Source organism: Streptomyces sp. SS1-1 (assembly GCF_008973465.1).
In the GTDB taxonomy this organism is placed as follows: domain Bacteria; phylum Actinomycetota; class Actinomycetes; order Streptomycetales; family Streptomycetaceae; genus Streptomyces.
Genome location: NZ_WBXN01000004.1, coordinates 2,683,901 through 2,739,317, shown reverse-complemented (window position 1 = coordinate 2,739,317; position 55,417 = coordinate 2,683,901). Strand labels below are relative to the sequence as shown.

Annotated in this window: 55 protein-coding genes, 1 tRNA gene, 3 pseudogenes and 1 riboswitch (2 of these 60 cut by a window edge); of the genes and pseudogenes, 33 read left to right on the top strand and 26 right to left on the bottom strand. The window is 71.5% G+C overall.

The window, feature by feature from the left end; all coding sequences use genetic code 11:
* The 6 genes from F8R89_RS13700 to F8R89_RS13675 all read left to right on the top strand — a co-directional run.
* Positions 1-80: the 3' portion of an MFS transporter gene (locus tag F8R89_RS13700; protein WP_151784247.1), read on the top strand. It extends 1,378 nt beyond the left edge of the window; 80 of the gene's 1,458 nt are visible here — the last part of the coding sequence; its start codon lies off the left edge, out of view; the stop codon is at positions 78-80.
* Positions 81-282: 202 nt separating this feature from the next.
* Entirely contained in the window at positions 283-2,073 is a 1,791-nt protein-coding gene (locus F8R89_RS13695; protein WP_151784246.1) for a DEAD/DEAH box helicase, read from the top strand.
* A 351-nt stretch (positions 2,074-2,424) separates the two neighbouring features.
* Positions 2,425-3,066: an IclR family transcriptional regulator gene (locus tag F8R89_RS13690; RefSeq protein ID WP_055624649.1), complete on the top strand. Its 642-nt coding sequence runs from the start codon at positions 2,425-2,427 to the stop codon at positions 3,064-3,066.
* Between the two features lie 73 nt (positions 3,067-3,139).
* Entirely contained in the window at positions 3,140-3,982 is an 843-nt protein-coding gene (locus F8R89_RS13685) for a chorismate synthase (RefSeq protein ID WP_151784245.1), read from the top strand.
* Positions 3,979-5,088, top strand: a complete 1,110-nt coding sequence (gene menC, locus F8R89_RS13680) for an o-succinylbenzoate synthase (RefSeq protein ID WP_151784244.1) — start codon at positions 3,979-3,981, stop codon at positions 5,086-5,088. Before F8R89_RS13685 ends, menC begins: the two co-directional genes overlap by 4 nt.
* Before the next feature lie 72 nt (positions 5,089-5,160).
* Positions 5,161-5,946: a S16 family serine protease gene (locus tag F8R89_RS13675; protein ID WP_151784243.1), complete on the top strand. Its 786-nt coding sequence runs from the start codon at positions 5,161-5,163 to the stop codon at positions 5,944-5,946.
* Between the two features lie 16 nt (positions 5,947-5,962).
* Here F8R89_RS13675 and F8R89_RS13670 read toward each other — a convergent pair whose 3' ends face one another.
* From F8R89_RS13670 to F8R89_RS13650, 5 genes are read right to left on the bottom strand one after another with little or no spacing between them, the layout of a single operon-like run.
* Positions 5,963-6,922 carry a glycine betaine ABC transporter substrate-binding protein gene (locus F8R89_RS13670; RefSeq protein WP_192806115.1) on the bottom strand — a complete coding sequence of 320 codons (960 nt, stop codon included), beginning with the start codon at positions 6,920-6,922 and terminating at the stop codon, positions 5,963-5,965.
* 35 nt (positions 6,923-6,957) lie between these two features.
* Positions 6,958-7,788: an ABC transporter permease gene (locus F8R89_RS13665; protein ID WP_151784242.1), complete on the bottom strand. Its 831-nt coding sequence runs from the start codon at positions 7,786-7,788 to the stop codon at positions 6,958-6,960.
* A complete protein-coding gene (locus F8R89_RS13660; protein ID WP_151784241.1) occupies positions 7,785-9,023 on the bottom strand; it encodes a betaine/proline/choline family ABC transporter ATP-binding protein in 1,239 nt (412 codons plus the stop codon). Before F8R89_RS13660 ends, F8R89_RS13665 begins: the two co-directional genes overlap by 4 nt.
* Positions 9,016-9,663, bottom strand: a complete 648-nt coding sequence (locus tag F8R89_RS13655) for an ABC transporter permease (RefSeq protein WP_151784240.1) — start codon at positions 9,661-9,663, stop codon at positions 9,016-9,018. Before F8R89_RS13655 ends, F8R89_RS13660 begins: the two co-directional genes overlap by 8 nt.
* 28 nt (positions 9,664-9,691) lie before the next feature.
* A complete protein-coding gene (locus F8R89_RS13650; RefSeq protein WP_192806114.1) occupies positions 9,692-10,171 on the bottom strand; it encodes an Lrp/AsnC family transcriptional regulator in 480 nt (159 codons plus the stop codon).
* A 125-nt stretch (positions 10,172-10,296) separates the two neighbouring features.
* Between F8R89_RS13650 and hppD the strand changes: the two genes are divergently transcribed.
* The gene (gene hppD / locus F8R89_RS13645; protein WP_151784239.1) at positions 10,297-11,442 is read left to right on the top strand and encodes a 4-hydroxyphenylpyruvate dioxygenase; all 1,146 of its coding nucleotides are present in this window, start codon (positions 10,297-10,299) and stop codon (positions 11,440-11,442) included.
* A gap of 25 nt (positions 11,443-11,467) precedes the next feature.
* Here the strand turns inward: hppD and F8R89_RS13640 are convergent, their stop codons facing one another.
* A complete protein-coding gene (locus tag F8R89_RS13640) occupies positions 11,468-12,910 on the bottom strand; it encodes a tetratricopeptide repeat protein (RefSeq protein WP_151784238.1) in 1,443 nt (480 codons plus the stop codon).
* Positions 12,911-13,012: 102 nt separating this feature from the next.
* Here F8R89_RS13640 and F8R89_RS13635 point away from each other — a divergent pair, with 102 nt between their 5' ends.
* Entirely contained in the window at positions 13,013-14,419 is a 1,407-nt protein-coding gene (locus tag F8R89_RS13635; RefSeq protein WP_151784237.1) for an FAD-binding oxidoreductase, read from the top strand.
* Positions 14,420-14,438: 19 nt separating this feature from the next.
* Here F8R89_RS13635 and F8R89_RS13630 read toward each other — a convergent pair whose 3' ends face one another.
* Entirely contained in the window at positions 14,439-14,852 is a 414-nt protein-coding gene (locus F8R89_RS13630; protein ID WP_151784236.1) for an SsgA family sporulation/cell division regulator, read from the bottom strand.
* A 261-nt stretch (positions 14,853-15,113) separates the two neighbouring features.
* On the opposite strand from F8R89_RS13630, the gene F8R89_RS13625 reads away from it, so the two are divergent.
* Both F8R89_RS13625 and F8R89_RS13620 read left to right on the top strand, forming a co-directional pair.
* Positions 15,114-16,577 carry an RDD family protein gene (locus F8R89_RS13625; RefSeq protein WP_151784235.1) on the top strand — a complete coding sequence of 488 codons (1,464 nt, stop codon included), beginning with the start codon at positions 15,114-15,116 and terminating at the stop codon, positions 16,575-16,577.
* 89 nt (positions 16,578-16,666) lie between these two features.
* Positions 16,667-17,398, top strand: coding sequence for an RDD family protein (locus tag F8R89_RS13620; protein ID WP_151784234.1), 732 nt, complete (start codon positions 16,667-16,669; stop codon positions 17,396-17,398).
* A gap of 7 nt (positions 17,399-17,405) precedes the next feature.
* Here F8R89_RS13620 and F8R89_RS13615 read toward each other — a convergent pair whose 3' ends face one another.
* Positions 17,406-17,663, bottom strand: coding sequence for a hypothetical protein (locus F8R89_RS13615; RefSeq protein WP_151784233.1), 258 nt, complete (start codon positions 17,661-17,663; stop codon positions 17,406-17,408).
* Positions 17,664-18,052: 389 nt separating this feature from the next.
* Between F8R89_RS13615 and F8R89_RS13610 the strand changes: the two genes are divergently transcribed.
* On the top strand, positions 18,053-20,398 hold the full coding sequence (locus tag F8R89_RS13610) for an immune inhibitor A domain-containing protein (RefSeq protein ID WP_151784232.1): 2,346 nt from the start codon (positions 18,053-18,055) through the stop codon (positions 20,396-20,398).
* A gap of 122 nt (positions 20,399-20,520) precedes the next feature.
* On the top strand, positions 20,521-20,880 hold the full coding sequence (locus F8R89_RS13605) for a hypothetical protein (RefSeq protein WP_151784231.1): 360 nt from the start codon (positions 20,521-20,523) through the stop codon (positions 20,878-20,880).
* Between the two features lie 13 nt (positions 20,881-20,893).
* On the opposite strand, the gene F8R89_RS13600 is transcribed toward F8R89_RS13605, so the two are convergent.
* Entirely contained in the window at positions 20,894-21,484 is a 591-nt protein-coding gene (locus F8R89_RS13600) for a nicotinamidase (RefSeq protein WP_151784230.1), read from the bottom strand.
* Between the two features lie 137 nt (positions 21,485-21,621).
* The gene (locus F8R89_RS13595; protein ID WP_151784229.1) at positions 21,622-22,980 is read right to left on the bottom strand and encodes a nicotinate phosphoribosyltransferase; all 1,359 of its coding nucleotides are present in this window, start codon (positions 22,978-22,980) and stop codon (positions 21,622-21,624) included.
* 91 nt (positions 22,981-23,071) lie between these two features.
* Between F8R89_RS13595 and clpS the strand changes: the two genes are divergently transcribed.
* The 7 genes from clpS (at position 23,072) to F8R89_RS13555 (ending at position 27,943) form a co-directional block, all read left to right on the top strand.
* Positions 23,072-23,389 carry an ATP-dependent Clp protease adapter ClpS gene (clpS, locus tag F8R89_RS13590; protein ID WP_151784228.1) on the top strand — a complete coding sequence of 106 codons (318 nt, stop codon included), beginning with the start codon at positions 23,072-23,074 and terminating at the stop codon, positions 23,387-23,389.
* A gap of 12 nt (positions 23,390-23,401) precedes the next feature.
* Positions 23,402-24,010, top strand: a complete 609-nt coding sequence (locus F8R89_RS13585) for a DUF2017 domain-containing protein (protein ID WP_151784227.1) — start codon at positions 23,402-23,404, stop codon at positions 24,008-24,010.
* A gap of 351 nt (positions 24,011-24,361) precedes the next feature.
* Positions 24,362-25,801 (top strand): amino acid permease, encoded by a 1,440-nt coding sequence (locus F8R89_RS13575; RefSeq protein WP_151784225.1) that lies wholly within the window; start codon positions 24,362-24,364, stop codon positions 25,799-25,801.
* 158 nt (positions 25,802-25,959) lie between these two features.
* The gene (locus tag F8R89_RS13570; protein ID WP_151784224.1) at positions 25,960-26,382 is read left to right on the top strand and encodes a Mov34/MPN/PAD-1 family protein; all 423 of its coding nucleotides are present in this window, start codon (positions 25,960-25,962) and stop codon (positions 26,380-26,382) included.
* 116 nt (positions 26,383-26,498) lie between these two features.
* A complete protein-coding gene (locus tag F8R89_RS37230; RefSeq protein ID WP_309544746.1) occupies positions 26,499-26,594 on the top strand; it encodes a putative leader peptide in 96 nt (31 codons plus the stop codon).
* Positions 26,595-26,708: 114 nt separating this feature from the next.
* Positions 26,709-26,987: a MoaD/ThiS family protein gene (locus tag F8R89_RS13560; protein WP_151784223.1), complete on the top strand. Its 279-nt coding sequence runs from the start codon at positions 26,709-26,711 to the stop codon at positions 26,985-26,987.
* A gap of 5 nt (positions 26,988-26,992) precedes the next feature.
* Positions 26,993-27,943, top strand: a complete 951-nt coding sequence (locus tag F8R89_RS13555) for a PLP-dependent cysteine synthase family protein (RefSeq protein ID WP_151784222.1) — start codon at positions 26,993-26,995, stop codon at positions 27,941-27,943.
* Positions 27,944-27,955: 12 nt separating this feature from the next.
* Here the strand turns inward: F8R89_RS13555 and F8R89_RS13550 are convergent, their stop codons facing one another.
* Positions 27,956-28,429 carry a type II toxin-antitoxin system PemK/MazF family toxin gene (locus F8R89_RS13550; protein ID WP_151784221.1) on the bottom strand — a complete coding sequence of 158 codons (474 nt, stop codon included), beginning with the start codon at positions 28,427-28,429 and terminating at the stop codon, positions 27,956-27,958.
* A 222-nt stretch (positions 28,430-28,651) separates the two neighbouring features.
* Between F8R89_RS13550 and F8R89_RS13545 the strand changes: the two genes are divergently transcribed.
* Positions 28,652-29,404: an MBL fold metallo-hydrolase gene (locus tag F8R89_RS13545; protein ID WP_151784220.1), complete on the top strand. Its 753-nt coding sequence runs from the start codon at positions 28,652-28,654 to the stop codon at positions 29,402-29,404.
* 56 nt (positions 29,405-29,460) lie between these two features.
* On the opposite strand, the gene F8R89_RS13540 is transcribed toward F8R89_RS13545, so the two are convergent.
* Complete coding sequence (locus tag F8R89_RS13540) at positions 29,461-30,714, bottom strand: PTS transporter subunit EIIC (RefSeq protein WP_151784219.1); 1,254 nt, start codon at positions 30,712-30,714, stop codon at positions 29,461-29,463.
* Positions 30,715-30,876: 162 nt separating this feature from the next.
* Positions 30,877-32,166, bottom strand: coding sequence for a PTS transporter subunit EIIC (locus F8R89_RS13535; RefSeq protein ID WP_151784218.1), 1,290 nt, complete (start codon positions 32,164-32,166; stop codon positions 30,877-30,879).
* 176 nt (positions 32,167-32,342) lie between these two features.
* On the opposite strand from F8R89_RS13535, the gene F8R89_RS13530 reads away from it, so the two are divergent.
* From F8R89_RS13530 to rdgB, 4 genes are all read left to right on the top strand, one after another.
* Positions 32,343-32,576 (top strand): glucose PTS transporter subunit EIIB, encoded by a 234-nt coding sequence (locus F8R89_RS13530; RefSeq protein WP_030943649.1) that lies wholly within the window; start codon positions 32,343-32,345, stop codon positions 32,574-32,576.
* An 88-nt stretch (positions 32,577-32,664) separates the two neighbouring features.
* Positions 32,665-33,411, top strand: coding sequence for a ribonuclease PH (rph, locus tag F8R89_RS13525; protein WP_151784217.1), 747 nt, complete (start codon positions 32,665-32,667; stop codon positions 33,409-33,411).
* Between the two features lie 144 nt (positions 33,412-33,555).
* Positions 33,556-33,957 carry a hypothetical protein gene (locus tag F8R89_RS13520; RefSeq protein ID WP_151784216.1) on the top strand — a complete coding sequence of 134 codons (402 nt, stop codon included), beginning with the start codon at positions 33,556-33,558 and terminating at the stop codon, positions 33,955-33,957.
* Between the two features lie 34 nt (positions 33,958-33,991).
* A complete protein-coding gene (gene rdgB / locus F8R89_RS13515; RefSeq protein WP_151784215.1) occupies positions 33,992-34,594 on the top strand; it encodes an RdgB/HAM1 family non-canonical purine NTP pyrophosphatase in 603 nt (200 codons plus the stop codon).
* A 48-nt stretch (positions 34,595-34,642) separates the two neighbouring features.
* Here rdgB and F8R89_RS13510 read toward each other — a convergent pair.
* The 4 genes and pseudogenes from F8R89_RS13510 to bcp all read right to left on the bottom strand — a co-directional run bounded on the left by F8R89_RS13510 (position 34,643) and on the right by bcp (position 36,360).
* A tRNA-Leu gene (locus tag F8R89_RS13510) sits at positions 34,643-34,726 on the bottom strand.
* A gap of 32 nt (positions 34,727-34,758) precedes the next feature.
* On the bottom strand, positions 34,759-35,250 hold the full coding sequence (locus tag F8R89_RS13505) for an HNH endonuclease (protein WP_225994387.1): 492 nt from the start codon (positions 35,248-35,250) through the stop codon (positions 34,759-34,761).
* Positions 35,247-35,738 (bottom strand): annotated as a pseudogene (locus F8R89_RS13500) (HNH endonuclease); the annotation flags it as partial. The pseudogene F8R89_RS13500 and the gene F8R89_RS13505, both read right to left, overlap by 4 nt.
* Positions 35,739-35,892: 154 nt before the next feature.
* Entirely contained in the window at positions 35,893-36,360 is a 468-nt protein-coding gene (bcp, locus tag F8R89_RS13495) for a thioredoxin-dependent thiol peroxidase (protein WP_151784213.1), read from the bottom strand.
* A 94-nt stretch (positions 36,361-36,454) separates the two neighbouring features.
* On the opposite strand from bcp, the gene F8R89_RS13490 reads away from it, so the two are divergent.
* The 3 genes from F8R89_RS13490 (at position 36,455) to F8R89_RS13480 (ending at position 37,681) form a co-directional block, all read left to right on the top strand.
* Positions 36,455-36,784: a DUF3618 domain-containing protein gene (locus F8R89_RS13490; RefSeq protein WP_151784212.1), complete on the top strand. Its 330-nt coding sequence runs from the start codon at positions 36,455-36,457 to the stop codon at positions 36,782-36,784.
* Positions 36,785-36,836: 52 nt separating this feature from the next.
* Positions 36,837-37,193: a GroES family chaperonin gene (locus tag F8R89_RS13485; RefSeq protein WP_031478376.1), complete on the top strand. Its 357-nt coding sequence runs from the start codon at positions 36,837-36,839 to the stop codon at positions 37,191-37,193.
* Between the two features lie 59 nt (positions 37,194-37,252).
* A riboswitch (guanidine-III (ykkC-III) riboswitch) is annotated at positions 37,253-37,322 on the top strand.
* A 38-nt stretch (positions 37,323-37,360) separates the two neighbouring features.
* On the top strand, positions 37,361-37,681 hold the full coding sequence (locus F8R89_RS13480; protein WP_151784211.1) for a DMT family transporter: 321 nt from the start codon (positions 37,361-37,363) through the stop codon (positions 37,679-37,681).
* A gap of 22 nt (positions 37,682-37,703) precedes the next feature.
* Here the strand turns inward: F8R89_RS13480 and F8R89_RS13475 are convergent, their stop codons facing one another.
* The gene (locus tag F8R89_RS13475; RefSeq protein ID WP_151784210.1) at positions 37,704-40,064 is read right to left on the bottom strand and encodes a transglycosylase domain-containing protein; all 2,361 of its coding nucleotides are present in this window, start codon (positions 40,062-40,064) and stop codon (positions 37,704-37,706) included.
* Positions 40,065-40,311: 247 nt separating this feature from the next.
* Between F8R89_RS13475 and F8R89_RS13470 the strand changes: the two are divergent.
* From F8R89_RS13470 to F8R89_RS13455, 4 genes and pseudogenes are all read left to right on the top strand, one after another.
* Positions 40,312-41,096, top strand: a pseudogene (locus F8R89_RS13470) (ABC transporter permease).
* Positions 41,097-41,145: 49 nt separating this feature from the next.
* Positions 41,146-41,909: pseudogene (locus F8R89_RS13465) on the top strand (ABC transporter permease).
* Positions 41,910-41,918: 9 nt separating this feature from the next.
* Positions 41,919-42,929 (top strand): ATP-binding cassette domain-containing protein, encoded by a 1,011-nt coding sequence (locus F8R89_RS13460; protein ID WP_151784209.1) that lies wholly within the window; start codon positions 41,919-41,921, stop codon positions 42,927-42,929.
* Positions 42,930-42,962: 33 nt separating this feature from the next.
* The gene (locus F8R89_RS13455) at positions 42,963-43,676 is read left to right on the top strand and encodes a DUF1707 domain-containing protein (RefSeq protein WP_151784208.1); all 714 of its coding nucleotides are present in this window, start codon (positions 42,963-42,965) and stop codon (positions 43,674-43,676) included.
* A gap of 48 nt (positions 43,677-43,724) precedes the next feature.
* On the opposite strand, the gene F8R89_RS13450 is transcribed toward F8R89_RS13455, so the two are convergent.
* A complete protein-coding gene (locus F8R89_RS13450; RefSeq protein ID WP_151784207.1) occupies positions 43,725-45,062 on the bottom strand; it encodes an SGNH/GDSL hydrolase family protein in 1,338 nt (445 codons plus the stop codon).
* A 229-nt stretch (positions 45,063-45,291) separates the two neighbouring features.
* Here F8R89_RS13450 and F8R89_RS13445 point away from each other — a divergent pair, with 229 nt between their 5' ends.
* Entirely contained in the window at positions 45,292-46,659 is a 1,368-nt protein-coding gene (locus F8R89_RS13445; protein ID WP_192806113.1) for a DUF445 domain-containing protein, read from the top strand.
* Positions 46,660-46,713: 54 nt separating this feature from the next.
* Positions 46,714-48,222 carry an MFS transporter gene (locus F8R89_RS13440; RefSeq protein ID WP_151784205.1) on the top strand — a complete coding sequence of 503 codons (1,509 nt, stop codon included), beginning with the start codon at positions 46,714-46,716 and terminating at the stop codon, positions 48,220-48,222.
* A gap of 71 nt (positions 48,223-48,293) precedes the next feature.
* Here the strand turns inward: F8R89_RS13440 and F8R89_RS13435 are convergent, their stop codons facing one another.
* The 7 genes from F8R89_RS13435 to F8R89_RS13405 form a co-directional block, all read right to left on the bottom strand.
* On the bottom strand, positions 48,294-48,596 hold the full coding sequence (locus F8R89_RS13435; protein WP_151784204.1) for a hypothetical protein: 303 nt from the start codon (positions 48,594-48,596) through the stop codon (positions 48,294-48,296).
* A gap of 116 nt (positions 48,597-48,712) precedes the next feature.
* Entirely contained in the window at positions 48,713-49,570 is an 858-nt protein-coding gene (locus F8R89_RS13430) for an LLM class flavin-dependent oxidoreductase (protein ID WP_151784203.1), read from the bottom strand.
* A gap of 222 nt (positions 49,571-49,792) precedes the next feature.
* Positions 49,793-49,990 carry a hypothetical protein gene (locus tag F8R89_RS13425; RefSeq protein ID WP_151784202.1) on the bottom strand — a complete coding sequence of 66 codons (198 nt, stop codon included), beginning with the start codon at positions 49,988-49,990 and terminating at the stop codon, positions 49,793-49,795.
* Positions 49,991-50,184: 194 nt separating this feature from the next.
* The gene (locus F8R89_RS13420) at positions 50,185-50,430 is read right to left on the bottom strand and encodes a hypothetical protein (protein ID WP_151784201.1); all 246 of its coding nucleotides are present in this window, start codon (positions 50,428-50,430) and stop codon (positions 50,185-50,187) included.
* Between the two features lie 200 nt (positions 50,431-50,630).
* Positions 50,631-53,771, bottom strand: a complete 3,141-nt coding sequence (locus tag F8R89_RS13415; protein WP_413251253.1) for a DUF3427 domain-containing protein — start codon at positions 53,769-53,771, stop codon at positions 50,631-50,633.
* Positions 53,772-53,866: 95 nt separating this feature from the next.
* Positions 53,867-54,901 (bottom strand): SEC-C domain-containing protein, encoded by a 1,035-nt coding sequence (locus tag F8R89_RS13410; RefSeq protein WP_151784200.1) that lies wholly within the window; start codon positions 54,899-54,901, stop codon positions 53,867-53,869.
* Between the two features lie 156 nt (positions 54,902-55,057).
* On the bottom strand, positions 55,058-55,417 hold the final stretch of the coding sequence (locus tag F8R89_RS13405; RefSeq protein WP_151784199.1) for an MFS transporter. It continues 1,050 nt past the right edge of the window; 360 of the gene's 1,410 nt are visible here — the last part of the coding sequence; its start codon lies off the right edge, out of view — the gene reads right to left on this strand; it ends in the stop codon at positions 55,058-55,060.

The window sequence follows — 55,417 nt, the reverse complement described above, 5'->3', positions numbered from 1 at the left end:
CGTTCGCGGCGGTGTTCCTGCCGATGGCGGCCGTCGCCCTGGTGGGCGCCTGGGTGACCACCCGGCTCCGGGAGCACTGAGCCCCCCGGCGGGAGCACTGAGCCCCGGCCCTCCCGGCGGACCGTGCCCGCTGTGACGTCAGTCCCACCCGCGTGTGACCCGGCCCCGTACGAGCCGGGCCGGTGCCGGGCCGCCGGTAGGGTGGCCCGGTTGTCATACGCAGGCCCAGCCGCCCGCCCCGCGGACCGGTGTGGCCCTCGAACCGACCCCCGTACGGAGACCGTGACTACCACCGCCGCCTCCTCCCACCACCTTTCCCCCGCCTTCCCCGGGCGGGCCCCCTGGGGCACCGCCAGCAAGCTGCGCGCCTGGCAGCAGGGTGCGATGGAGAAGTACATCCAGGAGCAGCCGCGCGACTTCCTCGCGGTCGCCACGCCCGGCGCCGGAAAGACGACCTTCGCCCTGACGCTCGCCTCCTGGCTGCTGCACCACCACGTCGTGCAGCAGGTCACCGTGGTCGCGCCGACCGAGCACCTGAAGAAGCAGTGGGCGGAGGCCGCGGCGCGCATAGGCATCAAGCTGGACCCCGAGTACAGCGCCGGCCCGCTCGGCAAGGACTACCACGGCGTCGCCGTGACGTACGCGGGCGTCGGCGTGCGCCCCATGCTGCACCGCAACCGCGTCGAGCAGCGCAAGACCCTCGTCATCCTCGACGAGATCCACCACGCCGGTGACTCGAAGTCCTGGGGCGAGGCGTGCCTGGAGGCGTTCGAGCCGGCCACCCGCCGCCTGGCGCTCACCGGTACGCCGTTCCGGTCCGACACCAACCCGATCCCCTTCGTCACGTACGAGGAGGGGAACGACGGCATCCGGCGGTCCGCAGCCGACTACACCTACGGCTACGGCAACGCCCTCGCCGACCACGTCGTCCGGCCCGTCATCTTCCTCTCCTACAGCGGCAACATGCGCTGGCGGACGAAGGCGGGCGACGAGATCGCCGCACGGCTCGGCGAGCCCATGACGAAGGACGCGGTCAGCCAGGCCTGGCGCACGGCCCTGGACCCGCGCGGCGAGTGGATGCCCAGCGTGCTGCGCGCCGCCGACCAGCGGCTGACCGAGGTCAGGAAGGGCATCCCGGACGCGGGCGCCCTCGTGATCGCCTCCGACCAGGACTCCGCGCGCGCCTACGCCAAGCTGATCCGCGAGATCACCGGGACGAAGGCGACGCTCGTGCTGTCCGACGACGCCGGCGCGTCCAAGCGGATCGACGACTTCAGCGAGAGCGACGACCGCTGGATGGTCGCCGTCCGCATGGTGTCCGAGGGCGTCGACGTGCCCCGCCTCGCCGTCGGCGTCTACGCCACCACGATCTCCACGCCGCTCTTCTTCGCGCAGGCCGTCGGCCGTTTCGTACGGTCCAGGCGGCGCGGCGAGACGGCCTCCGTCTTCCTGCCGACCGTGCCCGACCTGCTGACCTTCGCCAACGAGATGGAGGTGGAGCGGGACCACGCCCTCGACAAGCCGAAGAAGGAGGGCGAGGAGGACCCGTACGCCGAGTCCGAGAAGGAGATGGAGGAGGCGAACAAGGAGCAGGACGAGGACACCGGCGAGCAGGAGCAGTTCTCCTTCGAGGCGCTGGAGTCCGAGGCCGTCTTCGACCGGGTGCTGTACGACGGTGCCGAGTTCGGCATGCAGGCCCACCCCGGGAGCGAGGAGGAGCAGGACTACCTCGGCATCCCCGGGCTCCTCGAACCCGACCAGGTGCAGCTGCTGCTGCAGAAGCGGCAGGCCCGGCAGATCGCGCACAGCCGCAAGAAGCCGGACGCCGAGGCCGACCTGCTGGAGCTGCCCGCCGAGCGGCGACCGGTCGTCTCGCACAAGGAGATGATGGAGCTGCGCAAGCAGCTCAACACGATGGTCTCCGCCTACGTCCACCAGAGCGGCAAGCCGCACGGCGTCATCCACACCGAGCTGCGGCGCGTGTGCGGGGGGCCGCCGAGCGCCGAGGCGACGGCCGGGCAGCTGCGGCAGCGGATCGCCAAGGTGCAGGAGTGGGCCACCCGGATGCGGTGACCCGCCCCCCCCGGGGGGGCGCGAAGGTTCCGGGCACCTCACGCCCCCACCGGACACCTCACACCCCTCCCGCAACTCGGTGCACCGTACATATAGGGGCGAACCCGTGCGGTCCGTACCAGCGCGCGCCCGGATTCTGGACGGAGCCTTCCGCTCAGCGAACCGGCTTCGCTAATGTCCGCCTACGCACACGCCCCGTGGCAGCGCCGCCGCGGAGCGCAGCCGTGAAGCGACGCGGTCCGGAAGGCCGGACCGCCGGCCGATCGGCGGCCTCTGAAGCGCGTGACCGACGGGACTCGGTGACGCCCGCCGTGACGAGGCCGTCGACCTCACCACTAAGGAGTGGGCGTCGTGACCGCGGAGACCTCTCAGACGCTCGACAGGGGACTGCGCGTCCTCAAGCTGCTGGCCGATACGGACCACGGACTGACCGTCACCGAGCTATCCACCAAACTGGGCGTGAACCGGACCGTCGTGTACCGGCTCCTCGCCACGCTCGAACAGCACGCCCTCGTACGCCGCGACCTCGGTGGCCGCGCCCGCGTCGGGCTCGGCGTGCTGCGGCTCGGCCGCCAGGTGCATCCGCTGGTGCGCGAGGCCGCGCTGCCCGCGCTGCGCTCCCTGGCCGAGGACATAGGCGCGACGGCCCATCTGACGCTCGTGGACGGCTCCGAGGCGCTGGCCGTCGCCGTGGTGGAGCCGACCTGGACCGACTACCACGTGGCCTACCGGGCGGGTTTCCGGCACCCCCTGGACCGCGGGGCCGCGGGCCGCGCCATCCTCGCCGCCCGGAAGCAGCCCCCCGAGGGCCCCGGGTACACCCTGACCCACGGCGAGCTGGAGGCCGGGGCGAGCGGAGCCGCCGCCCCGCTGATCGGCGTCACCGGCGTCGAGGGCAGCGTGGGCGTCGTGATGCTGGCCGACGCCGTACCGGAGCGGGTCGGGCAGCGGGTCGTGGACGCGGCCCGGGAGGTCGCCGAAGCCCTCCGCTGACGCACCGGGCGGATGCCTGGGCCTGGCGCGCGGCCCCCTAGGCAGCTCCCGCGCCACCTCCGACACTCGTGTCATGACCTCAGTGAGCATCCGCACCGTCCACGACACCGCCGGGTTCACCGCCGTCGCCGACTACTTCAGCGAGGTGTGGCAGACCCCGCGCAGCGCGCCGCCGCTGCTGCCCGAGACGCTGAACAGCCTCGCCCACGCGGGCGGTGCGGTGCACGCCGCGTACGACGGGGAGCGCGTCGTCGGCGGCTGCGTCGCCGTGTTCGGGCCGCCCGCGGCCAGAGAGACGTACTCGCTGCTCGCCGCCGCCGAGCGGGGGCTCGGGCCACGGCTCAAGGAGGCCCAGCGGGCGTGGGCGGTGGGGCTGGGGGCGCGCACGATGCGCTGGACCTTCGATCCGCTGGTCGGCCGGAACGCCCGCTTCAACTTCGTGAAGCTGGGCGCCGAGGGCACCGGGTACCTCGTCGACTTCTACGGGCCGATGGCCGACGGCGTGAACGACGGCGACGAGAGCGACCGGCTGGAGGTCACCTGGGACCTGACCGCCGCCCGCCGCCCGTCCACCGGGACGTCCGCCGACGGGACCGCCGACAGGACCGCCGAGACGGCCGCCGCGCGGGAGGCCGCCCCCGTCACCCACCCGGCGCCGGACGGCGGGCCGCTCGCCCGCCGCGACCCCGGGGACCGGTACGTGTGGTGCCGGGTGCCGGAGGACATCGTGGCGTTACGGGCCACGGACGCCGAACGGGCCCTCGGCTGGCGGCGGGCCGTGCGCGAGGTGTTCACCAAGGCGTTCGCCGAGGGGTTCACGGCGACGGACATGTCCCGCGACGGCTGGTACACGCTCACCCGCCGGGAGGCCACCCCCAGGGACGAGGACACCCCCACGGAAGAGGGCACCCCGTGAAACTGGAACGCGTCGAACTGATCCGGGTCGCGATCCCCCTCGTGACCCCGTTCCGCACGTCCTTCGGCACGATGACGACGAAGGACACCTTCCTGCTGCGGGTCGTCACCGGCACCGCCGAGGGCTGGTCGGAGTTCGCGGGCGACCCCGAGCCGCTGTACTGCGCGGAGTTCGTGGCCGGCGCCGAGCTCGTGCTGCGGGACGTCCTGCTGCCCCGGGCCGCCGCCCTGCCCGCGCTCACCGCCCCCGCGCTCGGTCCGGCGCTGAGCGCAGTGAAGGGGCACGAGCTGGCGAAGGCGGCCCTGGAGACGGCGGTCCTCGACGCCGAGCTGCGGTCGTACGGCATGTCGCTGGCCACGTATCTCGGGGCGGTGCGCGAGCGGGTGCCGGCCGGGGTGTCCGTCGGGATCCGGCCGACCGTCGGGGAGCTGCTGGACGACGTCGAGGGGTACCTCGCCGAGGGGTACGTGCGGATCAAGCTGAAGATCGAGCCCGGCTGGGACCTGGAGCCGGTCCGCGCGGTACGGGAGCGCTTCGGGGAAGCGGTGCCGCTCCAGGTGGACGCCAACGCCGCCTACACGCTCGCCGACGCCGAGCATCTGCGGCGGCTCGACGCGTTCGGGCTGCTGCTGATCGAGGAGCCCCTGGCGGGCGGCGACCTGTACGCCCACGCCCGCCTCCAGCAGCGTCTCACCACCCCCGTCTGCCTGGACGAGTCCCTGCACAACGCCCGCGACACCGCGTCCGCGATCGCGCTGGACGCCTGCCGGGCGGTGAACGTGAAACCGGCCCGGGTCGGCGGCTACCTGGAGGCGCGGCGCGTCCACGACGTGGCGCACGCGCACGGGGTGCCGGTGTGGTGCGGCGGCATGCTGGAGACGGGCATCGGCCGCGCGGCCAACCTGGCCCTGGCCGCCCTCCCCGGCTGCACCCTGCCGGGCGACACCTCGGCCTCCGCCCGCTACTTCGCCGAGGACATCACGGAGCCCTTCGTCCTCGCGGACGGGCATCTGCCGGTGCCCCACGGCCCCGGCATCGGCGTCAGCCCCCTCCCGGAGGTGCTACGCCGCTTCACGACGGCCCGCCGGGACCTGTACCGGGCGTGAAACGCCGACCGTCGCCCAAGGGGCGCCCCCGCCCCCGTCCAGCTTCCCGCACCACCACGTTAGATTTGACGCGTGCTCTCACGCCTCACGCGCCCCCGGGCCCTTGCCGTCTGTGCGTTGCCGGTGGTGGCTCTGCTCGCCACCGCCGCCTTCGCGCCCCTGCCGTTCTCGCTCACGCAGCCCGGTCTGACGGCGAACGTGCTCGGTGACAACCGGGGCGAGCCGGTCATCACGATCTCCGGGGCGCCGACCCACGACACCAGCGGTGAGCTGCGCATGACGACGATCGAGGCCACGTCGCCCGACGCCACCGTGCGGCTCGGTGACGTGATCGACGCCTGGTTCCGCACCGACCAGGCCGTCATGCCGCGCGACTCGGTCTACCCCAGCGGACAGAGCATCCGGGAGATCGAGCGGTTCAACACCCGGCAGATGAAGGAGTCCCAGGACGACGCCACGAAGGCCGCCCTGAACCATCTCGGCCTGGACGGCAAGGGCGTCAAGGTCACCCTGAAGCTCGCCGACGTCGGCGGCCCGAGCGCCGGTCTGCTCTTCTCGCTCGGCATCGTCGACAAGCTCGACGGCGACGGCGGTGACCTCACCGGCGGCCGCACCATCGCCGGCACCGGCACCATCGACCCGGACGGCAAGGTCGGCGCGGTCGGCGGGGTCTCCCTGAAGACGCAGGCCGCCCGCCGGGACGGCGCCACGGTGTTCCTCGTGCCGAAGGACGAGTGCGGCGACGCCAAGGCGGAGCTCCCCAAGGGGCTCCGCCTGATTCCCGTCACCACCCTCAAGGGCGCGATCGGCGCGCTCGACGCGCTCCGGACGGGCAAGGGCACGGTTCCCGCCTGCTGACCGGGGCGCGGGGGCGCTACTTCACGAAGCCCTCCTGCTTGAGCCAGTCCAGGGCGACCTGGTGCGGGTCCTCCCCGTCGACGTCCACCTTCGCGTTCAGCTCCTGCGCCACCGCGTTGTCCAGCTTCCTCGTGATCGGGTCCAGGACGTCCGGGATGGCCGGCCACTTCTTCAGGGCCTTGGTGTTGATCATCGGCGCGGCGTTGTAGTTCGGGAAGAAGTGCTTGTCGTCGTCCATCACGACCAGGTTCATCGACTTGATCCGGCCGTCGGTGGTGAAGACCTCGCCGTAGGTACAACTCCCCTTCGCCGTCTGGGTGTAGATGATCCCGGTGTCCATCTGCGTGATGTTCCGCGACGGCACGTCCATGCCGTACGTCTTCTCCATGCCCCGCAGCCCGTCGGCCCGGTTGGCGAACTCGACCTCCACGCACAGCGTCACCGCGGACGGGTCGGACTTCGACAGGGCGGCCACCTCGGAGAGCGTGTTCGTGCGGTACTTGCGGTGGTTGGCCTGGTTCATGGCCAGCGCGTAGGTGTTGTCCAGCCGCGACGGCGCCAGCCAGGTCACCCCGTTGCCCGCGTCCTCCTTCTTCACCGCCTCCCACTGCTCGTGCGGGTCGACGATCGGATCACTGTGCCCGAGGTACGTGATCCAGGCGGTGCCCGTGTACTCGTACCCGGCGTCCGCCTCCCCCTTGACCACGGCCTCCCGGCTGCCGATGGAGCCCTGGATGCCGGTGCGGTCCACCACCTCGGCACCGGCCGCCTCGAAGGCGATACCCATGATCGCGCCGAGGATCAGCTGCTCGGTGAACGACTTCGACGTCACCGTCAGCTTGGCGCCCTTCAGCGGTTCGCCCCGCCCGATCGTGCCGGGCTCCACGTCGTCGACCATGGGGGAGCCGCTGGTCAGCCCGCAGGCCGTCGCCGCCACCAGCAGTCCCGCCGCCAGCAGGACGGCCGGCCGCCTCACCGGTCCGCTCCGGCCCACAGCACCTCGCGCCCGCCTCACAGGTCCAGCCCCCTCGGCCGCAGCAGCACCTCGGCGAGCGACGCCAGCCAGTCCACCAGCAGCGCCAGCGACACGGTGAGGATCGAGCCCAGCACCAGCACCGGCATCCGCTGGTTGGTGATGCCGGCCGTGATCAGCACGCCCAGCCCGCCGCCCCCGCCGAACACCGCGAGGGTCGCCGTCCCGACGTTGAGGACGAGGGCCGTGCGCACGCCCGCCAGGATCAGCGGCACCGCCAGCGGCAGTTCGACCCGGGACAGCACGCCCGCCGGGGACATCCCGATGCCGCGCGCCGCCTCCAGCAGCGTCGGGTCGTTCGCCTTGAGACCGGCGATCGTGTTGGACAGCACGGGCAGGACGGCGTAGATGATGATGCCGATCAGCGCGGCCCGGCGGCCGATGCCCAGCCAGATCACCAGCAGGGCGAGCAGGCCGATCGCCGGGGTCGCCTGCCCCATGTTGGCGAACGCCAGCGCCACCGGGGTGGCCTTGCTGAAGGCCCGGCGGGTCAGCAGGATGCCCAGCGGGATCGCGATGATCAGCACGAAGAACGTGGAGATCACGGTCAGTTCGATGTGCTCCCACAGGGCCTGCGAGACCTGCCCGTTCGACAGCGCGTTCTCGGAGATGGGGTCCAGGTCGGCCTGCCGGAACCACAGCCAGGTCGCCAGCAGCAGCACCACCAGCATCGCCGGGACGATGGTCAGCTTCTGCCAGCTCAGCTTGCGCGGCGGCCGTTTCGGGGGCGGGGGAGGGGGCGCCTCGTCGTCCTCGGGGACGGGGGGCTCCTCCCGTGCCGGCGCGCCCGCGGCGCGGGGCGTGCTCACGCCTTCTGCCCTTCCGTGCCGCCCTCCTGCTCGGCGTGGGTGACGCCGCTGCGCTGGCCCTCCAGCTCGTGCTGCGCCTCCAGCGCCTCCAGCCGGTCCGCCTCCAGCAGTTCGTGCACGGAGTTGATCAGCGTCTCCATGTCGACGACGCCCGTGTACTCGCCGCGCCGCCCGGTCACCGCGACGCGTCCCGCGTTGTCGGTGAGGACCGCCTCCAAGGCGTCCCGCAGGGTGGCGTCCCTGGTCACCGTGTCGCTGACCAGCGTCCCGGCGCGGGCCAGCGAACCGCGGGCCCGCATCAGGTCGCCGCGCCGCACCCACTTGTAGGGGCGGCGCCGCTTGTCGAGCAGCAGGATCTCGTTGGTGCCGCTGGCGCGCAGCCGGTTGAAGATCTCCTGGAGCGGGTCGTCGACGGTCACCGTCGGGTAGTCGGTGATCTCGACGTCCCGCACCCGGGTCAGGTTGAGGCGTTTCAGGGCCGCGCCCGCGCCGACGAACCCGGAGACGAAATCGTCGGCCGGGTTGGTGAGGATGGCCTCCGGGGTGTCGAACTGGGCGATGTGGGAGCGTTCGCGCAGCACCGCGATCCGGTCGCCGATCTTGATGGCCTCGTCGAAGTCGTGGGTGACGAACACGATGGTCTTGTGCAGTTCGTGCTGGAGCCGGATCAGCTCGTCCTGGAGGTGGTCCCGGGTGATCGGGTCCACCGCGCCGAACGGCTCGTCCATCAGCAGCACGGGCGGGTCGGCGGCCAGCGCCCGCGCCACCCCGACGCGCTGCTGCTGCCCGCCGGAGAGCTGGCGCGGGTAGCGGCCGTGGAACTCGCCGGGGTCCAGGCCCACCAGGTCCAGCAGCTCCTCGACGCGGGAGGCGATCCGGGACTTGGACCAGCCGATCATCCTCGGTACGAGGCCGATGTTCTGGGCGACCGTCATGTGCGGGAACAGCCCGGCGGACTGGATGGCGTAGCCGAGACGCCGGCGCAGCTTCACCGGGTCCATGTCGGTGACGTCCTCGCCGTCGATGCGGATGCGGCCGCCGGTCGGCTCGATCAGCCGGTTGATCATCTTCAGGGTCGTGGACTTCCCGCACCCGGACGGCCCGACGAAGATCACCACCTCGCCCGCCTTGATCTCCATGTTCACGTTGTCGACGGCCGGCTGCGGGCTGCCGGGGTAGCGCTTGGTCAGGTTCTCCAGCTCGATGGAGGCACCGTGGTGCTCGCTCTCAGACACGGATCCCCCTGGGGATGGTCAGCCGTCCGAGGACGACGTACGCGGCGTCGAACAGCAGCGCGAGGATGATGATCCCGATGGTGCCCGCGAGCACCTGGTTGAGCGCGTTGGCGCTGCCCAGCGAGGCGAGCCCGCGGAAGATCACGTTGCCGAGGCCGGGGCCGGAGGCGTACGCGGCGATCGCGGCGATGCCCATCAGCATCTGCGTGGCGACCCGGATGCCGGTCAGGATCGGCGGCCAGGCGAGCGGCAGCTCCACCCGCAGGAGCTGCGCGAGCCGGGACATCCCGATCCCGCGGGCCGCGTCCACCAGGGCCGGGTCGACCCCGCGCAGACCGACGATGCAGTTCCGCACGATCGGCAGCAGCCCGTACAGGGTCAGCGCGATCACCGTCGGCGCCACGCCCAGCCCCACGATCGGGATGAGCAGGCCGATCATGGCGAGCGACGGGATGGTCAGGATGCCCGAGGTGGTCAGGGTCGCCAGGTTCCCGGCCCACTCGCTGCGGTACGTCAGCACCCCGATCAGCACCCCGATGAGGGTCGCCACCACCATGCACTGCAGGACCGCGCTGGCGTGCTGCAGGGCGTCGGCGAGCAACTGCTGGTGGCGGTTGCCCAGGTACTCCCAGAAGCTCACGAGGACTCACCCCTAGCTGATCGCGCCGCTAGCCGTGCTCCCGGTCCTCCCCCGCCTGCTCCACCAGCGGGATGACCCGCAGCGGAACGGGGTTCTCCATGACGATCGCGGTGGAGGCCCGGACGATCCCATCGAAACCGACGACCCGGTCGATCACACGTTGAAGATCGGCGTTCGAGCGCGCCACCAGCCGGCACAGCATGTCCCCGGTGCCGGTGGTGGTGTGCAGCTCCAGCACCTCCGGCACGGACGCCAAGTGCGCCCGTACGTCGGCACCTTGGCCCTGCCGGATCTGCAGCGTGGCGAACGCCGTGACCGGGTAGCCGAGGGCCGCGGGGTCGACCTCGGGCCCAAATCCGCGGATGACTCCGTTCGACTGAAGACGGTCCAGCCGCGCCTGCGCGGTCCCGCGGGCCACCCCCAGCCGCCGGGACATCTCCAGCACCCCGATCCGCGGCTCGCGCGCCAGCAGCGCGATGATCCGCCCGTCCAGCCGGTCGATCGCCATACGGCCCCCTTCCGGGGTGGTCATCCTGTACAGAAAGTCCGCGTGGACCACCCTGGTGCTATGCAGATTGCCCAGCGGAGAACGAAACTATTGCGCACCTTGCCGTGCCGGGCGAGGCTGCGCCTATGACGCAGACCACACACCACACTCCCGACACCGCACGGCAGGCCGACCCCTTCCCGGTCAAGGGAATGGACGCGGTCGTCTTCGCCGTGGGCAACGCCAAGCAGGCGGCGCACTACTACTCCACCGCCTTCGGCATGCAGCTGGTCGCCTACTCCGGACCGGAGAACGGCAACCGCGAGACCGCCTCGTACGTGCTGGAGAGCGGCTCCGCCCGCTTCGTGTTCACCTCCGTGATCAAGCGGTCCACCGAGTGGGGCGCCTTCCTCGAGGACCACGTGGCCGCGCACGGCGACGGCGTGTACGACCTCGCCATCGAGGTGCCGGACGCCCGCGCCGCGTACGCCTACGCGATCGAGCACGGCGCCACGTCCGTCGTCGAGCCGTACGAGCTGAAGGACGAGCACGGCACCGTCGTCCTCGCCGCGATCGCCACCTACGGCAGGACCCGCCACACGCTGGTCGAGCGCACCGGCTACGACGGCCCCTACCTGCCGGGCTACGTCGCCGCCGCCCCGATCGTCGAGCCGCCGGCCAAGCGGTCCTTCCAGGCCGTCGACCACTGCGTCGGCAACGTCGAGCTCGGCCGGATGAACGAGTGGGTCGAGTTCTACAACAAGGTCATGGGCTTCACGAACATGAAGGAGTTCGTGGGCGACGACATCGCGACCGAGTACAGCGCGCTGATGTCGAAGGTCGTGGCCGACGGCACGCTCAAGGTCAAGTTCCCGATCAACGAGCCCGCCATCGCCAAGAAGAAGTCCCAGATCGACGAGTACCTGGAGTTCTACGGCGGCGCCGGCGTCCAGCACATCGCGCTGAACACCAACGACATCGTCCACACCGTCCGCCAGATGCGCGCCGCCGGCGTGCAGTTCCTGGACACCCCGGACTCGTACTACGACACCCTCGGCGAGTGGGCGGGCGAGACCCGCGTGCCCGTGGAGACCCTGCGCGAGCTGAAGATCCTCGTCGACCGCGACGAGGACGGCTACCTGCTGCAGATCTTCACCAAGCCGGTCCAGGACCGCCCGACCGTCTTCTTCGAGATGATCGAGCGCCACGGCTCCATGGGCTTCGGCAAGGGCAACTTCAAGGCCCTGTTCGAGGCCATCGAGCGCGAGCAGGCCAAGCGCGGCAACCTCTGACGACGGCCCGGTCCGCCGGGGAGACTCACTCCCCGGCGGACCAGTCCTCGAAGTCCGGGGCGTCCTCCACCGACGGCTCCCCGAGCTCCCGCAGCGCCTCCTCCGCCCTCGGCACCAGCGTCGGCGAGAACCGCGGACTGATCCGCAGCGCCTCCCGCAGGTGCCGCCGCGCCGGGCCCTCCCGGCCCAGCTCCCGCTCGATCATCCCCAGGTGGTAGCTGTACAGCGCGCTGCGCACCCCGCCCCCCTTGGCCCGGTCCGTGGCCCGCCGGGCGAACTGCAGGGCCTCCTCGTCCTCCCCGGCCCGGTGCAGCGCCCAGCCCAGCGCGTCCGCGACCGCGATCCCCGGCTGGCGCCGCCACTCCGCGCGCAGCCGCCGTACCGCCGACTCCGCGTCCCCGTGGTCCGCCTCGAACCGGCCCAGGACCAGCTCCTCGTCCACCCCGGCCGCCGCGGCCCGCGCCGCCCGCTCCCGCAGCAGGTCGTACTGCACGCGCGCCGCCTGACCCAGCCCCAGCGACTCGTACAGCTCGCCCAGCTCCAGCGCGTACTCCGGACACGGCTGCCGCGCGAGGGCCGCCCGGTAGGCGGTCACCGCCTCCGTGGTGCGGCCCAGCGCGGCCAGCGCCCGGCCCTGCCCGGCCAGCGCCGCCCGCTGGTCCGGGGCGAGCCGCACCGCCTCCTGGAAGTGCCGCAGGGCCGCCTCCACGTCGCCGCTCTCGAAGGCCAGTTGCCCGGCCCGCTCCAGATAGGCCGCCCGCTCGGCCGGGGCCGCCGCCCCGGCCGCCGCGTCGGACAGGGCCGCCGCCGCGTCCTCGCCCCGCCCCCGGTCCCGGTACACGGCCGCCGCCCGCGCCCGCACCGCCGGGCCCGACCGCAGCGCCAGCAGCCGCTCCAGAGCCCGGTCCGCCGCCTTGTGGTGCCCGAGCCCGGTGTGCGCGTCGATCAGCTGCGGATACGCCGTCCAGCGCTTCGGGTCCGCCTTCACCGCGGCCTCCGCCCAGGTCAGCGCGGCCCCGAAGTCCCGCCGGGCGTTCGCCAGGGCCGCCATGCCGCTCAGCGCCCCGGCGTCGCGGGAGCGCACCTCCAGCGCGGCGCGCAGCGCCTTCTCCGCCTTCGGGTAGTACGCCGGCTCCGCGGTCCGCCGCCCCTGCTCGACGTACGCGGCCCCCAGCACCACCCACGACACGGCGTCCCGGGGATGCGCCCGCACCCGCCGCTCACGCCGCTCGATCAGCGCCGCCAGCTCGGGCAGCGCCGCCGGCACCCCCGAGGTCACCGCGGTCAGCGCACCCGCCCCCGGGGCCGGCGCCGGCGCGGGCGGCCGTACCGGCGCCGGCCCGGACGGCAGCAGCGCCAGCGCCCCGCCGAGCACGGCACACCCCGCCACCGACGCGATCAGGACCCGGCGCAGCGTGCGCCGCCGGCCGGTCGCGTCCTGTCCCTGGTCCACGGCCTCGTTCTCCATGGCGTCACTGTGCGCGAATCGGGGCGTGGACACGACGACCACACCCGCCCGGCCACGGGTGCCACGCGCGGGGTTCACACCGATGGCCCCGGGTGTCACGCTGTGATCATGAGCCGTACCGAAGCCGCACCCGACCAGGCCCTGGGTGACCTCACCGAGCGGCTGCTCGCCGGTCTGCCCGCCGAGGCCGTCCTCACCGACACCGACGTCACCGCCTCCTACGCACACGACATGGCCAGCTTCTGCCCGGCCGGCGCCCCCGCCGTCGTCGTGCTCCCGCGCACCGTCGAAGAGGTCCAGCACGTGATGCGCACCGCCACCGCGCTGCGCGTCCCCGTCGTCCCGCAGGGCGCCCGCACGGGCCTGTCGGGCGGCGCCAACGCCTCCGACGGCTGCATCGTGCTGTCCCTGACGAAGATGGACCGCATCCTCGAGATCAACCCCGTCGACCGGATCGCGGTCGTGGAGCCCGGCGTCGTCAACGCGACGCTCTCCCGCGCGGTGGGCGAGCACGGCCTGTACTACCCGCCGGACCCCTCCAGCTGGGAGATGTGCACCATCGGCGGGAACATCGGCACCGCCTCGGGCGGGCTGTGCTGCGTGAAGTACGGGGTGACGGCCGAGTACGTCCTCGGCCTCGACGTCGTCCTCGCCGACGGGCGCCTGATGAGCACCGGCCGCCGCACCGCCAAGGGCGTCGCCGGCTACGACCTGACGCGGCTCTTCGTCGGCTCCGAGGGCTCGCTCGGCATCGTCGTGCGGGCCGTGCTGGCGCTGCGCCCGAAGCCGCCCCAGCAGCTCGTGCTGGCCGCCGAGTTCGCCTCCGCGGCCGCCGCCTGCGACGCGGTGTGCCGGATCATGGCCGGCGGACATGTGCCGTCCCTGCTGGAGCTGATGGACCGGACGACGGTCGCGGCCGTCAACTCCATGGCGAAGATGGGCCTGCCGGAGAGCACCGAGGCCCTGCTGCTGGCCGCGTTCGACACCCCCGACCCGGCCGCCGACCTCGCCGCCGTGGGCGCGCTGTGCGAGGCGGCCGGCGCCACCCAGGTGGTCCCGGCGGACGACGCCGCCGAGTCCGAACTCCTCCTCCAGGCACGCCGGCTGTCCCTGACCGCGCTGGAGGCGGTCCGGGGCGTCACCATGATCGACGACGTGTGCGTGCCGCGCTCCCGGCTCGGCGACCTGATCGAGGGCGTCGAGCGGATCGCCGAGAGGCACCGGCTCACCATCGGGGTCGTCGCGCACGCGGGCGACGGCAACACCCACCCCACCGTCTGCTTCGACGCCGCCGACCCCGACGAGTCCCGGCGCGCCCGCGCGTCGTTCGACGAGATCATGGCGCTCGGCCTGGAACTCGGCGGCACGATCACCGGCGAACACGGCGTGGGCGTGCTGAAGAAGGAGTGGATGGCGCGCGAGATCGGCCCCGTCGGGATCGAGATGCAGCGCGGGATCAAGCGGGTCTTCGACCCGCTCGACCTTCTCAACCCCGGCAAGCTGTTCTGACCCGTCCTCCGGGCGCCCGTCACCGGGCGAGCAGCTCGTCGAGCGCGTCGTCGATCCCGAGCTGCCCCGCCTCGGTGCCGGGCGGCACCGCCCGCAGCGTCCGCTCCAGCCACGCCGACACCTGCGCGGCGGGCGCCTCCAGCAGGGCGTCCCCGTCGGGCGAGCTCAGCGCCATCAGCACCACGGCCCGCCCCTCCGACTTCGTCGGCCACACCCGCACGTCCCCGTGCCCGCACGGCCGGAACACCCCCTCGATCAGCAGGTCGCGGGAGAACGTCCAGTGCACGGGCTGCGCGGAGGTGATGTGGAAGGTGACGTGGACGGCGTACGGGTCGTCGCTGTGGTAGCCCAGCCGGGCCGGGACGGGGACGCTGCGCTCGGGCGACAGGATGAGCCGCAGCTCCAGTTCGCGCTCGACGACGGTGTGGGACATGGCAGGGTTCCTCTCTCGTGACACGTACGGGTTCCCCGGGTGGGCCCGTACGAGTGGAGAGGGGCGGCCCCGCGCGGCATTACGCGACTCGGGCGGACTTTTTTCCGGCCCGGCCCCCCGCCGGGCTTTCGTACCTGTGACGTACGTGCACGAGGTTGCCCGGAAAGGGGCGGGACCTGTGGGACCGGCGGTGGCGGGTGCGTCCGTCTGATAGATGTGGAGCCCCCGTAGTGACCCACGAGCAGATACCGGACGACGGACATGAGCGCCCCAACCCCGGCCCCCGGTGACGACCGGCCCCGCGAAGGGTATTACCCGGACCCGTCCATTCCTGGATATGTCCGGTACTGGAACGGCGCCTCCTGGGTGCCGGGTACCAGCCGTCCCGCCCCGACCGACGGCGAGCCGCTCGCCCCGCCGCCGGGCGCCCGGCCGGCCGACGCGCCCGCCCCGGTCGAGGAGACCGGCCCGCACTTCTTCGACGAGGACCCGGTCGCCCGGCCCGCCCCCGGTGAGGCCCAGCACGGCAGCCGCCCCGAACCCGCCTCCGCCTGGGGCGCCGACCGCTCCCGGCAGACCGGGTTCGGCGGCGACCAGGACCGCCGGGTCTCCTGGGGCGCCCAGCAGGAGGGCGCCGACCCGCGCGTCCCGGCGCCCGCCGAGCCGGAGGCGGAGTCCGCCGGCGGGGCCGCGCCCGACACCTTCCTGATGCGCCGGCCCGTGACGGACGGCGGGGGAGCGCGGTCCGCCGCCGCCCCCGACCCCGGCACGATGGCCATCCGCGCGGTGAACCCGCGCGCCGGTCGGCAGGACCCGCCCGCCGCCGCGCCGGGCACGGCCGCGAACGCCCCGCAGGGCCCCGGCTTCAGCGCCGGCAAGGCCGCCGCGTCGCCTTCTCCGGCCCCCTCGCCGGCCCAGGGGACCCCCACGGCCCCGCCCGCCGCCCAGCCCGCCCCGACGCCCCCCTCCGGCCCCCAGCAGGCCGGCCCGGGCATCCCGCAGCAGTCCGGCGGACCGCAGCCCGCGCCCGCCGCCCCCGCCGCCCCCGCCGCCCCCGCCGCGTCCGGGGCTCCGATCGCGCCGGGTCCCGGCGGCGGCCAGTCGTCCTGGGCGCAGCAGGTCCACCGGCTCGCGGACCCGGCCGCCGACGTCCGGCCGCCGGCCGCCGAGGGCCGGCCCCCGGTCGCCCCGTGGAAGCCCGTCCGCGAGGACCCGTTCGCGGCGGCCGCCCTGCGGCAGGCCGCCGCCCGGCCCGCCGGCCTCGGCAAGCGGCTCGCGGCCCGGCTGGTGGACACCGTGGTGCTCGGCGCCGTCACGGCGGTCGCGGCCGTCCCGCTCGGCTCCAAGGCGCTCGACCACGTCGACGAGAAGATCGAGGCGGCCAAGCTCTCCGGACGGACCGTCACCGTCTGGCTGCTGGACGGCACCACGTCGGTCTACCTGGGCGTCATCCTGGCCGTCCTGCTGATCGCCGGCGGGCTCTACGAGGCCGTGCCGACCGCCAGGTGGGGCCGCACGCTGGGCAAGAGACTGTTCGGCCTGGAGGTGCGCGACATCGAGGCGCACGAGCCGCCGGAGTACGGCGCGGCGGTGCGCCGCTGGCTGGTGTACAGCGTGCCGGGCGTGCTCGTCGTCGGGGTGATCGGTGTGCTGTGGTGCCTGTTCGACCGGCCCTGGCACCAGTGCCTGCACGACAAGGCGGCGCGTACGTTCGTCGCCGGATGAGCGGGTCCGCCGTCCGGCCCGGATGATCCGGTACTCCGGACGGCCCCGCGCCGGATGCGCGGCGGTGCGGTTCGCGGTCGACTCGGGCCATGAGCAGCGAACCGCCTCCCGGCCCCGGTCAGCAGCCCCCGGACGACGACCCGTTCCGGAAGCAGCCCCCGCCCGGCGGCGGCCCGGACGGGCCGTACGGCGACCAGCCGCCCCAGGGCGGGCAGCCCCCGCCTCCGCCCGGCGGTGAGGGCGGCCCCTACGGCGGACAGCCACCCCCGCCCCCGCCCGGCGGCGGTGGCCCCTACGGCGGTGGCCCGTACGGCGGTGGTCCCTACGGCGGCGACCCGTACGGCGGCGGGCCCGCCGACCCGCTGGCCGGGATGCCGCCGCTCGCCGACAGCGGCAGGCGCACGCTGGCCCGGCTCATCGACCTGATCCTGGTGGCGGTCGTCGTCTGGCTGCTCACCCTGGGGTTCGGGGTCACCGAACTCGACGTGGACACCGACAAGGTGCAGTACGGCAAGTCCTTCGCGCAGTCGGTGATCGCCGCCGTGCTCTTCGTCGGCTACGACACGGTCATGATCTCCCGGACCGGTCAGACGCTCGGCAAGAAGCTGCTGCACCTGCGGGTCGCCAACCTCGACAACGGGGCCACGCCCTCGGTGCAGACCACGCTGATCCGCTCGCTGGTGCTGTGGATCCCGTTCGCCTTCTGCTGCGCCTGCATCTGGACCGCGATCGCCGGCGGCTGGAGCTTCTTCGACCGGCCCTACAAGCAGGGCCTGCACGACAAGGCGGCGAAGACCGTGGTCGTCAGCACGGACGCGTGAGGGCGGGTCAGGACTTGCTGAGGGCGGGCTCCTCGGTCTTCTCGCGCTCCGCCGCGGCGGAGCGGCCCACCGTCACCACACGGGACCCGCGCGGCACGGGCACCGTCATGGCGACCAGGAGTCCGAGCAGCATCGCGGCGAAGGCGACGACCGCGATCCCGGCGCCCGAACTGGTCTGTGACAGCAGCAGCATGGCGAGCGTCGAGAAGACCACGGTGCACGAGCCGTAGGCGAGCTGTGCGGCAGTCGGACGAGGCATGGTCATCGTGTCCTCGGAATCGGGGGTGCACGGGGGATTCGGCCTGGCTTTGCGCCGACGTCCGGGCGTTCCGCCATCCGACTCTATCGGCGTCCATGCCCGAGAGGAACGTTCGGTAAGCGTGACCTGACCAACAGTGCCGGTGCACGGGGGGCGCACGGATTCATGACGTCCACCAGGTGGACGGCGGTGCGCGCCCGCCCTCCGGCCGCCGTTCGGTAAGTGGACAGCGACTCCGCATAGTGCACTTGACCTGTCCAAGTCAAGGTCTGTTTTTTCTGCTTAACCTCTAGTCAAATGACGTCACTTGACTACACGCGTTGATCACGTGCGCGCGGATCCTATGTTGACCAGGACCCTCCTTCCGTGCGCCCGAACGCGGGGGAGGATCTCAAGTGACCAGTAGACCCTGGACGTTCCGCATGGCGGCGACCGCCGTCGCGCTCGCGACAGCCACGGCGACGTTCTCGACCTTCGCGGTGGCTCAGGCCGACGAAGGCGCACCGGCCTCCGTGGACCGCCGTGATCCGGCGGACCGGCAGCACGCCGACCACGACCTCGAAGGCCCCCTGAGCAAGACCGTGGAGGCGCAGCGGCAGGAAGCGCTCAACCAGGTCATCTCGGGCAAGACCAAGGTGAAGAACCGCGGCGGCTCGCAGGTCGTCGAGCTCAAGAGCAAGAAGGGCGACAGCAAGTACGTCGAGCTGGGCCGCGAGAAGACCGACAAGATCTTCACGATCCTGGTCGAGTTCGGTGACCAGATCAGCCAGTTCGGCGGCACGCCCGGCCCGCTGCACAACCAGATAGCCAAGCCGGACCCGAAGAAGGACAACTCGACGGCCTGGAAGGCGGACTACAACCGCCAGCACTTCCAGGACATGTACTTCGGCACCGGCAAGAACACCGAGTCGGTCAAGAAGTACTACGAGAAGCAGTCCTCGGGCCGCTACTCGGTCGACGGCGAGGTCTCGGACTGGGTCAAGGTCCCCTACAACGAGGCCCGTTACGGCAACAACGCCTGCGGCTCCTCGAACTGCTCCAGCGTCTGGAACATCGTCAGCGACGGCCTGAACTCCTGGGTCGCGCAGCAGAAGGCGGCCGGCCGCACCGACGCGCAGATCAAGGCCGACGTCGCCCAGTTCGACCAGTGGGACCGCTACGACTTCGACGGCGACGGCGACTTCAACGAGCCGGACGGCTACATCGACCACTTCCAGATCGTCCACGCCGGTGAGGACGAGTCCGCCGGTGGCGGCGTCCAGGGCACGGACGCCATCTGGGCGCACCGCTGGTACGCGTTCGGCACGGACGCCGGTGCCACCGGCCCCGCGCAGAACAAGCTGGGCGGCGCGCAGATCGGCAACACCGGGATCTGGGTCGGCGACTACACCGTGCAGCCGGAGAACGGCGGCCTCGGCGTCTACGCGCACGAGTACGGCCACGACCTCGGTCTGCCGGACCTCTACGACACGCAGGGCGGCGAGAACTCCACCGGGTTCTGGACGCTGATGTCCTCCGGTTCCTGGCTGGGCACCGGCAAGAAGGAGATCGGCGACCTCCCCGGCGACATGACCGCCTGGGACAAGCTGCAGCTGGGCTGGCTGAAGTACGACACGGCCAAGGCCGCCACGAGCTCGTGGCACAAGCTGGGTGTCGCCGAGTACAACACCAAGCACAAGCAGGCCCTCGTGGTCGAGCTGCCCAAGAAGAAGGTCACCACCGAGATCGTCCAGCCGGCGCAGGGCGAGAACCAGTGGTGGAGCGGCAGCGGTGACAGCCTCTCCAACACGCTGACCCGTTCGGTCGACCTGACCGGCAAGTCGGCCGCGTCCCTGACGCTCGACGGCTGGTGGGACATCGAGGCCGGTTACGACTACCTCTACACCGAGGTGTCCACCGACGGCGGCGCCAACTGGACCGCTCTGGAGGGCACCGCCGACGGCACCGCCCTCGGCAAGGACGCCAGCGGCAAGCCGGCGATCGACGGCACCTCCGGCGCCTGGAAGAAGCTGGTCTTCCCGCTCGACGCCTACGCGGGCAAGAAGGTCGACCTGCGCTTCCGCTACCAGACGGACGGCGGCGTGGCCCAGAAGGGCTTCACCGCCGACAACATCGCGGTGACCGCCGACGGTTCGGCCGTGTTCTCGGACGACGCCGAGACCGCCGACGACGCCTGGACGAAGAAGGGCTTCTCGCGCATCGGCGCGTCCATCACGGACGACTACGCCCAGTACTACATCGCCGAGAACCGCCAGTACGTGTCGTACGACAAGACGCTGAAGACGGGCCCGTACAACTTCGGCTTCACGACGACCCGTCCGGACTGGGTGGAGCACTACGCCTACCAGAACGGTCTGCTCATCTGGAAGTGGGACACCTCGCAGCTGGACAACAACACCAGCCAGCACCCGGGTGCCGGTCTGATCCTGCCGATCGACTCGCACCCGACCCAGCTGAAGTGGAAGAACGGCACGCTGATGCGCAACCGCATCCAGGCCTACGACTCCCCGTTCAGCACCTTCCGCACGGACGGCATGACGCTGCACAACGCGGACGTCGCCGTGAAGATCCCGTCGCGTCCGGGTGTGTCGGTCTTCAACGACCGCACCAACACCTACTACGACGCGTCGAACCCCTCCGCCGGTGTCAAGATCACTGACACCAACACCAAGATCAAGATCGTCAAGGAGGCCAAGGACGGCTCCACGATCGAGATCGAAGTGGGCCGTGCGGCGAAGTAAGCGGTAGAACTGCAGGTCAGAGCATGATCGGCGGCAGCCCCCTGGCGGGGTTGCCGCCGGTCGTGTTTAGGTGCACCCTGTGCTTCCGTTATTGACACCGACTCGCACGGGGGTGTGACCGCATGGCCGCAGGAGGTTTCTGCAAGCTGCCGACCGGCAGCGTGGTGGTGGCGCTGAACCTGCCCAGACCCACCCCCGACGGCACGGGCAGCGTCCGTGTCCTGGTGCACGCCCGCAACCGCGCCCGAGCCCTGACCAGGCTCCGCAACCTGGGCCTGCGCGCCGTCTACCTGCGGGGGAATGCCGCCCCGCCGACCCCGGACGAGATCACGGCGGTCCTGCACCACCCCGACGGGCTGATATGGCGCACGGCCCCCTGCCCGGACGTCGTCCCCGCCGTGCCCGCCCTCGTCCCCGGACCGGCCCAGGAGCTCTGGCACCCGATCCGCGCCCTGATGCGCCGGCCCGCCGCCCCGGCCTGACAGGCGCCTGGGGCTACGCCACCACGGGCTTGCCGGTCAGCTCCACACCGGCCTCGCGCAGCTCCTCCAGCGCCCGCTCGGTGGTCTCCGCGGCCACGCCGGCGGTCAGGTCCAGCAGCACCTGCGTACGGAAGCCCTCACGCGCCGCGTCCAGCGCGGTGGCCCGCACACAGTGGTCGGTGGCGATGCCCACCACGTCCACCTCGGTGACGTCCCGGGCCCGCAGCCAGTCCGCGAGGCGCACGCCGTTCTCGTCGGCGCCCTCGAAGCCGCTGTACGCCGCGGCGTACGCCCCCTTGTCGAAGACGGCGTCGATCGCGCCGGAGGCCACCGCGGGCGCGAAGTTCGGGTGGAAGCCCACCCCCTCGGTGCCCGCCACACAGTGCGCCGGCCACGAGTCGACGAAGTCCGGGTGGGCGGAGAAGTGCCCGCCCGGCGCGATGTGGTGGTCGCGCGTGGCCACGACGTGCTGGTAGCCGGACCCGGCCGCCTGACCGATCAGCTCCGTGACGGCGGCGGCCACGTCGGCGCCGCCCGTCACCGCGAGGCTGCCTCCCTCGCAGAAGTCGTTCTGCACGTCTACGACGATCAAGGCGCGGCGCATGGTCGGTGTCCTTCGGTTATGGACGCTGAGGTCGGGACGGTGGATCGGTGCGGGGCCCGGCCGTGAACCTCCGAGCCTAGAGACTTCGTGTGCGGTGCGGGAGGTGGCAGGGGGCGGGCACTGCGGGCGCGCCCGTTTCACGCCCCCGACTGGCTACCCGGGCGCGTGTGGACGTACTCCGTCGGAATGACGGGTTCCCCCCGGGAGAGCTGCATCGCGGACAGCGGCAGGTTGGCGCGGGCCTCCGCGTGCCGGTCCCGGACGACCTCCAGGGGCTCGCGCGCCACGACGTCCCCGCCCTTGACGAGCTGGACCAGCAGCTGCCGGCCGGCGAGGTCGGCGGGCACCGGTCCGGTGCCGATCACCTCGGCCTCCGCGACCCCGTCGGCGTCGAGCCGGCGCGCCGCCCACTTGCGCCCGCCGACGGACGTCTTCCCGCCGGTCGACCGCTTCGCCACCGGCACCAGCGGCGCCCCGGCGTCGGCGGACTCGGCGCGGGCGACCAGCTTGTAGACCATGGAGGCCGTCGGGTGCCCGGAGCCGGTGACCAGCTGGGTGCCGACGCCGTACGCGTCCACGGGCGCCGCCGCGAGGGAAGCGATGGCGTACTCGTCCAGGTCCGAGGTGACGAGGATCCGCGTGCCGGTCGCGCCCAGCTCGTCCAGCTGCTGGCGGACCCGGTGCGCGACCAGCAGCAGGTCGCCCGAGTCGATGCGGACGGCGCCCAGCTCGGGTCCGGCGACCTCCACGGCCGTACGGACGGCCTCGGCGACGTCGTAGGTGTCGACCAGCAGCGTGGTGCCGCGGCCCATGGAGTCCACCTGCGCCCGGAAGGCGTCCCGCTCGTGGTCGTGCAGCAGCGTGAAGGCGTGGGCGCTGGTGCCGACGGTCGGGATGCCGTACCGGAAGCCGGCGGCCAGGTCGGAGGTGGAGGTGAAGCCGCCGATGTAGGCGGCGCGGGAGGCGGCCACCGCGGCCAGCTCGTGGGTGCGGCGGGCCCCCATCTCGATCAGCGGGCGGTCCCCGGCGGCCGCGGACATCCGGGAGGCGGCCGCGGCGATCGCCGAGTCGTGGTTGAGGATGGAGAGGATCACCGTCTCCAGCAGCACGCACTCGGCGAAGCTGCCCTCCACCCGCAGGATCGGCGAGCCCGGGAAGTAGACCTCGCCCTCCGGGTAGCCCCAGACGTCCCCGGAGAAGCGGTAGTCCGCCAGCCAGCGCAGCGTCGGCTCGTCGACGACGCCCCGCTCGCGCAGGAAGCCGAGGACGTCCGCGTCGAAGCGGAAGTTCTCCACGGCGTCCAGGACGCGTCCGGTGCCGGCCACCACGCCGTAGCGCCGGCCGTGCGGCAGGCGCCGGGTGAAGACCTCGAACACGCTGCGCCGCCCGGCGGTGCCCGCGCGCAGCGCGGCCTGCAGCATCGTCAGCTCGTACTGGTCCGTGAAGAGCGCCGTCGAGGGGACTTCCACCGGCAGCCCAAGGTCCGCTGTGTTCATGGCCACGCATCGTACCCCCATTTCGTCAGTCTGACGATTTGGGGGTGGCCGGGGCCGGGGATTTGTGCGACCACCCCCCTGCGGTGGCAGCATGGGCACTGTGACGTCACCCGCTCCCCTAGAGATCGAACGCACCGAGCCGGCGGAGGAAGTGTTCGCCGTCCCCGAGCCCGACGTCCCCTGGGTCACGATCGTCCACAACGACCCGGTCAACCTCATGAGCTACGTGACGTACGTCTTCCAGACGTATTTCGGGTACAGCAAGGACAAGGCCACCAAGCTCATGCTCGACGTCCACCACAAGGGCCGGGCGGTCGTCTCCAGCGGATCCCGCGAAGAGATGGAACGCGACGTGCAGGCCATGCACGGCTACGGCCTGTGGGCCACCCTCCAGCAGGACCGGAAGTAGCGAATCGTCTCCATGCCAGGAACCTTCGAACCCGTCCCCGGCGGCGGCGCCGCCGTCGCTCTCGACGACGTCGAGATCTCCATCATCCGGTCGCTGGCCGTCCAGCTGCTGGAGCTCATCGGACCCGGCCCGGCCGGCGAGGCCTCCGACGACCCGCTCGCCGAGCTGTTCGCCGAGGGCCCCAGCGAGCCGCCCTCCGACCCCGTGCTCAAGCGCCTGTTCCCCGACGCCTACGGCGACCCCGAGGGCACCCCGCAGGCCGAGGAGGCCGAGGAACAGCGGGCGTACTCCGCCGAGTTCCGCCGCTACACGGAGAACGACCTGCGCGCCGGCAAGCGGGAGAACGCCCTCGCGGTGGTGCGCACCCTGGACGCGCTCAGCGCCGGGAGCGCCGGCGACGGCGCCGCGGTGCTGAAGCTGTCCACCGAGGAGTCCCAGCAGTGGCTCAGCGCCCTCAACGACCTGCGCCTGGCCATCGGGTCCCGGCTGGAGATCACCGACGAGGACGACGCCGATCTGCTGTACCGCCTCCCCGACGAGGACTCCCGCAAGCCGATGGTGATGGCCTATCTGTGGCTCGGCGGCCTCCAGGAGACCCTCGTCGCCACCCTCATGCCCTGATCCAGCCCGCTCCCGCGACCCTTCATGCCGATATGTGATGGTTCTGTGTTCGCTCAGCGGACGCTCAAATCCGGATAACGATCCCGTCACCGCCGCCACCCGCTATGCGGGGCGGCGGTGATTTTGTCCGGTTCTCCCTGTGGGATGCGCCACACGGGCCCCCTCCGATCGCCGTTGCAGCCGTGATAAATCTTCACGACCGCCCGCCGAGCACCACCCGAATGTTCGGCCGGGTGCGCCACAGGGCCGGCGGACCGCCGGCCGGGCACAGCTCCAGCAATCCGGGGGGATCGAGACCCGATCCGCGGCCGACGAAAGGCCCGGGTCGGCATGGAGAAAGGCGCACACACCATGACCTCTTCGAAGGTCAGCGACACGACGGCCACGGGCGCCCCCGAAGAGGGGTACGAGCGCGGCCTCGGCAGCCGTCAGGTCCAGATGATCGCGATCGGCGGCGCCATCGGCGTCGGCCTGTTCATGGGTGCCGGTGCGAACATCGCAAAGGCCGGACCCAGCATCATCCTCATGTACGCCCTCGCGGGCGTCGTCATCTTCTTCATCATGCGGGCCCTGGGCGAGCTGCTCCTGTACCGGCCCGTCTCCGGCTCCTTCGCCGAGTACGCCCGGGAGTTCCTGGGCCCCTTCTTCGGCTTCGTCACGGGCTGGACGTACTGGCTCATGTGGGTGGTCACCGGCATGGCCGAGCTGACGGCCGCCGCGATCTACATCCACTTCTGGTTCCCGGACATCCCGCAGTGGGTCAGCGCCCTGGTGTTCCTCGTGGTGCTCTTCGGCGTCAACCTCATCTCCGTCAAGATCTTCGGCGAGGTCGAGTTCTGGTTCTCGATGGTCAAGGTCACGGCCATCATCGGCATGATCGTCATCGGCCTCGGCGTGCTCACCCTGGGCTTCTCGGACGCCGGTGACACCGCCGCCGCCTCCAACCTCTGGTCGCACGGCGGGTTCTTCCCCAACGGCATCGGCTCCAGCCTGATGACGCTCCAGGGCGTCATGTTCGCCTACCTCGCCGTCGAGCTCGTCGGCGTCACCGCGGGCGAGTCCGAGAACCCCGAGAAGACCCTGCCCAAGGCCATCAACACGCTGCCCTGGCGCATCATCGTCTTCTACGTCGGCGCGCTCCTGGTGATCCTCTCCGTCGTGAAGTGGACCGAGTTCTCCGCCGGCGAGAGCCCCTTCGTGCACGCCTTCGGCAAGATCGGCATCCCGCTCGCCGCCGGCATCGTCAACTTCGTGGTCCTCACCGCGGCCCTGTCGTCCTGCAACTCCGGCATGTACTCCACCGGCCGGATGCTGCGCGGCCTCGCCGCCAACAACGAGGCCCCCAAGGCCTTCGCCCGGCTCAACGCCCGCAAGACGCCCGCCATCGGCATCACCGTCTCGGTGGCCCTCATGGGCATCGGCGTGATCCTCAACTACGTCGTCCCGGAGAAGGCGTTCACCTACGTCACCTCCGTCGCCACCGCGGCCGGCATCTGGACCTGGATGATGATCCTCGTCAGCCACATCCGCTACCGCCGTGCCGTCGACGCCGGCCGGCTGCGCGCCTCCTCCTTCCCCGCCCCCGGCGGGGCCCTCTTCAGCTGGGTCGCGCTGCTCTTCCTCATCCTCGTGACCTGCATGATCGCGTACGACAAGGACGCGCGGGTCTGCCTGTACGTCGCCGCCGGCTGGGCCGTCGCCCTCGGTGTCGGCTGGTCGGTCCTCAAGAGCCGCAACCCGGGCATCGCCACGCGCGGCGGCGAGGAGCCGGAGCTGGAGAAGGTCGGCTGATCCGCGCGCGGACGTCCGGTCGCGGGGAGCGCTCGTGGTGCCCCCCGCGCCGCCGCTCAGGACGCCCGCGCCTCCCGGGACGTGACCGCACGTCCGGCATGTGGGCCGCCCCGTACCAACCCTCGGTACGGGGCGGCCCCTCTGCTTATCCTGGCCGCATGCTGACCATCACCCAGGCCCTCGTCGACCAGATCGTCGCCCACGCGCGCAAGGACCACCCCGACGAGGCGTGCGGAGTCGTCGCGGGCCCGGCCGGATCGGACCGCCCCGAACGCTTCATCCCCATGCTGAACGCGGCGATGTCCCCCACGTTCTACGAGTTCGACTCCGGCGACCTGCTCAAGCTCTACCGCGACATGGACGACCGCGACGAGGAGCCGGTGATCGTCTACCACTCGCACACCGCCACCGAGGCCTACCCCTCGCGCACCGACATCTCGTACGCCAACGAGCCCGGCGCCCACTACGTCCTCGTCTCCACGGCCGACACCGACGGCCTCGGCGACTTCCAGTTCCGCTCCTTCCGCATCCTCGAGGGCGAGGTCACGGAGGAGGAGGTCAGGATCGTCGAGTCCTACTGACGACCCGGCCCCGTACGACCCGGTCCGCGCGGCCCGGTCTCACCAAGCGACCCGTCACCGTCCGCGATGTGGGATCACATTCCAGGACCCGGACCGGGAATCGATACGATGACCCCATGGTTCTCCACGACGTGAGCGGGAAGACGCCGGGCATGCTGCTCGTGGCGCGGCTGCACGTCGACCTGTGCAGGCTCGCCAGCGCCATCTGTTGACGCGACACCCTGCCGCCGTCCGGCCGTGAGCCGCGGCGCCGCACTCACGCACCACGGCTGTCCCAGCGCTGCCGCGCGCCCCCGACCGACTACTCCCGACAGGAGCCCCGACCCATGGCCATCGAGGTCCGCATCCCGACCATCCTCCGCACCTACACCGACGGTCAGAAGGCGGTGGAGGGCAGCGGTGAGACCCTCGCCGACCTGTTCACCGACCTCGAGAGCCGCCACGCGGGAATCCGGGCGCGCATCGTCGACGGCGGCCAGCTGCGCCGCTTCGTCAACGTCTACCTGAACGACGAGGACGTCCGCTTCCTCGACGGCATCGACACCAAGCTCAGCGACGGCGACAACGTCACGATCCTGCCGGCCGTGGCCGGCGGTATGGCCTGATCGGGATGCGGTACGACTCCCCCCTCGCCGCGGTCGGCAACACCCCCCTGGTGCGCCTGCCGCGGCTGTCGCCGTCCGACGACGTCCGGATCTGGGCCAAGCTGGAGGACCGCAACCCCACCGGCTCCGTCAAGGACCGGCCCGCCCTGCACATGATCGAGCAGGCGGAGAAGGACGGCCGGCTCACGCCGGGCTGCACCATCCTCGAGCCGACCAGCGGCAACACCGGCATCTCCCTCGCCATGGCGGCCAAGCTCAAGGGCTACCGCATGGTGTGCGTGATGCCCGAGAACACCTCCCAGGAGCGCCGCGACCTGCTCGGCATGTGGGGCGCCGAGATCATCTCCAGCCCCGCCGCGGGCGGCTCCAACACCGCCGTACGGGTCGCCAAGGAGCTCTCCGCCGAGCACCCGGACTGGGTGATGCTCTACCAGTACGGCAACCCGGACAACGCGGGCGCCCACTACGCGACGACCGGCCCGGAGATCCTCGCCGACCTCCCCTCGGTCACCCACTTCGTCGCGGGCCTCGGCACCACCGGCACCCTGATGGGCGTCGGCCGCTATCTGCGCGAGCACAAGCCCGACGTGAAGATCGTCGCCGCCGAGCCGCGCTACGACGACCTCGTCTACGGCCTGCGCAACCTCGACGAGGGCTTCGTCCCCGAGCTGTACGACGCCTCGGTCCTCACCACCCGCTTCTCGGTCGGCTCCGCCGACGCGGTCACCCGCACCCGGGAACTCCTCCAGCAGGAGGGCATCTTCGCGGGCGTCTCCACCGGCGCCGCCCTGCACGCCGCGATCGGCGTCGGGAAGAAGGCGCTGAAGGCGGGGGAGAGCGCCGACATCGTGTTCCTCGTCGCCGACGGCGGCTGGAAGTACCTCTCGACGGGCGTCTACACGGCCGCGACGACGGAGGAAGCCATCGAGACGCTCCACGGCCAGCTCTGGGCCTGACGCCCCCGCGGGTCACTTCGACAGGTGACGGACCTGGTCCCACACGGCCGGGTCCATCACCCCGACCCGCCGCCGGAAGTCCCGCACCGGGACGACCCGCAGCTCACCCGTCTCCAGATAGCTCGCCCGGCCCCCGGCGTCCCCGACCGACCCCGGCGGCAGCGCGATGACATCGCCGCGCCCGGCGCGGTTCCTGCTGGTGATCTTGGCGACCGTGACGCGCTGCCCGCGCACCGCCAGCACCAGACACGGCCGGTCCTTGGCCCCCGGCCGGTCCTCGTAGGGCACGTTCGCCCACCAGATCTCCGCCGGCTCCGGCAGCCGGCCCGGCCCCCGCCCCCGCTTCAGCGGCCGCCCCGGCGGCCGGGTCCGCCGCGCCTCACGCCCCCGCCGCGGCCTGCGCCCCCGCCCCCACCCGTCCACAAGCGTGGCGACGAACGCGAGCAGCACGACCGCGCCGAGCGCCGGCCACCATGACGTGTCCATACGCACGACGCTACCGGCGCCCACCCCGGGCCGCGCGCCTCCGCGCACCTCCCGTACGCCCCGGGTCCAGCCGAACGCGTGACACCGCAGGTGAGTTCGCCCACAACAGAGCTGTGCGGAGGAGCGACCGGAGGTTTCGCGCCTTACGCTCGACGGACCGCACGACCCCCGACGCCCCCCATCCCCGATCTTCGGATTTCCGCCAGCGGAGGTTTCTGTTTCATGAAGCTCACCGTCGTCGGCTGCTCGGGGTCGTTCCCGTCCGCGGAATCGGCCTGCTCGAGCTACCTCGTCGAGGCCGACGGCTTCCGGCTGCTCCTCGACATGGGCAACGGCGCCCTGGGCGAGCTGCAGCGCCACTGCGGTCTCTACGACCTCGACGCGATCTACCTCAGCCACCTGCACGCCGACCACTGCATCGACATGTGCGCGTACTTCGTGGCGCGCTACTACCGGCACGACGGCGGCCGCTGCGACCCCATCCCGGTCTACGGTCCCGAGGGCACCGAGCACCGTCTGACCACGGCCTACGCGGACACCCCCACCGCCTCGTCCATGAGCGAGGTCTTCGACTTCCACACGGTCAAGCCGTCCACCTTCGACATCGGCCCGTTCACGGTGCACACGGAACGCGTGGCCCACCCGGTGGAGGCGTACGGTATCCGGATCGAGCACGGCGGCCGGGTGCTGACCTACTCCGGCGACACGGGCATCAGCACCGCCCTGGACGAACTCGCCCGCGACGCCGACCTGTTCCTGTGCGAGGCCGCCTTCACGCACGGCAAGGAGAGCATCCCCGACCTGCACCTCAACGGGCGCGAGGCGGGGCAGTCGGCGGCTCGCGCGGGCGCCCGGAGCCTGGTCCTCACCCACATCCCGCCGTGGACCGACCCCGAGGTCAACCTGGCGGACGCGCGCGAGGTCTACGACGGCCCGGTGACGCTGGCGGCACCCGGCCGGACGTACGAGATCTGACACGGCGAAGGCCCCGGAACCCTCCCGGTTCCGGGGCCTTCGTCATGCCGTGGGGCTCACGCCTTGGTGAGGTCCTCGACCTCCTCCTCGGGCTCGCGGCCCGGGGTGGGGAGGTTCCACTTCGTGATGGCGAAGCGGAAGACGGCGTAGTAGATCGCGGCGAACACCAGGCCGATCGGGATGATCAGCCAGGGCTTGGTCGCCAGGTTCCAGTTGAGCGCGTAGTCGATGAAGCCCGCGGAGAAGGTGAAGCCCGCGTGGACGCCGAGCGCCCAGGTGATCGCCATCGACAGGGCGGTGAGCACCGCGTGGATCACGTACAGCACCGGGGCGATGAACATGAACGCGAACTCGATCGGCTCGGTCACACCGGTCACGAAGGAGGTCAGCGCCAGCGAGACCATCATGCCCATCACGGCCTTGCGGCGCTCGGGGCGGGCGCTGTGCGCGATGGCGATGGCGGCGGCCGGCAGACCGAACATCATGATCGGGAAGAAGCCGGACATGAACTGACCGGCGGTCGGGTCACCGGCGAAGAAGCGGTTCAGGTCACCGTGGACGATCCCGCCGGCGGCGTCCTTGAAGTCGCCGAGCTGGAACCAGGAGACGGTGTTCACGAACTGGTGCATGCCGACCGGGATCAGCGCACGGTTGATCAGGCCGAACAGACCCGCGCCGAAGGCGCCGAGACCGGTCATCCACTCGCCGAAGTCGGAGATGACCTCACCGATCGGCTCCCAGACCAGACCGAAGAAGACGCCCATCGCGGTGCCGACGAAGGCCATGATGATCGGCACGAGCCGGCGGCCGTTGAAGAAGCCCAGCCAGTCCACCAGCTTCTTGCGGTGGTAGCGCTGCCACAGCACGGCGGCCAGCAGACCCATGATGATGCCGCCGAGGACACCAGGGTTGTTGTAGGTCGCGGCTATGTCCGCGCCGTCCTGGACCTTCGCCTCGGTGACCGGGAACGCCTTGAGGACGTTGCTGTACACGAGGAAGCCGACGAGGGCGGCCAGGGCGGTCGAGCCGTCCGCCTTCTTGGCGAAGCCGATCGCCACACCGATGCAGAACAGCATCGGCAGGTTGTCGAAGATCGCACCGCCCGCGGTGGCGAACACGGCGGCGACCTTGTCCCAGCCGAGTCCGTCCGCGCCGAACACGTCGGGCTGGCCGAAACGGAGCAGCAGACCGGCGGCCGGAAGCACGGCGATCGGGAGCTGAAGGCTGCGGCCGACCTTCTGAAGGCCCTGGATCAGGCCTGATCCCCACTTCTTCGTGGGGGCCGCCGTTGGCGAGGTGGCGGTGCTCATAGACTTCCTCCATCGGGTGGTGGTCTACACCACTCAGTGGTGTAGACCTGTTGTACACGATGAAGGTGCGATAAGGAACCCGCGATTCCCGAGCATTGCCCGGACCGTTATCCCGCCTTATTCGGACCTTTGTGGAGGCCCCCCGGAGCCCCTCACGGACGGTCAGCCCTTCGTGACGTCCTCCACCTCCTCCTCCGGCTCCCGCCCCGGCGTCCTCAGGTCGAACCTGGTGATCGCGAAACGGAAGATCACGTAATAGAGGACGGCGAAGCACAGACCGATCGGGACGATCGCCCACGGCCGCGTCGCCAGGTTCCAGTTGATGACGTAGTCGATCAGCCCCGCCGAGAAGCTGAACCCGTCATGCACCCCCAGCGCCCAGGTCACCGCCATCGACACACCCGTCAGCACCGCGTGCACCGCGTACAGCAGCGGCGCCACGAACAGGAACGAGTACTCGATGGGCTCCGTGATCCCCGTGACGAACGACGTCAGCGCCACCGACAGCATCAGACCGCCGACCTCCTTGCGGCGCCCCGGCCTCGCACAGTGCGTGATCGCCAGCGCCGCCGCCGGCAGCGCGAACATCATGATCGGGAAGAACCCCGAGGTGAACTGACCGGCGTCCGGGTCGCCCGCCAGGAACATGTTGATGTCACCGTGCACCACCCGCCCGTCCGGCGTCGTGAACGTCCCGAACTGGAACCAGATGGGCACGTTCAGGAACTGGTGCAGACCCACCACCAGCAGCGCCCGGTTCGCCAGACCGAAGACACCCGCACCCCACGCGCCCAGCCCGCTCATCCAGTCGCTGAAGCTCTCCAGCGCGTCACCGATCGGCGGCCACACCCACAGACACAGTGCCGCGAACAGGATCGCCACGAACGCCATGATGATCGGCACCAGCCGCCGGCCGTTGAAGAAGCCCAGCCAGTCCACCAGCTTCGTCCGGTGATAGCGCGCCCAGAAGAACGCCGTCAGCAACCCCATGACGATCCCGCCGAACACCCCCGGGTTCTGGAACTCGAAGACCGTCACCGAGCCGTCCTGCAACTGACAGCCCACGTTCGGGATCGCCTTGGAGCCCTCCGCGCAGTCGTCCGGGAACTGCCGCAGCACCGTGTAGTACACGAGGAACCCCGCCACCGCCGCCAGCGCCGTCGAACCGTCCGACTTGCGCGCCATGCCGATGGCCACACCCACACAGAACAGCAGCGGCAGCCCCAGCGACCCGTCGAGCAGCGCACTGCCCGCACCCACCATCACCCGCGACACATCGGTCCAGCCCAGACCGTCGTCCCCGAACACATCCGGCTGCCCCAGCCGGTTCAGGATGCCCGCCGCCGGCAGCACGGCGATGGGGAGCTGCAGACTGCGCCCCATCTTCTGCAACCCCTGGAACAAGGCGTTCCAGCGCGCCCGCCCGGGAGTGACCGTACTGTCGGCAGTCATCCGAACCCCTGTCCTCGCTGGGCGGTTTGTCGGCCGTCCCCCTGGTGGTGTAGACCAGTCGCGGACGGTTCCGCTGTCGTGAAGGCCATCCTTCGACACAGACGGCACGACCGCTCGCGAAGATGGGCCAACTGTGGGTTACTGCGACAAAGCGGTTCGGATCAGGGAGAGCGAACATGGCCAGCAAGGCTGAGAAGATCGTCGCCGGGCTCGGCGGCATCGACAACATCGAAGAGATCGAGGGCTGCATCACCCGCCTCCGCACCGAGGTCAGCGACGCCTCACTCGTCGACGAGACCGCCCTCAAGGCCGCCGGCGCCCACGGCGTCGTCAAGATGGGCACCGCCATCCAGGTCGTCATCGGCACCGACGCCGACCCGATCGCCGCGGAGATCGAAGACATGATGTGAAGCGCGGGCATCGTCCCCGGCTTCACCCCCTGAAGGGCCCCTCCCCACACGGGACGGGCCCTTCACTCGTCCCGCTAGGCTCGACGCCATGTCCTCACAGCCCCGCATCGACGGCCGCACCCCCGACCAGCTCCGCCCGGTCACCATCGAACGCGCCTGGAGCAAGCACGCAGAAGGCTCCGTCCTCGTCTCCTTCGGCGACACCAAGGTGCTGTGCACCGCCTCCTTCACCGAAGGCGTCCCGCGCTGGCGCAAGGGCAGCGGCGAAGGCTGGGTCACCGCGGAGTACGCCATGCTGCCCCGCGCCACCAACACCCGCGGCGACCGCGAATCCGTCCGCGGCAAGATCGGCGGCCGCACCCACGAGATCAGCCGCCTCATCGGACGCTCCCTGCGCGCCGTCATCGACTACAAGGCCCTCGGCGAGAACACCGTCGTCCTCGACTGCGACGTCCTCCAGGCCGACGGCGGCACCCGCACCGCCGCCATCACCGGCGCCTACGTCGCCCTCGCCGACGCCGTCGCCTGGGCCCAGGGCCGCAAACTCGTCAAGCCCGGCCGCAAGCCCCTCACCGGCACCGTCAGCGCCGTCTCCGTCGGCATCGTCGCCGGCGTCCCCCTCCTCGACCTGCGCTACGAGGAGGACGTCAAAGCCGACACCGACATGAACGTCGTCTGCACCGGCGACGGCCGCTTCGTCGAGGTCCAGGGCACCGCCGAGGCCGAACCCTTCGCCCGCGACGAACTCAACACCCTGCTCGACCTCGCCGTCGCCGGCTGCGGCGAACTCGCCGACCTCCAGCGCAAGGCCCTCGACACCCTCCTCGCACAGTAAAGAACAAACCAAGACACCGGGCGGCGCCGGGCAACCGCACCCCCCGCCCCGGCGTCCCTACGGATACGGGCGTACGGCACACCGCCGTACGCCCGGCCAGTGCACGAGGGCCCGCCAGGCCCGCGCAGGGAGGGGACGTCCACCATGGCCACCAGCCGACGCCGGAGCCACATCGCCACAGCCGCCGCAGCCGTCGCGGCCCTGGCACTCACCACCGGCCTCACCACCGGCTGCGACGCCGTCGGCAAGGCCATGGACTGCGTCAGGACCGCCGACGCCATCGCCGACAGCGTCACCGAACTCCAGCAGGCCGCCGAGAACCTGAGCAACGACCCCACCCAGCTCGAGGAATCCCTCACCTCCATCGACCAGAACCTCCGCGAGATCGGCGACGAGACCGACGACGCCGACGTGAACAAGGCCGTCGAAGACCTCCAGAAAGCCGTCACCAACGTCCGCGACGCCGTCAAGAACGGCGACGAGACCCCCGACATCAGCCCCGTCACCGACGCCGCCGGCGAACTCACCAAGGTCTGCACGCCCTGACCGGCCCCTTCCACGGTTGGCCATACTGGGGGCCATGACCCGCCTGATCCTCGCCACCCGCAACGCCGGAAAGATCACCGAACTCCGGGCGATCCTCGCCGACGCAGGACTCCACCACGACCTCGTCGGCGCGGACACCTACCCCGAGATCCCCGACGTCAAGGAAACCGGCGTCACCTTCGCCGAGAACGCCCTCCTCAAGGCCCACGCCCTCGCCCAGGCCACCGGCCTCCCCGCAGTCGCCGACGACTCCGGCCTCTGCGTCGACGTCCTCGGCGGCGCCCCCGGCATCTTCTCCGCCCGCTGGGCCGGAAAGCACGGCGACGACCAGGCCAACCTCGAACTGCTCCTCGCCCAGCTCGGCGACATCGCCGACCCCCACCGCACCGCCCACTTCGCCTGCGCCGCCGCCCTCGCCCTCCCCGACGGCACCGAACGCGTCGTCGAGGGCCAGCTCCGCGGCACCCTGCGCGACGCCCCCGCCGGCACCAACGGCTTCGGCTACGACCCGATCCTCCAGCCCGACGGCGAGACCCGCACCTGCGCCGAACTCACCCCGGCCGAGAAGAACGCCATCAGCCACCGAGGCAAGGCGTTCCGGGCACTGGTACCGGTGGTGCGGGAGCTGTTGGGCTGAAACGACGAAGGTCCGCCCGACAGCGGGCGGACCTTCGATTCGCAGGTGTGCGGCCGGAGGGACTCGAACCCTCAAGGGATTTCTCCCACAACATCCTAAGTGTTGCGCGTAGGCCAATTCCGCCACGGCCGCGTGCACGCACATCGTACCGGTCGTGTGTCGGCTCATTGAGGGGAAGGGCGGCGTCCTCCTCGGCACCAGGTCGCCGTGGTGGCGTGGCAGTTGGGACACAGCAGTCGCAGATTCTCCCGCCGGTCGTCGCTCCGGTCGCCGTTGATGTGATCGACCTCCAGAGTCATCGGCTTCCCGAGCCACTCCGGCCCCGTACCGCACTCGGCGCACTCGTCCGGCACACCGGTCTCACGCAGCGCCCGGCGCAGAAGCACGGTCCTCGTCCGGCGGCCGCCCTCGTGCAGCACCAGGATCTCCTCGGGGCGCTTGAGCGGAACCACGCCCGGCTTCCCACGTCGGTGGCCCTGGCCCAGGAAGTGTTCCGTCGAGATGCCGGCCTCGCTCAGCCATCGCCGCACCAGAACACGCTGACCGCCGTTGTCGGGGCGCCCCAGCCGTCGCAGCACCGCCGCGAGCGACTCCGACCGGGACACCGCCTCGCGCAACGCCTCCACGGTGGGCCGTGCCCGTGCACCGGCCCTCACGCCGTGTCCTTCCCGGCCCGCCGCTTGGCCCGGCCCCGGTACCCGTCCGTCGTCGCATGGCAGTTGGGGCACAGCAACCGGAGATTGCCGATGCGGTTGTCGCGCCAGTTGCCGTCGATGTGATCGACCTCCAGCGGAAGCGGCCGGCCCCGCCAGGACGGCGGCGTACCGCACAGCGCGCACCGCTCCGGTACGCCCGATGCCGTCATCGCCCACTTGAGCCGGTCGCCCGGGATGCGTCTGGCCGTGTCGGCGGGCTGCTCGACCAGGAGCCTCTCGGGGGTCCTCGGCCGCCACGGCCTGCCGCGCCGGGAGGGGAGACGGAAGTGCGACGTGTCGATCCCGTACGCCCTGATCCGGCGGCTGATGTGGGTGTGGTGGCCGCCCACCACGTCCAGGCCCAGGTGGCGGAGGACCTGGGACATGTTCGTCGAGGCCGTGACCGCCTCCTGGAGGATGTCTCGCGTCCACTTCACGCCCCCGCGCTCCCTGCCCGCCCCCATGGCACCCCTCCCCGTTCTCGGCCACCCGTTCGTGGCTCGTACGGATCAACGAGCCGGTCGTCGGACCGTCACCCACGGAAAACGGAACGGCTCCCACCGGGGAGCCGGGTGGGAGCCGTCGGGGTGCCGGGCGCGGGCGTCAGATGCCCAGGTCCTTGATGATCTTGGCGACGTGGCCGGTGGCCTTGACGTTGTAGAGGGCGCGTTCGACCTTGCCCTCCTCGTCGACGACGACCGTCGAGCGGATGACGCCGACCACCGTCTTGCCGTAGAGCTTCTTCTCGCCGAAGGCGCCGTACGCCTCCAGGACCTTCTTGTCCGGGTCGGCCACCAGCGTGACCTTCAGGGACTCCTTGTCGCGGAACTTGGCGAGTTTCTCCGGCTTGTCGGGGGATACCCCGATGACGTCGTACCCGGCGCCGGCCAGCAGCTCCAGGTTGTCCGTGAAGTCACAGGCCTGCTTGGTGCAGCCCGGCGTCAGGGCGGCGGGGTAGAAGTAGACGATGACCTTGCGGCCCTTGTGGTCCGAGAGGGACACCTCGTTGCCGTCGGCGTCGGGAAGGGTGAAGGCGGGGGCCACGTCCCCCGGCTGGAGTCGCTCGCTCATCGGACCAGCGTAACCGGGGAGCCTGACGGTGCGGTTCGCCGTGGAGCTGACAGACTGTCCGGAAACATCATCAGTTCACTTCGGAGGCCGTACGGTGGCGGACACGTCGGACACCAGGACCCCGGCACAGATCGAGGCGGACATCAAGGCCCGCCGCGTCGTGCTGGCGGAGACGCTCGACGAGATCGGGGTGCGGGTGCACCCGAAGACGATCGTCGGCGATGCCAAGGCCAAGGTCGCGGCGAACATCGACCACACGCTCGGACGGGCCTACGTGGGCGTGAACCGGGCCGTGAGCGACGTCAAGGCCAAGTTCACCGACGAGGACGGCGCGCCCCGTCTGGAGCGCATCGTGCCGGTCGCGCTCGTGGCGGTCGGCCTGGTCGGGCTGCTGGCCCTCGGTGCCCGGCGCCGCAAGGGCTGAGGGCGCGGACCCGGCGGAGTACACAGGTGGCGGAGGCAGGTAGGTTCGAGGCGTGAGCGCCAACAGAAACGAGCACAGCACCCATCACGACAAGCTGCCCATCCGGATGCTGCACGACCGCGTACTCGTGCGGCAGGACACCAGCGAGGGCGAGCGGCGTTCCGGTGGCGGCATCCTGATCCCCGCGACGGCCGCCGTGGGCCGCAGGCTGGCCTGGGCCGAGGTCGTCGCGGTGGGGCAGAACGTACGGACCGTGGAGCCGGGTGACCGGGTCCTGTTCGACCCGGAGGACCGGGCCGAGGTGGAGGTGCGCGGGGTCGCGTACGTGCTGATGCGCGAACGCGATCTGCACGCGGTGGCCGCCGACCGGTTCGAGGGGTCGGAGGACTCCACGGGGCTCTATCTGTGAGATGACGGAGGAAGGGGGCCGGTGACCGTTGTCACCGGCCCCTTTCCGTGGGCCCGGGCCTGGGCTTGCTAGCGTGGAAGGTGCCCGACGAGACGCGCCGTACCGGGATGTAGGCAAAGACGACGCACCGCGTTCCACGTCGTCGTCTCGCCTCGGAGGTCCCTGTCATGGCCTGGGTTCTGCTCGTCGTCGCCGGTCTGCTCGAGGTCGCCTGGTCGGTGGGCATGAAGTACACCGACGGTTTCACCCGGCTCGTCCCCAGCCTGTTCACCGGCGCGGGCATCGTCGCGAGCATGCTGCTGCTGTCGTACGCCGCCCGGTCCCTGCCGATCGGTACGGCGTACGGGGTGTGGGTCGGGATCGGCGCGGCCGGTGCCGCGGTGGTCGGCATGCTGGTGCTGGGGGAGCCGGTCACCGCGGCGCGGATCTTCTTCGTGTGTCTGCTGCTGGTCGCCGTGGTGGGGCTGAAGGCGACCAGCGGTCACTGACGGGCTTCCCCTTATCTGCCGCCTACGGTCTGCGGGTCGGGAAGCCGGCCGTGGTGCCCGTCGCCCCCGGTCCGCCGGTGTCGGTGCCGCCGTCCTGGCCGCTGCTGGTGCCGCCGTCGGGTCCGCCGGGTCCGCCGGCGCCTCCGTCCGTGGTCCCGCCGTCGTTCGTGCCGCCGTTCTGGCCGCCGTCGGTGGCGCCCCCGTCGTCGGTGCCGCCGTCGCCGCCGCCGTCCTGGCCGGTGCTGGTGCCGCCGTCCGGGCCGCCGGGCGTCTCGCCGCCGGTCTGGCCCTCGGTGCCGGTGCCGGACGTGGGCTTCCCGGAGGGGCCGTCGTCCTCGTCGCCCTCGTCCTCGTCGCCCTGCGTCGGGTCGGAGGTGGGGTACTGGGGGACCTCGGCGTTCTCCTGGAGCTCCAGGTCGAAGTCGGTGACCGGCTTCCCCTTCAGGGCGGCCTTCGTGTACTGGGCCCAGATCTCGGTGGGCGCGCCGCCGCCGTTGATCCGCTCGAGGCCCATGACGCCGTACAGCGACTTGTGCTTGGCGGTGACGGGGTCCTGGCCCATGACGGCGACGACGGTGGCGAGGTCGGGGGTGTATCCGGCGAACCAGGCGGCGGTGTCCTCCTCGGCGGTGCCGGTCTTGCCGGCGGCGGGGCGGCCGGCGGCCTGGGCGGCGGTGGCGGTGCCGCTGTCGACGACGCTCTGCAGGACCGAGGTCGTGGTGTCGGCGGCTTCGCGGGTGACGGCCTGGGAGGGCTTGCGGTGGGGGAGGTCGACGACCTCGGCGCCGTCCTTGGTCACCTTCTCGATCATGGTGTAGGTGCCGCGCTTGCCGTGGTTGGCGAGGGTCGCGTAGGCCTCCGTCATGTCGAGGACGCTGGCGGTGGCGGTGCCGAGGGCGATGGAGGGGTAGGGCTCGAGGTCGGGGGTGGCCGTGGGCAGGCCGAGCTTGACGGCGGTGTCCTTGACCTTCTGCGGGCCGACGTCGACGGCCATCTGGGCGTACACGGCGTTGACGGACTTGTTGGTGGCGGAGCGCACGGAGATGTCGCCGTAGGAGACGTCGTCCTCGTTGGCGGGGGCGTAGTACTTGCCCTGCCAGCCCTCCACGGGGCGCCGGTTGGTGCCGTCGTACATGGTGTTGGGGGTGATGGGGCGGCCGTCGCGGGTGGTCGACTCGTTCTGCACGGCGGCGGTGAACACGAACGGCTTGAAGGTGGAGCCGACCTGGAAGTCCCGGCGGGTGGCGTTCGGGGTGTACTGCTTGACGTAGTCGATGCCGTTGTACATCGCGACGACCTTGCCGGTCTTCGGGTCGACGGAGGCGCCGCCCGCGCGGACGTAGCCGTCGACCTTGCGCTTCTTCGGGTCGAGCCGGGACATCAGCTTGTCGTCGACCGCGTCGACGAAGGCGTCCTGCCGCTTCTTCTGGAGGGTGGTGGTGATGCGGTAGCCGCCGAACTCCAGGTCCTCCTTGTCGACCATCCTGTTGCTGATCAGGTAGTCCTGGACGGTCCGCACGATGTAGCCGCGCTGGCCGGACAGGCCGGTGGAGGTGGAGGACTCCTTGGGCATGGGGAACTTCAGCCCGGCCCGTTCGGAGGGCTTGAGCCAGCCCTTGGTGACCATGCCGTCGAGGACGTAGTTCCAGCGGGCGACGGCGCCGGCCTTGTTCTCCGGGTGGGCGACGACGTCGTACTCGCTGGGCGCGTTGACCAGGGCGGCGAGGTAGGCGGCGTGGGCGGCGTCGAGGTCCTTGGCGTCCATGCCGTAGTAGGCCTGGGCGGCGGCCTGGATGCCGTAGGAGTTGCGGCCGAAGAAGCTGGTGTTGAGGTAGCCCTCGAGGATCTCGTCCTTGCTCTTCTCGCGGTCGAGTTTGATCGCGATGAAGAACTCCTTCACCTTGCGCGTGACGGTCTGCTCCTGGCGCAGGTAGTAGTTCTTGACGTACTGCTGGGTGATCGTGGAGCCGGACTGCTTGCCCTTGCCGGTGGCGGTGTTCCAGGCGGCGCGCAGCATCGCCTTGGGGTCGACGGCGGACTCGGTGTAGAAGTCGCGGTCCTCGGCGGCCAGGATGGCGTGCTGGGCGGGCTTCGACATCTGGGCGAGGGTGACGTTCTCCCGGTTGACCTTGCCGTCGCGGGCGATCACGGAGCCGTCGGCGTACATGTAGACGTTGGCCTGCTTGGTGGCGAGCGCGTTGGCCGGCGGGATCTTGACGAGGGAGTAGCCGAGGAGGAACAGGCCGGCGAGCAGCAGGACGCCGATGACGAAGGTGCCGAGGACCATGCGCCAGGTCGGGATGATCCGTCGCCAGCCCGTCCGCCGGGGTCGCTTCGGCTTCCCGGCCGGCTGCTGCGGCTGTGGCTGCGGCTCTTCGCTCATGTCGTGCTCGGACTCCTGATTCACGTCGTACTTCCCGTACGCCCTCGTACGCCTGCTGCGCCCCCATTGAAGACTCTCGCGCCGGGTGTTCCGTTCCCGGAAAGGCGCGCGTGTTGGGGGAAAGTGAGCTGTTTCTCGCTTGAGGGTGCCCCGGAAATCCGCTGGCAGGCCGCCTGGGGCGGCCACTAGGCTCCTGCGCTTCGGTGCCGGGCGGGTGAGGAGGGCCGTGGATGTGGGCGCGGGACGGTTGTACCTGGCCGTCGCGGCGGGTGGTTTCCGGCGGTATGCGACGTACCGGCTGGCGACGGCGGCCGGGGTGTTCACCAACACCGTCTTCGGGGTGATCCTCGTCTTCACCTATCTGGCCCTGTGGGAGGAGCGGCCGGGGCTGGGCGGCTACGACCAGGCGCAGGCGGTGACGTACGTGTGGCTGGGGCAGTGCCTGTTCGCGACGCTGGCGATCCAGGGCGGGGGCGCGGAGAAGGAGCTGATGGAGCGGATCCGCACCGGGGAGGTCGCCGTCGACCTGTACCGGCCGGTGGATCTTCAGCTGTGGTGGCTGGCGGGGGATCTGGGGCGGGCCGCGTTCCAGCTGCTGGGCGGGGGGTGGTGCCGTTCCTGTTCGGGGCGGTGTTCTTCCCGATGGCGCTGCCCACGGACGTGACCCGGTGGGCGGCGTTCACGGTGACGCTGCTGCTGGCGGGGGTGGTGAGTTTCGCGATCCGCTATCTGGTGGCGCTGAGCGTGTTCTGGCTGCTGGACGGGACGGGGGTGAACCAGGCGCTGATGATCGCGGGCATCTTCTTCTCGGGCATGCTGCTGCCGCTGAACGCGTTCCCGGGGGCGTTCGGCGAGGTGGTGCGGGTGCTGCCGTGGGCGGCGCAGTTGCAGATGCCGGCGGACGTGCTGATGGGGGAGACCGGGGTGGCGGGGGCGCTGGCGTTCCAGGCGGGCTGGGCGGTGGTGCTGCTGGCGGCGGGGCGCGCGGTGCAGTCGGCGGCGACGCGGCGGGTGGTGGTGCAGGGTGGCTGAGCGCGGCGCGGTGGTGGAGGGGCTGCGGGCCTACCGGCTGATCGCCGGGATGTGGGTGCGTTCCAGCATGACGTACCGGACGTCGTTCGTGGTCACGGTGGTGGGCAACCTGCTGCTGACGGGACTGGACTTCGTGGGCATCCTGCTGATGTTCTCGCAGGTCGACAGGCTGGGTGGCTGGTCGCTGGCGGAGGTGGCGTTCCTGTACGGGCTGGCGGTGACGGCGTTCGGGTTCGCGGATCTGGCGCTGGGCTCGATGGACGCGCTGGGTGCCCGGATGCGGGACGGTTCGTTCGACGTGCTGCTGGTGCGTCCGGTGCCGGTGCTCGCGCAGGTCGGCGCGGACCGGTTCGCGCTGCGCCGGCTGGGCCGGATCACGCAGGGCCTGGCGGTGCTGGGCTGGGCGCTGTCGGCGGTGGACGTGGAGTGGACGGCGGCGAAGGTGCTGCTGGTGCCGGTGATGGTGCTGAGCGGCGCGGTGATCTTCGGCGCGGTGTTCGTGGCGGGGGCGGCCTTCCAGATCGTCGCGCAGGACGCCGCCGAGGTGCAGAACGCGTTCACGTACGGCGGGACGACGCTGCTGCAGTACCCGCCGACGGTGTTCGGGAAGGACCTGGTGCGCGGGGTGACGTTCACGTTGCCGCTCGCCTTCGTCAACTGGGTGCCGGCCGCCCATGTGCTGGGCCGGCCGTACCCGGTGGCGCTGCCGGGTGGACGGCGTACGCGTCTCCGCTGGTCGCGGCGGTGTGCTGCGCGGTGGCGGGGCTGGTGTGGCGGTCGGGCCTGCGGGCGTACCGGAGTACGGGGAGCTGAGGGACGGACATGGGTGACGACGAGGCGTTCATCGAGGTGGACGGGGTCGAGAAGGTCTTCGACGTCCGCCGCAGGACGGGTTTCCTGAAGCGGGAGCGGCGGCGGGTACGGGCGGTCGACTCGATCTCGTTCCGGGTGGCGCGCGGCGAGATGGTGGGCTACATCGGGCCGAACGGAGCCGGGAAGTCGACGACGATCAAGATGCTGACCGGCATCCTGACGCCGAGCGGCGGCCGGCTGCGGGTGGCCGGGATCGATCCGTCCCGGGAGCGGACCCGGCTCGCGCACCGCATCGGGGTGGTGTTCGGGCAGCGCACCACGCTGTGGTGGGACCTGCCGCTGATCGACTCGTACCGGCTGATGCACCGCATGTACCGGATCCCGGACGCCCGCTACCGGGAGAACCTGGACCGGCTCGTGGAACTCCTCGGTCTGGAGGACCTGCTGGAGGTGCCGGTGCGTCAGCTGTCCCTCGGGCAGCGGATGCGCGGGGACGTCGCGGCGGCGCTGCTGCACGACCCGGAGGTGCTGTACCTGGACGAGCCGACGATCGGCCTGGACGTGATGTCGAAGGCCCGGGTGCGGGCGTTCCTGCGGGAGCTGAACGCCGAGCGGGGCACGACGGTGCTGCTGACCACGCACGATCTGCAGGACATCGAGCAGCTGTGTTCGCGGGTCATGGTCATCGACCATGGGCGGCTGGTGTACGACGGGGCGCTCGCCGGGCTGCACGAGGTCGGGGAGAGCGAGCGGATGCTCGTGGTCGACCTGGAGCGTGAGCTGCCGCCGATCGAGGCGCCCCCGGCGCGGGTGGTGAAGGTGGAGGGGCCCCGCCAGTGGCTGGCGTTCCCGGCGTCCGAGTCGGCGGCGGCGCTGGTGGCGCGGGTGGCCGCCGACCATCCGCTGGTGGACCTGTCGGTGCGCGAGCCGGACATCGAGGCGGTGATCGCCCGAATGCTGAACAGCCCGGTCGCGCCTCCCGGGGCGCCACGGGAGGACGTGGGGCGGGTCATCTCGTAGCTTCCGGGCGGGAGTTGTACGTAGGCTGCTGTCATGAGCGACAACGCCCCGGAGCTGCGCGCCTCCGACGCCGACCGTGAACGGGTCGCCGACGTCCTGCGGGACGCCCTCGCGGAGGGGCGGCTCGACATGGAGGAGTTCGGGGAGCGGCTGGACGCCACCTACCGGGCCCGCACGTACGGCGAGCTGGAGCCGCTGACCCGGGATCTGCCGGTCGGCGCGGCGCCCGCGCCGAGGGTGGACATGGTCAAGCGGCCCGCACCCGGGGACGGGTCGTGGGAGGGGCGGATCGTCGGCGGTGACGACTCCCCGGCGTGGGCGGTGGCCGTGCTGTCCGGGTTCCAGCGCAAGGGGCGGTGGACGGCGCCGAAGCGGCTCAACTGCGTGGCGTTCTGGGGCGGCGGGGAGATCGACCTGCGGGAGGCGAACTTCGCGGACCGCGAGATCGAGATCAACTGTGTGGCCGTCATGGGCGGCGTGCAGGTGATCGTGCCGCCCGGTGTGGAGGTCGTGGTGCGCGGCATCGGTGTCATGGGCGGTTTCGACCACCGTGAGGACGGTGTCCTCGGTGAGCCCGGCGGGCCCCGGGTGATCGTGTCCGGGTTCGCGTTCTGGGGCGGGGTCGGTGTGGAGCGCAAGCTGACGCGCGCCCAGAAGCAGGAACTGCGCGAGGAGCGCCGCCGGGAGAAGCTGGAGCGCAAGGCCGGCCGGCGCGAACTGCCGACGCCGGGCTCCGACGGGGACTGAGCCCCGGCGGGGCGGGGGCGGCCACCGGGTCCGTCCCCGCCCCGTCGCTCACAGCTCGGCGGGGGCCGCGCCCTTCAGGAGCTTCAGGTCGAAGCTCTCCGCCATCCGCTGGTACCCCTGGTCGCTGGGGTGCAGATGGTCGCCGGAGTCGTAGTCGGCGCGGAACCGGCGCGGGTTGTACGGGTCGCGCACGGCCGCGTCGAAGTCGACGACCGCGTCGAAGACGCGCCCGGCGCGGATCTGCGCGTTGATCTGCTGCCGTACCTGCTCGCGGGCGCCGGTGTAGCCGCGGTGGCCCTCGAAGGGCATGAGGGTCGCGCCGATCACCTTCAGGCCGCGGGCGTGGCCCTGGCGGACCAGGGTGCGCAGCCCGTCGAGGATGCGCTCGGGGTCGGCGACGCCGGGGGTGCGCAGGATGTCGTTGACGCCGAGGTCGATGACGACGACCTTGACGCCGGTGCGGGAGAGCACGTCCCGGTGGTAGCGGCCGAGCCCGGCCTGGTTCTCGGCGGGGCGGCCGGTGCCGCTGGCGAGGACCTGGTTGCCGCTGATGCCCTGGTTGACGACGGTGTACCGGGGCAGGTCCTGGCCGTCGGCGATCGCGGTGCGCAGCCGGCGTGCGAGGACGTCCGTCCAGCGGCGGTTGGTGTTCAGGGTGGACGTGATGCCGTCGGTCAGCGAGTCGCCGAAGACGACGACGGTGCCGTCGGACTCGTTGCTGAGGACGTCCACCGCGGTCAGGTACCGCCAGGACGTGACCTGCCCGGTGTACGCGGCGCCGGTGGTGTCCTCGGTGAGGTCGCCCTCGCCGACGTAGCTGGTCTGGCGGGCGTGCGGGTGCCAGGTCACCGGGCCGGACGGGGTCGGCGAGTACGTGGTGACCAGCACGTCGGAGTCGGCGGGGACGGCGAGGCGCACCGCGTCGCTGAGCACCTGCTGCCCGGGCGGTACGACGACGGTGGTGCTGCCGCCGAACGTCAGGCGCCGCATGGTGTCCGCGACGGCGGCCGGGGTGCCGGGGCCGGCGGCGAGGGCCATCGACGCGTGGGTGATCGTCAGCGACGACTGGCCGTAGAGATTGGACAGCGTGATCCGGGCACTCGTACCTCCGACGCCGACGTGTACGACGTTGCGCAGGGAGCGGCCCACCAGGCCCTCGACCTCGGTGCCCGGCTCCGCGCCGACCGGGGACGCCGACCAGGCGCCGACCCACAGGCCGGTGGAGGCGGGGGCGGCGGGGCCGCGCCCGGTGCCGCGCTGCGCGGGGGCGGTCTTGCCGGTGGCGCTGCCGTGGTCGGCGGCGACCCCGACGTACAGGGCGACGGACAGGGTGACGATCAGTGCGACCATCGCGGCGAGCAGGGCATAACCGTTACGCCTGGTCATGCGGTGCGTTCTCCTCGGACGGATGGGAGCCCGAGGCTCCGATGTGATCACCTCATGATGCGTCATAAGGCGGAAGGGAGTTGCACAGACCCCCCATTGGGCCGCCCGGAGTGCTCCGGAGTCGTCATCGCTCTCCCCCGGGGAACAGACGCCGGGAACTCCTGATTCGTTCCAGGAGTAGGTCGGGAAGGGACAATGTGTGCGGGGGATCACGGACGGGCGGAGCGGAATGGAACGTACGAACCCGGAGGAATCGGGAACGCGTGGCGTGGAGGAGCATGCCCGGCCGCAGGCCCCCGGTAACCGGGACGTGCCCGCGGGAGCCGTCCGCGCCATGGGCACGTTCACCGCCGCCGACGAGGAGAAGCGGCGCGGCGTACGGCGGATGAAGCTCACCGCGACCGGCCTGCTGCTGTTCGTCGCGCTCGTGTACGTCCTCGCCGAGGTCGCCTCCCACCACGGCGCCGGCGCCTGGGCCGACTACGTCGCCGCCGCCGCGGAGGCCGGCATGGTCGGCGCCCTCGCGGACTGGTTCGCCGTCACGGCCCTCTTCCGGCACCCGCTGGGCCTGCCCATCCCGCACACCGCGATCATCCCGAACAAGAAGGACCAGCTCGGCGTCTCCCTGGGCGAGTTCGTCGGCGAGAACTTCCTCTCCGAGGACGTCGTACGGCAGCGGCTGCGCGCCGTCGGCATCGGCAGCCGGCTCGGCGCGTGGCTCGCCGAACCGGACCACGCCGACCGGGTCACCGCCGAGCTGGCGACCGCGCTGCGCGGCGCCCTGAGGGTCATGCGGGACTCCGACGTCCAGGCCGTCGTCGGCGAGGCCATCACGCGCCGCGCCGACGCCCGCGAGATCGCGCCCGGCATCGGCAAGATGCTGGAGGGCGTCGTCGCCGAGGGCGGCCACCGCAGGGCCGTCGACCTGATCGTGGCCAAGGCCCACGACTGGCTCGTGCTGCACGGCGACGACGTCATGGGGGCCGTGCAGGGCGGCGCGCCCGGCTGGACGCCGAGGTTCGTGGACCGCAAGGTCGGCGAGCGCGTCTACAAGGAGCTGCTGCGCTTCTGCGTCGAGATGCGGGACATGCCCTCCCACCCGGCGCGCGGCGCCCTCGACCGGTTCCTCATCGACTTCGCCTCCGACCTGCAGTCCGACACCGAGACCCGGGCCCGCGTCGAACGGCTCAAGGGCGAGGTGCTGGCCCGCGGCGAGGTGCAGGACCTGATCGCCTCCGCCTGGACCGCCGTACGCTCCATGATCGTGTCCGCGGCCGAGGACGAGCGCAGCGAGCTGCGGCTGCGGGTCCGCTCCTCCCTGCTGTCCCTGGGCGCCCGGATGGCCGCCGAGCCGTCCATGCAGAACAAGGTGGACCGCTGGGTGGAGGACGCCGCCGTGCACGTCGTGACGACGTACCGCGCGGAGATCACGTCCCTGATCACGGACACCGTGGCGGGCTGGGACGCCGAGCACACCACCCGCAAGATCGAGGCGCACATCGGACGCGATCTGCAGTTCATCCGGATCAACGGCACGGTGGTCGGCTCGCTGGCCGGACTGGTGATCTTCACGGTGGCGCGGGCGCTGGGGGCGTAGATTCGCCGTTTCGCGGGCACTCGACGAGCGTTCCACTCGCCGAGGAGGGAGCTCATGAGCACGGCACAGGCCGAGAGCGGCCGCACGATCACCACCGACATCCCCGCGAGACTCGACCGGCTGCCGTGGTCCCGCTGGCACTGGACCATCGTGATCGGTCTCGGGACCGTCTGGATCCTCGACGGCCTGGAGGTCACGACCGTCGGGAACATCGCGCCCCGGCTGTCAGAACCGGGCAGCGGACTTCCCATCTCCTCCGGTCAGGTCACGGGCCTCGCCGCCGCGCTCTACGTGGCCGGAGCCTGTATCGGCGCCCTGTTCTGGGGCCGGCTGACCGACCGCTGGGGCCGCAAGAAGCTGTTCATGATCACGCTCGCGGTGTATCTGGCCGCGACCGCGCTGACCGCGTTCAGCTTCCACACCTGGTGGTTCTTCCTCTTCCGCTTCCTCACCGGCTTCGGCATCGGCGGCGAGTACGCGGCGATCAACTCCGCGATCGACGAGCTGATCCCGGCCCAGTACCGGGGCCGCGTCGACCTGATGATCAACGGCAGCTTCTGGCTGGGCGCCGTCGGCGGCGCGCTGCTGTCGATCGTCGCCCTGAACACCTCGATCTTCCCGGCGGACGTCGGCTGGCGGCTGACCTTCGCTCTCGGCGCCGTGCTCGCCCTGGTCATCCTCGTCGTACGACGGCACGTCCCGGAGAGTCCACGGTGGCTGCTGATCCACGGCAGGGACGACGAGGCGGAACGGATCGTGAGCTCCATCGAGGAGAAGGTGGAGGCCGGCCGGGACGAACCGCTGCCGCGCGCGGAGGGCGAGATCACCATCCGCCAGCGCCGCAGCGTCACCTTCATGGAGATCGGCCGCACCGTCTTCGCCAAGTACCGCAGGCGCGCCACGCTCGGCTTCGCCCTCTTCATCGGCCAGGCGTTCCTCTACAACGCCATCACCTTCGGCTTCGGCGCGATCCTGACCCAGTTCTTCGACGTACCGAGCGGCAACACCGGCTACTACTTCGCCGTCATCGCGGTCGGCAACTTCATGGGGCCGCTGCTGCTCGGCAAGCTGTTCGACACGGTGGGCCGGCGCGTGATGATCTCGTCGACGTACCTGCTGTCCGGGCTCCTGCTGTTCGGTACGGCCTGGCTGTTCGACCGGGGCTCGCTGAGCGCCACCACGATGACGGCCTGCTGGTGCGCGGTGCTGTTCTTCGCCTCGGCCGGCGCGTCCAGCGCCTATCTGACGGTCTCCGAGGTCTTCCCGATGGAGACCCGCGCCATGTCCATCGCCTTCTTCTACGCCCTCGGCACGGCGGCGGGCGGCATCAGCGGCCCGCTGCTGTTCTCCAAGCTCACGGAGACGGGCGTGGTCGGCGACACGGTCCTCGCGTTCCAGATCGGCGCCGGGCTGATGTGCGCGGCGGGCCTGGTCGCGGCGTTCCTCGCCGTGAACGCCGAACGCCGGTCGCTGGAGGACATCGCCAAGCCGCTGTCGGCGGTCGCCAAGTCGGCCCGCGCGGGCGTCCGCCCGGCGGAGGCGCCGGGGACGACGGGACCGTAGCGGTACCGCTACTGACGGAGGAGGCGCCGGGCCCGGCGCCTCCTCCCTGCTTCAGCCCGCGTACCTGCGCCTCATCCCCGGCGGTCGGCGACCGCCCAGGAGGCGAGGGCGACGGCCCCCGCGACCCCGAAGACGGCCGGCCCCGCGCCGACCTTCCTGGCCAGCGGGTGCGATCCGGCGAAGGCCGCGGCGTAGGTGACGGTGAGGGCCACCGCGGCCCGGTCGCCGGCCTGCCGCCGCCACTGCTGCGCGGCCGTGGCGCCCGCGAGGGCCAGCACGGCCCCGCCCAGCTGCCGCTTCCTGGTCCAGCGGGCCACGCCGTACCCGCCGACGAGCCCGCTCGCGGCGACCACCGCGCTGGGGATCCTCGCCATGTGTCCCTCCAACCGCTTGCGCCGGCCGCTGCTGCCGGCCGAGCTGTAGAGCATGAAGATAACCGGCGGCCCGTCACCGCCCTCCACCGGCGAGGCCTTCCTGCCGCGGCCCGGCATCAGAGCACGTCGGCCAGCCGGTCCACCTGGTCGGGGTCGAGGCCGTAGCAGTAGAGCATCACCTCGTGCACGCCCAGATCGGCGTAGGCGGTGAGCGCCGCGCGGATCGCGGCCGGGGTGGTGAGCAGCCCCTCGGCCATCCGGTCGGCCATGCCCGTGAAGGCGTAGTAGGCGAGCAGCCGGGACCGGGCGTCGTCGAGCACGTCCGGCGGGCCGAGCGCCACGTTCACCTGGGCCACCAGGCGGGGCTCGCCGTCCCGGCCGTACTCCTTCCAGAAGCCGCGCACGGTGTCGAACAGCCCGCCCGCCCAGGAGGGCGGAGCCGCGGCGAGGAAGCCGTCGCCGAAGCGCGCGACACGTTCGAGCGCGGCCGGCTGGAACCCGCCGAACAGCACCTGCGGCCCCCCGGCACGGGCGGGCGCTGGCCCGACGGGACCGGCACCGCCCCCGTGCGCCTCACCGGCCCACAGGCGCCGCATGAGGCCCATCTGCCGGTCCATCAGCCGCCCCCGGGTGCGCAGCTCGGTACCGGCGACGAGATGGTCGTCCTCCCGCCCGCCGACCCCCAGCCCCAGGACGAGCCGCCCCCCGGTCATCCGGTCCAGGGTGGCCGCCTGCTTGGCCAGCAGGGCGGTGCCGCGCAACGGGGCGAGCAGCACCTCGGTCTGCACCCGGACGCCGGAGGTGGCACCCGCGAGGACGGAGAGGGCGACGAGCGGTTCGGGGTTGTCGTACACGAGCCGGTCGAGCAGACCGACGGTGCTGAAGGGACCGGCGTCGGCGCGCCGGGCCCAGGTGAGGAGGGCGGCGGGATCACCGATGGGCAGACCGATGCCCACGTCGAGGGTGGAGCTCATCTGGGAAACCTCCGGAATGAGGGGTCGGCAAAGTCGGCTGCCGCCCCTCCCGCACCTCGTCGCGGAGGTGGGACGCTCCCACGCTGCGGCGTGTCTCCGGGGAACGTCTCGTCGAAGTGAGGGCACGGTAACGGCCCTCGAACCCGCCCGGCAAACGATTTACCGAGCGTTCGGCCCAGGCGTCGGCGACCCCGTCGGAGAAGCGCAGCCCGGGCCCGCGGCTCAGTCGTCCGATCCGGAGTCGGAGCTGGACTTGTTCGACCCCATCCCCCGGACGAGCGCCGTGACGATCCCGGCCACGCCCAGCGTCACCGCGGACACCACCCGCACCCAGCGAGGCCCGCCCCGCGCCGCCCACACGACACAGACGCAGCCCACGACGACGAGCAGCACAATCCCGGCCAGTACGAGCACACCCATGCCCCCTCCCCCTCACTCGCCCCGGAAGGTCACCCCGGGGATCGGTACGGCCCGCCATCCTTCCGCAACGGCCCCGGACCCCGGCCGCCGGGTCCGTCCCTACGACCCCGGACACGGGCGAGGGCCCCGGCACCGGGCGTGTGCCCGGGCTCGGGGCCCTCGTCGGGGTGAGTCGCCCGCCGCGAACGTGCGGCTCAGTGGCCCCCACCGCAACTGGAACCCAGGTGAGTGTGTTGCCCGCCTGGGCTCCCCTCACCGTTGATGAGATTGCCGCCCAGCCCGTTCAGGAGTCCGACCTCACCGAGGATGTCGAGGTTGAAGTCGTGCGAGTGACAACCGTCGCCACCGTAGGCGGGCTGCGCGCTGGCCGTGCCGGTGGCTATGCAGGTGAGGCTACCGATCACTACGGCCGCGAGAGCGGCCCTCTGGAGCTTGCGCATTCTTCCTCCTACGGGTGGGGGTGGGATCGGCGAGCGCACACGAAATGATCCACTTTGCGCTCATCTCGGAGGCTAATCCGATATCCCACCCCTCGCCGCCCGAGGACTGCCGAACGGGCCATGGGGTGAGGGGGCATCAGAACGGCGATAGGTCCGTACCGCTGACCGGCTGTCAGCCTGGCGGCGGACAGCGGAGCGCCCTACCCTGCGGCAATACTCGCGTACGACCACACGTCCGCGGGCAGGTCGTGATGGAGGCGCCAGGTGATGGCCATGGGCTTGCTGCCCTCGTGCTGGACGTAGGTGGCCGGTCCCAGCAGCATCCACGGCTGCGCCTTGCCGATGTCGGTCTCCTTGTACCGCCGGGCGAACAGCAGTACGTGGCTGCCGCGCTGCTCGTGCTGCCGGTACCGGAGGCCCGTGGGCGAGGTGTCGGCCGTGGTGCTCTGCGACTCCCAGTGGAAGAGCGAAGGGCTCAGCGCGTAGTCCTTGTAGCGCACGGTGGGGGAGAAGTCCTTCTCGTTCTTCTCCAGAGTGATCAGCAGAGCGTCGGTCTGATGCGCCTCGTCCCACAGCACGCCCTGGGCGAAGGAGCCGGGCATCTGCCCGCCGAAGCGTGCCACGCCGAGCGCGGCCAGGATCTCCGACCGGTTGTACGCGCTGTGGATCTTCAACGGGACGTCTGCGTGCGGCCCTTCGAGGGGGACGGGCAGGTGGTCGGCCTGCTCCATCACATACCGGAGGACTTGGCGCAGTTCACTGCGCAGCGCGCGCTGCGCACGGAGCGCCTCGAAGCCCTCGCTGTAGGACCCGAACCCACCGGCCTTGTCCCAGAGCGTGAAGAAGAGCATGCGCGCGTAGGTCTGGTCGCGGGGGCTGAGCGACTCGTACGCCGGAGCGTCGTCAGCCAGCATGCGGAGATACGCGTCGGCGCGCTCCCGGTCGTCGACGTGCAGGAACGCGTGCACGCGCTTCAGCAGGTCCGCCTCGCCGGGCTGCTCGGGCTCCCCGGCCAGTCCGGCCCGGCGCAGGATCGACGTCCAGGAGTTGCTGGACTTGTACAACTCCCGGATCTCACGCCGGCTTTCGCTCAGATAGTCCGCGAGCCGCGGTGTGTGGAACGCCCTGACCTCGCGGGCGAGGGTCTGGGCCGTCGCCTTCAGCTGGGTCCGGATGTTGTCCAGCACCAGGTCCTTCGACTTGCCCTCGAGGATGATCTGGCAGCCCGACGGCAGTACCGGGAAGTCGTGTTCGGCGTGCTCGAGCAGGCGGCCGCGCGAGAGGTTGGTCATCGCGCGGAACTGTTCCTCGAAGCGGAACTCGGCGCGGTGCTGGCCGATGAAGTCGAGCACCGTGAGCACGGGCTTGTCCGGTGTGCGGCGCAGGCCCCGCCCGAGCTGCTGAAGGAAGACGGTGGCGCTGCTCGTCGGGCGCAGGAGCAGAAGGGTGTCGACGTCGGGGATGTCCAGGCCCTCGTTGAACAGGTCGACGGAGAAGACCACTTGGGTCCTGCCCTCTTTGAGTCGTGACAGGACGTCCTCGCGGACTTCGGGACGCGACGTGCTGTCCAGGGCCTCGGCCTCGAGGCCCGCCGCCCGGAAGTACCGTGCCATGAAGTGGGCGTGCTTGCGGCTGACGCAGAAGCCCAGGGCCCGCATGGTCGTGGGGTCGGGCACCTTGTCCCGCACCTGCTTGATGACGATACGGGCGCGGGCGTCGTCGGCGGAGAACAGCTCCCCGAGCTGTGTCTGGTCGTATGCGCCCGAACGCCAGTCAAGCCGTCTCAGGTCCGTGCCGTCCGGCACGCCGAAGTAGTGGAACGGGCACAGCAGGTCGTTGTCGAGGGCCTCCCACAGCCGCATCTCGGCGGCGATCCGGCCGTCGAAGAACGCGTCCTGCACATTGAGGCCGTCGGCGCGCTCCGGGGTGGCCGTCAGTCCGAGAAGCTGCTTCGGCTGGAAGTGGCCGAGCACCCGGCGGTACGTGGCCGCGGTGGCGTGGTGGAACTCGTCCACGACGACGATGTCGAAGTGCTCCGGAGCGAACTGCTCGAGGCGCTGCTCGGTGAGCGACTGCACGCTGGCGAACACGTGCTTCCAGTCGCGGGGGAGTTCGCCGCTGTAGAAGACCTCACCGAAGGACGCGTCGTCGAGTACCTCGCGGTACGTGCGCAGCGACTGCTTGAGGATCTCCTTGCGATGGGCGACGAAGAGCAGCCGCGGATACTGCCGTCCGCCGCCCTGCCGGTGCAGCTGCCGGTAGTCGAGGGCGGCCATGACGGTCTTGCCGGTACCGGTGGCGGCGACCAGCAGGTTCCGGTGGTGACCGTGGACCTCGCGGGCGACGCGCAGCCGCTCCAGCATGTCCGCCTGGTGCGGGTACGGCCGGACCTGCAGACCGGACAGGCTGATCTTCGCGTCCCGGCCGGACACCGGCCCGCCCGCGGTGCGCAGTGCGTCGTCCAGCCGGTGGGCGTCGCGCTCCGGGTCGTAGGACTCGAAGGCGAGGTCGTTCCAGTAGGCGTCGAAGGTGCCCTCGAACTTGCTGAGCACGGCCGGCGTGGCCACGGACGACAGCCGGACGTTCCACTCCAGGCCGTCGAGGAGCGCGGCCTTGGAGAGGTTGGAGCTGCCGACGTACGCCGTGTCGAACCCGCTGTCCCGCCTGAAGAGCCACGCCTTCGCGTGGAGCCGGGTCGAGCGGGTCTCGTAGTTGACCTTGACCTCCGCCCCGAAGTCCCGCACCAGCCGGTCCAGCGCATGGCGGTCGGTGGCGCCGATGTAGGTCGTGGTGATGACGCGGATGGGCACGCCACGCTCGGCGGCCGCCCGCAGGGAGTCCTCCAGGACCCGCAGGCCGTACCACTTGACGAAGGCGCAGAGCAGGTCGATCCGGTCGGCGGTCGCGAGCTCGGCGCGGAGCTCGCTGCCGAGGCTGGGGTCGTCGGGCGCGTTCGTGATGAGCGCGGTCTCCGACAGCGGCGTCAGCGGACGTACGGCGTAGACGCCGGGGGCCTCCTTCTCGGCCAGCGCGAGGAGTTGCCGGGGGCCTTCGGCGATGGTGTCCGCCTCGCCGCCGTCCTCGGCCCCGGCGGCGAGGGACGCCATGATCTGGTTGGCCACGGTGACGCGCCGGTCGGGCGGCAGCTGGGCGAGTCGCCGGCTCACCGCCTGGCCGATGTGCCGGGCGAGGACATGCGGCGACGACTCCTCACTGACCTCGTCGTCGATCGCCTTCCACCCCGCCGCATGCAGCTGCTCCATCTGCTGCTGCATGCGCCGGGTGACGACCGCCTCGTAGACGCCCGCGACAGGCTGCGACAGATCCCTCGACTGAGCCACGCTGCTCCCCCCATCCCGCACCACAGTGGCTCAGTTCTAGCAGCAGCCACTGACAGGCAGGGGGCAGCACGGGTGGGGCAGGGGGTCGTACGGGCTCACACCGCGGTGTCAGACCCCGCATCCACTCCATGACACTCCCCATACCCCCGCCCCGACCCACACCAGCACCCCGCCCCCCGCTGCGGCGGCCACGCGATGGCTCGGCCTCGGGCGGCCAGGGTGGTGGCGTACTGGGGGAGGAGGGTCGGGTCGTCCGGGGAGGAGAGTTCCGAGGCGGCGAAGGCCTCGTAGGAGGGGACCGTGCCGGTGACGATGCCCAGGTTCGGGGTGCCGGAGGCGGACAGTTCGCGCAGGGACGTCTCTATCGTCGCCAGGTGCTCGTCGTACGACGGGTACTCGGCGGACAGTGACGGGTACGCCGTCAGCAGTTCGGTCAGTTCGTCCGCCGGCCAGCGCAGCATCGCCACCGGGAACGGGCGCGACAGGGCCTCCCGGTAGGCGCCGAGCTCGGCGCGCAGGCGGGAGATCTCCGCCTCCAGTTCCGCCGGGTTGTCCGAGCCGAGGGACCAGACCCGCTTGGGGTCGTGGAGCTCGTCCAGGGAGACCGGCATCGAGTGCAGGGTGTCCGCGAGGGCGTCCCACTCGTCGTGGGCCAGGCCCAGCATGCGGCGGACCCGGTGGCGGCCGAACAGCAGCGGGCGCGCCGCGTACGGGGGTTCGTCGCCGTCCGTCAGGAGGAGCCGGGCCGCCTGCGTGAACGTCTCCTGCGCCTGCTCCAGTTCGTCGTGCGCCTCCAGCGCCTCCGCGACGATCACCCAGGGGGCCGGGTCCCTCGGCGCGGACGCGCGGACGCCGTCGATGATCGCCCTGGCCTCGGCCTCGTGGCCGTACTCCCAGAGGTTCGACGCCTTGAGGGCGCGCACCAGATGGGGGTTCTCCAGGGGGTCCGGCGACGCCAGCAGGCGGTCGTACAGGGCGGTCGCGGCCGGGCGGTCGCCGGACAGTTCCAGGTGTGCCGCGGCCCGCAGCAGCAGGGCCTCGGCGTCCTCGGGGTAGAGGCCGGCGGTTCGCTCCAGGCGTGCCGCCTCGGCGGTGTGGTCGACGTTTTCGGCAGGCGTGTCGGGGCGCATGGGGGACACCGTACTGCCCGTACATGTCCTGGGAGAGGGCAGAGGGAGAGGACGGAGGGGAGAAGTCGGTCACCCCCACAGGTCCCCCCAGGTCCCCCGCGGTCCCCCCAGGTCGTCCCAGGTCGCCCCCAGGCCATCCCCGCCCCCTCCGTCTCCTCAGGCCGTCCGCTCCCGCAGCGCCGCCACCGCGGCCGCCGCCACCAGCGACAGGACCGCCGAGACGACCATCGCGATGTCGGCGCCGTGCGACAGGCCGCCCTTCGAGGAGGTCACGACGGCGATCGTGAGGGCCACGCCCGCGCAGGAGCCGATGTACCGGAAGGTCTGCTGGGCGCCCGAGCCCATCGCGGCCCGCTGGGCCGGGACCGACTCCACGGCGAGCAGGGGCAGCGCGGCGTTGAGCAGGCCGCTGCCCACCCCGGCGACGATCAGGCCGGGCAGCAGCCGGGTCCAGGAGCCGGAGCCGAGCGAGCCCAGCAGGGCGAGGGTGCCGGCCGCGTGCAGGGCGAAGCCGAG

What these genes read in the sequence shown, in the direction of transcription:
- F8R89_RS13560 (WP_151784223.1), top strand. Translation starts at nt 26,709, where the DNA reads ATGGCCATCGAGGTCCGCATCCCGACCATCCTCCGCACCTACACCGAC.
- F8R89_RS37230 (WP_309544746.1), top strand. Translation starts at nt 26,499, where the DNA reads ATGGTTCTCCACGACGTGAGCGGGAAGACGCCGGGCATGCTGCTCGTG.
- F8R89_RS13640 (WP_151784238.1), bottom strand. Translation starts at nt 12,910, where the DNA reads ATGGAGAACGAGGCCGTGGACCAGGGACAGGACGCGACCGGCCGGCGG.
- F8R89_RS13520 (WP_151784216.1), top strand. Translation starts at nt 33,556, where the DNA reads ATGGCCACCAGCCGACGCCGGAGCCACATCGCCACAGCCGCCGCAGCC.
- F8R89_RS13575 (WP_151784225.1), top strand. Translation starts at nt 24,362, where the DNA reads ATGACCTCTTCGAAGGTCAGCGACACGACGGCCACGGGCGCCCCCGAA.
- F8R89_RS13440 (WP_151784205.1), top strand. Translation starts at nt 46,714, where the DNA reads ATGAGCACGGCACAGGCCGAGAGCGGCCGCACGATCACCACCGACATC.
- F8R89_RS13445 (WP_192806113.1), top strand. Translation starts at nt 45,292, where the DNA reads ATGGAACGTACGAACCCGGAGGAATCGGGAACGCGTGGCGTGGAGGAG.
- F8R89_RS13600 (WP_151784230.1), bottom strand. Translation starts at nt 21,484, where the DNA reads ATGCGCCGCGCCTTGATCGTCGTAGACGTGCAGAACGACTTCTGCGAG.
- bcp (WP_151784213.1), bottom strand. Translation starts at nt 36,360, where the DNA reads ATGAGCGAGCGACTCCAGCCGGGGGACGTGGCCCCCGCCTTCACCCTT.
- F8R89_RS13620 (WP_151784234.1), top strand. Translation starts at nt 16,667, where the DNA reads ATGAGCAGCGAACCGCCTCCCGGCCCCGGTCAGCAGCCCCCGGACGAC.
- F8R89_RS13480 (WP_151784211.1), top strand. Translation starts at nt 37,361, where the DNA reads ATGGCCTGGGTTCTGCTCGTCGTCGCCGGTCTGCTCGAGGTCGCCTGG.
- F8R89_RS13430 (WP_151784203.1), bottom strand. Translation starts at nt 49,570, where the DNA reads ATGAGCTCCACCCTCGACGTGGGCATCGGTCTGCCCATCGGTGATCCC.
- F8R89_RS13630 (WP_151784236.1), bottom strand. Translation starts at nt 14,852, where the DNA reads ATGTCCCACACCGTCGTCGAGCGCGAACTGGAGCTGCGGCTCATCCTG.
- F8R89_RS13540 (WP_151784219.1), bottom strand. Translation starts at nt 30,714, where the DNA reads ATGAGCACCGCCACCTCGCCAACGGCGGCCCCCACGAAGAAGTGGGGA.
- F8R89_RS13570 (WP_151784224.1), top strand. Translation starts at nt 25,960, where the DNA reads ATGCTGACCATCACCCAGGCCCTCGTCGACCAGATCGTCGCCCACGCG.
- F8R89_RS13550 (WP_151784221.1), bottom strand. Translation starts at nt 28,429, where the DNA reads ATGGACACGTCATGGTGGCCGGCGCTCGGCGCGGTCGTGCTGCTCGCG.
- F8R89_RS13535 (WP_151784218.1), bottom strand. Translation starts at nt 32,166, where the DNA reads ATGACTGCCGACAGTACGGTCACTCCCGGGCGGGCGCGCTGGAACGCC.
- F8R89_RS13425 (WP_151784202.1), bottom strand. Translation starts at nt 49,990, where the DNA reads ATGGGTGTGCTCGTACTGGCCGGGATTGTGCTGCTCGTCGTCGTGGGC.
- hppD (WP_151784239.1), top strand. Translation starts at nt 10,297, where the DNA reads ATGACGCAGACCACACACCACACTCCCGACACCGCACGGCAGGCCGAC.
- F8R89_RS13460 (WP_151784209.1), top strand. Translation starts at nt 41,919, where the DNA reads ATGGGTGACGACGAGGCGTTCATCGAGGTGGACGGGGTCGAGAAGGTC.
- F8R89_RS13450 (WP_151784207.1), bottom strand. Translation starts at nt 45,062, where the DNA reads ATGACCAGGCGTAACGGTTATGCCCTGCTCGCCGCGATGGTCGCACTG.
- F8R89_RS13605 (WP_151784231.1), top strand. Translation starts at nt 20,521, where the DNA reads ATGGCCGCAGGAGGTTTCTGCAAGCTGCCGACCGGCAGCGTGGTGGTG.
- F8R89_RS13555 (WP_151784222.1), top strand. Translation starts at nt 26,993, where the DNA reads ATGCGGTACGACTCCCCCCTCGCCGCGGTCGGCAACACCCCCCTGGTG.
- F8R89_RS13545 (WP_151784220.1), top strand. Translation starts at nt 28,652, where the DNA reads ATGAAGCTCACCGTCGTCGGCTGCTCGGGGTCGTTCCCGTCCGCGGAA.
- F8R89_RS13530 (WP_030943649.1), top strand. Translation starts at nt 32,343, where the DNA reads ATGGCCAGCAAGGCTGAGAAGATCGTCGCCGGGCTCGGCGGCATCGAC.
- F8R89_RS13615 (WP_151784233.1), bottom strand. Translation starts at nt 17,663, where the DNA reads ATGACCATGCCTCGTCCGACTGCCGCACAGCTCGCCTACGGCTCGTGC.
- F8R89_RS13475 (WP_151784210.1), bottom strand. Translation starts at nt 40,064, where the DNA reads ATGAGCGAAGAGCCGCAGCCACAGCCGCAGCAGCCGGCCGGGAAGCCG.
- F8R89_RS13420 (WP_151784201.1), bottom strand. Translation starts at nt 50,430, where the DNA reads ATGCGCAAGCTCCAGAGGGCCGCTCTCGCGGCCGTAGTGATCGGTAGC.
- F8R89_RS13625 (WP_151784235.1), top strand. Translation starts at nt 15,114, where the DNA reads ATGAGCGCCCCAACCCCGGCCCCCGGTGACGACCGGCCCCGCGAAGGG.
- F8R89_RS13595 (WP_151784229.1), bottom strand. Translation starts at nt 22,980, where the DNA reads ATGAACACAGCGGACCTTGGGCTGCCGGTGGAAGTCCCCTCGACGGCG.
- F8R89_RS13650 (WP_192806114.1), bottom strand. Translation starts at nt 10,171, where the DNA reads ATGGCGATCGACCGGCTGGACGGGCGGATCATCGCGCTGCTGGCGCGC.
- F8R89_RS13455 (WP_151784208.1), top strand. Translation starts at nt 42,963, where the DNA reads ATGAGCGACAACGCCCCGGAGCTGCGCGCCTCCGACGCCGACCGTGAA.
- rdgB (WP_151784215.1), top strand. Translation starts at nt 33,992, where the DNA reads ATGACCCGCCTGATCCTCGCCACCCGCAACGCCGGAAAGATCACCGAA.
- F8R89_RS13410 (WP_151784200.1), bottom strand. Translation starts at nt 54,901, where the DNA reads ATGCGCCCCGACACGCCTGCCGAAAACGTCGACCACACCGCCGAGGCG.
- F8R89_RS13585 (WP_151784227.1), top strand. Translation starts at nt 23,402, where the DNA reads ATGCCAGGAACCTTCGAACCCGTCCCCGGCGGCGGCGCCGCCGTCGCT.
- F8R89_RS13685 (WP_151784245.1), top strand. Translation starts at nt 3,140, where the DNA reads ATGACCTCAGTGAGCATCCGCACCGTCCACGACACCGCCGGGTTCACC.
- F8R89_RS13435 (WP_151784204.1), bottom strand. Translation starts at nt 48,596, where the DNA reads ATGGCGAGGATCCCCAGCGCGGTGGTCGCCGCGAGCGGGCTCGTCGGC.
- rph (WP_151784217.1), top strand. Translation starts at nt 32,665, where the DNA reads ATGTCCTCACAGCCCCGCATCGACGGCCGCACCCCCGACCAGCTCCGC.
- clpS (WP_151784228.1), top strand. Translation starts at nt 23,072, where the DNA reads ATGGGCACTGTGACGTCACCCGCTCCCCTAGAGATCGAACGCACCGAG.